Genomic DNA, 57,671 nt, shown 5'->3' on the forward strand with positions numbered 1-57,671 from the left:
CGTTTAACTACGCAAAATAGTCTGTTTCATGTAGCGAAAGACAACGGTTTGTCTACAGCAGCGGCTGCCTATTATTGGGTCAGTGAGCTATATAATCGTGCACCATTTGTGCATATGGAGGACAGGTTACAATTAGATACTCAATTGCCGATTGAGAATGGCTTGTTCTACTTTGAGGATCACTATCCAGACAGTCATTTATTTGCTGATGCTGCTTGGCTAATGGATCAAAAGCAACCAGATTTCTTATATATTCATCCGATGAATGTAGATGATGATGGTCATAAATTTACAGCTGACTCGGCACAATATCGAAATCGTGTTTTAGCGGTGGATGCATTATTATCTCTATTTATTCCAAAATGTCTTGCGCAGGGCTATGAAGTGATCGTGACGGCAGATCATGGGATGACAAGTGATGGTAATCATGGAGGCACAACAGCTGAAGATCGCCATGTCCCAATGTTTGTTATTTCGAATCACGTTAAAGCAGGCATTAAGGATGAGATTGTCTCACAGTTACAAATTGCTCCGCTATGCTGTCATTTATTGAATATCGAACCTTCTGATGAAATGGTTCCCTTGTTATTAGAGGGGATGCATTCTTTAAAAAGGGTTTAATTATCAATATTTATTCAGGCGTGTTGGTTAGGGGAAAAGGTTTATTATTGAGTGATTAAATATAGCGTGGGGTTGATTTCCGTTCCGACTGGGCGCTTTCCTGGGGGCGTCCGATGAGCCGCTTCACTCGCAATGCTCGCTCCAGGGTCTCATCTGTGACGCTGATCCCCGAGGAGTCGCCCAGTCTCCACTCCAATCAACTTATATATGGTATACGTTTTTAACAAATATCATCACTAATTTTGGATGACGAGCCAATATAAAAGGTTTTTTGTTGCTTATGTATACCCATCTTTAACTGATTGTAGCGGGGGCTAATCGAGTGCTCCTACCACTTTGCTTTTGTCATAGAGCAAAGCTTCCATTGGGAAAAATAAGTAGTCGTTTTAGAAATGTGCGTCCTCTAATTAAGATGGATAAAAATCAATATTCTCATCTTTCGCCACTTGGTACTACTTTGCTAGTTTCAGGGCGCGAATTTGATTAATCTATATGGCCGCTATTAAATAAAGAAAGAAGTGATTGTTTTGATTTCGAAGCGGCAATCAGTTGCCTGGCTTTCTCCTTTTCTAGTACTTGTCTTGTTATTTTTCTTAGTACCGTTACTGTATATGCTCATCACAAGCTTTCAAAATAATGATGGTTTTACATTTGCACAATATCGATCGGTACTAACGAATGATTACATTTTACAAGGCTTTCAAAATAGTATTACACTGTCCGTTATTTCGGCAGTCATTGCCTTAATCGTTACCTTATTTGCAGTTTATGCGATGATGAGATTTTCTGAGCCAGTGCGCGAGAAAATTTTGATACTGACAAACTTAACATCAAATTTTTCAGGTATTCCATTAGCGTTTGCCTTTATCGTATTACTTGGCAATAGCGGGCTCTTTACTTTGCTATTCGATAAATGGGGGATCAGCGCTTTATCGTCATTTTCTCTTTATAGCTGGGGTGGATTGTTACTTATTTATATTTACTTCCAGCTGCCATTAGCATTAATGCTTTTATACCCAATTTATGATGGAATTCAGCAACAATGGAAGGAAGCAGCCGCACTACTTGGCGCTTCTACTTGGCAGTTTTGGATGAAGATTGGGATCCCTGTTATGCTTCCTGGGATTGTTGGAACATTTAGCGTATTGTTTGCCAATGCAATGGGAGCGTATGCCTCTGCCTATGCACTAACTAGCAGTAATTACAATTTAGTAGCCATTCGTATTGGTTCTCTTATTAAGGGAGATATTTTTGCACAACCAGAGCTGGCAAGTGCTATTGCTGTAATACTAGCAGTAACGATGGTGACGGCGATGCTATTAAGTGAATGGAGCATTTCAAAAACAAGGAGGAAGTTATAGTGAAAAAAAGAGGCTTTGCTGATTTATTTTTCCTCCTTTTAGTTGTTTATTTAGTGTTGCCAGTGGTTGCAACAATGCTTTATGCTTTTGCGACGAATTGGAATAAAACCATTTTGCCAGAAGGATTAACATTTAAATGGCTTGCTACATTATTTCAGGATGCCGAATTTATACAGGCGTTTGGACGTTCTGTTTTATTGTCGGGTGGAGCTGTAATAATTGCATTGCTTGTTATCGTACCGGCCATATTCGTAATCGTGTTGTATTTTCCGAAATACGAAAAATGGATTCAGATGGCTGTTGTGATGGTGTATTCATTTCCTGGAATAATTTTAGCAGTTGGGCTTATCCGTGTTTACAGCAAATTTGGTGTGCCTATGATTTTAGTAGTTTTAGGGGCATATGTTATCAGTATCTTACCATATATTTACCAGGGGACACGCAATAGTTTGCGGAATGTAGATGCGCGGCAGCTTTTAGATGCAGCACAATTACTAGGGGCATCGAAATTACAGGCATTTACTAAAATATTGTTGCCTACTGTATACCCAGGCTTATTTGCAGGTGCATTATTATCGTTTTCCGTGCTTTTTGGAGAGTTTGTACTGATTAATCTTGTCGTTGGTTCTCGCTTTGAAACAGTGCAAATTTATTTAATGAAGAAGCTTAGTACAAGTGGACATATTGCTAGTGCGGTTGTCTTTATTTATATCGTTCTAATGGGTCTATTAACGTTCATTATTGCAACATTAACGAAACGATCGAAAGGTGCTACAAATCTATGAGTTATATTGTGATTGAAGGACTTCATAAAAAATATGGATTAACGACGGTTTTATCAAATATAGATATGAAGATTGATAAAGGTGAATTTATAACTCTTTTAGGTCCAAGTGGCTGTGGTAAGAGTACCATTTTACGAATTTTAGCGGGCTTAACAGATGCATCAGCAGGAAAAATTATCATTGAAGGTAAGGATATGATGGGTGTTCAACCAAAGGATCGTCAAGTGGGTATGGTGTTTCAATCTTATGCACTATTCCCAAATATGACGGTGAAAGAAAATGTAGCCTTTGGTTTACGTATGCAAAAAGTAAATACTGCAGAAGTTGATCAACGTGTTCAAGAAATGCTTGCGATCGTACATTTAAGTGAAAAAGCGAACGCATATCCAAAAGAATTATCCGGCGGTCAACAGCAACGTGTTGCCCTTGCTCGAGCTTTAATAGTACGTCCAAAGGTATTGTTGTTAGATGAGCCGCTCAGTGCGCTAGATGCCCAAATTCGTCAAAAGCTTCAAGCAGACTTACGAGCTATCCAGCAAAAGCTTGGCATAACGATGATTTTAGTTACGCATGACCAAGAGGAAGCGATGGCTGTTTCTGACAGAATATTTGTTATGAATAATGGGATGATTGCACAAAGTGGAACACCTACTGTGATTTATACAAGCCCTGAAAGTGAATTTATCGCTAATTTTATCGGACATTACAATGTCTTTACGCGTCAAGCTCTAGAGAAAATGATTGGCGAGACATTGCCAAAAGAATACTCAAAATTTGCGATTCGACCAGAAGCGATTCATCTCAATAAGAGACAGGGGGATATTTGTATTACTGGAGAGGCGAAGCAATCATTAATGAGTGGCAATGTTATTCGGACAACATTCGAGGGAGAATGTCCTTTTACGATGGAGCAGCTACACCAACGAGGGCAGCCGTTTGAGCTGGGTAAGAAATATATGTGTTATATAGCGAAAGAAGATGTGATTGCATTATCATGACCTATGCAAAAATTGAACGTTTCGAATTTATTTTAAAACAGTTAGAGGTTGATGGGAAAATTGTTGTTGCCAATATTGCAGAAGAATTACAAGTGGCACCAGAAACGATTCGTCGAGATTTTGATGAGCTAGAACAACAGCATTTATTAACGAGAGTACACGGAGGAGCTGTAAAGTATACGAACGTTAGAAATGAACCAGCATTTTTGCGTAAGCTTCAAATGCAAAAAGAGGCAAAACGCAATATAGCTCGATTAGCAGCTAGACGTATCTGTGACGGGGATACAATTGCAGTTGATACAGGTACAACAACGGTGCATATTGCAGACTTTTTATTGGCAGTTGATGATATAACGGTCGTAACCAATTCCATTGCTGCAGCTGTACAATTTAATTTGGCTATAGAAGAGCGGCGGATGACGGGAAAGGTCATATTGCTTGGAGGAACGACCAATCCAAGGCAATCCTCAGTAGCAGGAGCTATGACTTTGGAGTTATTAGGGAATATGAACTTTGATAAAGCATTTATATCTTGTGGTGGTATTAGTGAAGGCACCGTATACGATTATGATTTGGATGAATCGTTAATTTCTAAAAAAATGCTTGATCATAGTAAGATGAACTTTTTACTAGCCGATGCAACAAAAATAAATGGGAAGTCCTTTTATCAAATTTGTCACATAGAGGAGAGCTCCGAAATTCTTTGTGATATAGCTTGCCCTTTGGAGTGGCAAATGTATGAGGAAAAGTGGACGGTATGTAATGGAGGGAAAAGCGAATGATTGATTATCATGTACATTTAGAGGAAGGCCCATATTCATTTCGTTGGCTGGAGCGTACTTCTCAGGCAATTAGTTTTTTTAATGAAGATGAAGGAGCAGCGAAAGATTCTAAAGCATTGATAGAGTGGCAAATGCAGCAGTTATCAAAGCGATTACAAGGTGGCTGTTATAGTGAGGAATGGTTAGATTTATACCTACAACAAGCTATTCAACTCGGTTTGCGTGAGGTTGGGATTGTCGACCATCTCTATCGTTTCAAGGAGACGCGAGCATATTTTGAGCGTTATATGCAGTTAGATGACAATGAAGTTGGTAAAGTCCAGCGTTACTGGCTTGATCGTGTGATGACAGAAAGCATGGATGATTTTGTGTCAGCTATTAATCGAGCAAAGGAAAAGTGGAGTCTGCATGGTATTTCCTTAAAGCTTGGCATCGAAGCGGATTATTTTGTCGGTGGCGAGGAAGAATTAGCATCATTACTGGAAGGATATCCGTGGGATTACGTTATCGGATCTGTCCATTTTGTAGATGGTTGGGGCTTTGATAACCCTCAAACACAATACATATTTGAGGACATGGATGCTGCTACATTACAGCAGAACTATGAGCGTTTCTTTGCTACAGTCGAAAAAATGATTCACTCAAGTATGTTTGATTTTGTAGCACACTTGGATAACTTTAAAGTATTTAATTATCAAGTGGATGACGCTGTTTTTCTCGATTCTTGGTATGAACGTATAGCCAAAGCGCTCGTGACAACAAATACTGCCACTGAATTGAATGCTGGTCTGTATTATCGTTATCCAGTAAAGGAGATATGCCCTGGCCCTCGCTTCCTTCAAATATTAATGGAACAGGGAGTAGCCTTTACAGTTTCATCAGATGCGCATTTCCCAGACGATTTAGGTAAATTTACATTTGCCAATGCAGATTTGCTTAAGAGCTTCGGTGTTCAATCGATTGTTGGCTTTGAACAGCGTGTGAAAAAGTTAATTGAGATATAGCATTCAGTAGTTCATAAGCCTAGAGGCACTGAAGCAAAAATGAGTTTTCTTATTAAGGAGATTCATTTTCGTTTCAGTGTCTTTAACTTCTTTCGGCGGGTGTCCAAACACCCGCCGAAAGAAGTTAAAGCGTCCGGCGGATGTCACGGAATCGGAAAGGAGTTCTTAGGGGATGTTAGCCTAAAACCATCGCATCCATGCGATAACGGCTAACTGACCTGCATCGGTGCTGTTGCTGTCGCTTTGCTTTCGCACAGATGAAAACCTTTTGCTGCCGCTACGCTTTCGCGCAAAAAACATCTGTTGCTGTCGCTGCGTTAGCACTACGCTTTCGCACAAAAAACATCTGTTGCTGTCGCTGCGTTAGCACTACGCTTTCGCACAAAAAACATCTGTTGCTGTCGCTGCGTTAGCACTACGCTTTCGCACAAAAAACATCTGTTGCTGTCGCTGCGTTAGCACTACGCTTTCGCGCAAAAAACATCTGTTGCTGTCGTTGCGTTAGCACTACGCTTTCGCACAAAAAACATCTGTTGCTGTCGCTGCGTTAGCACTACGCTTTCGCACAAAAAAACATCTGCAGGCCTAAGCACAAAGCCGATTCCGGACGCAATTATGCCGAGGCATAATTGATTTACATTAAGAAAATTACAGACTCGTAACGTTATTAGTATTAAGTACAGGACAGGCCGCATATAAAAATGAATAAATTCATTTTTATCATGAGAGGTGAGTAAAATTGTCAAAAACAGTTGATCAACCCTTTTTACCAGTGGTTATACAATCAGGTCAATACGCATATGGGGTAGCCCGTTCCTTTTATGAGGCGTATCGTATGAAAAGTCTAGTATTAGAGCCAGCTGTGAAAACAAAAGATATTCGAACGCTCTTATTAGGTGGAAAGTTTGGCATAGCGACTCAAAATAGTGGAATTTTGGATTTCCAATATGTGGACCGTTTAGATGAACCAGATTATTTTGTACAAGCTTTAATAGAAGTCGCGATGCAGTTCAAACATAAGAAATTGATCCTTCTAGTATGTGATTGTTATTATGCGGAACTTATTATTATTAATAAACAGACACTACAACATTATTTTATCTTGCCTTATATAGATGAGGATTTAATGAAGCAAGTGCAAACAAAGGAAGAATTTTATAAGCAATGTGATTTATATAATTTAAAATATCCTAAAACGATGGTATTGACAAAGGAACATCCTGTAACAACTGAAATACCCTTCGAATATCCGATAATAATCAAGCCATCGAATTCAGTTGAATATACGAGTTGTTCCTTCCCTGAGAAGAAAAAAGTGTTTTTTGTAAAAAATGAAGACGAGAAGCGGCATATTATTAAAAGCATTTATCGTTCTACCTATAAAGATTCTTTAATTCTTCAAGAATTTATTCCAGGTGATGATTCTTATATTCGGGTATTAGACGTTTACGTAGGGAAGGACAAGAAGGTTAAATTGATGTGTTTAGGTAACAAGCTTCTCGAAGATCCTTCACCACAAAATATTGGCATCTCTTTGGCGATTATGACAGATTTCGATGAACAGCTAATGGACAACTTGCGTCATTTTTTGGAAGCCATTGGCTATAGTGGTTTTGCAAATTTTGACATGAAACTAGATGTTCGTGACGGGGAATATAAAATATTTGAAATGAACTTACGATCTGGTGCTTCAAGCTATTACGTGACAACAAGTGGTCATAATTTAATGCAGTGTGTTGCTAATGATTATGTATTCAATGTGAATCAAGAGTTAACGTATGTACAGACGAGGCATTTGTGGTCACTCATTCCAAAAAGATTGTTATTCAAGGGCTTGAAAAATGAAAAGCTGAAAATAGAAGCTAAACAGTTAATAAAACAGGGCAAGTATGCGAAAGCTCTATATTTTAGAGAGGACATGAACGTAAAGCGATGGGCAAAGCTTACACTATATAATTTTTATTTAAATCTAAAATTTAAAAGGTACTATAAATAAGGTCAAGCTAAGTACTGGGACACTATTGATGAGGATTTTCTAATCAATGGTGTCCTATTATTTTGGAGATTTAAAAAAGAGGTAAAGCGGCAAAGGGAAAATTCAGCAAACTTAGTGTAATTAAGTCTAAACCGCGACATTTAGTACGCAAGCCTTGTAGGATGTTGCAATTATTCAGTATAATAGTGAAACGGGATTTCAAATGTATGGAATTCGTTTGAAAGGAGTTACCTGATTGCGATGAATGAGGAACAACGTTTAGCTAATCAACAAGTCAATCAACCAAAAAAAGAAAACAAGCCTGAAAAGGATTATAGTAAATATTTTGAAACGGTCTTTACGGCACCTTCCTTAAAAGATGCTAAAAAACGTGGGAAAGAAGAAGTTAAGTACCATAAAGACTTTAACATTGCAGAAGAGTTTGCAGGTATGGGCACAGGGCGTACTTTTTATATTCGTACGTATGGCTGCCAAATGAATGAGCACGATACGGAAGTTATGGCTGGGATTTTTATGCAGCTAGGTTATACGCCTACGGATATAATTGATGAAGCTGACGTCGTACTACTGAATACTTGTGCCATCCGTGAAAATGCAGAAAACAAAGTATTTGGGGAACTTGGCTTCCTGCTAAAATATAAACGTAAAAATCCAGAAATGCTGATCGGGGTTTGTGGCTGTATGTCACAGGAAGAATCAGTTGTCAATAAAATTTTAAGAAGTTATCCACATGTCGATATGGTGTTTGGTACACATAATATTCACCGTTTACCGAACGTTTTAAAAGAAGCATATATGTCTAAGGAAATGGTCATTGAGGTTTGGTCTAAAGAAGGCGATGTGATTGAGAGCCTGCCGAAAAAACGTCTTGGCTCCATCAAAGCTTGGGTAAATATTATGTACGGCTGTGATAAATTCTGTACGTATTGTATCGTACCTTATACGCGTGGTAAGGAGCGTAGTCGCCGTCCGGACGAAATCATTGCTGAAGTTCGAGAATTAGCGGCTGCGGGCTATAAAGAAATTATGCTTCTAGGACAAAATGTCAACGCTTACGGTAAGGATTTTGAGGATATTGAATATCGACTTGGTGATTTGATGGATGAATTACGAAAAATTGATATCCCACGTATTCGTTTTACAACAAGTCATCCACGTGACTTCGATGATCATTTAATCGAAGTTCTTGCAAAACGTGGTAACTTAGTTGAACATATTCATTTACCAGTACAATCTGGTTCAAATGATGTGCTAAAAATTATGGCACGTAAGTATACACGTGAGCATTTCCTTGGATTAGTAGCAAAAATTAAAGCGGCTATTCCGGAAGTAACACTAACGACTGATATTATTGTAGGTTATCCTAATGAAACAGAAGAACAATTTGAGGAGACATTATCCTTGTACCGTGAAGTAGGTTTTGAAATGGCCTTTACGTATATTTATTCTCCTCGTGAGGGTACACCTGCTGCCAAAATGGTAGACAATGTACCTGAAGAAGTGAAAAAAGAACGTCTTCACCGATTAAATGAGGTTGTAGGGGAATACTCTCGCAAAGCATTAGAAGGCTTGAAGGGTGAAATAGTAGAAGTATTAGTTGAAGGTACAAGTAAAAGACGCGAGGATGTGTTAGCTGGCTATACGCGTAAAAATCGACTTGTAAACTTTGAAGCGCCAGCAGATCTAATTGGTCAATTAGTGAAGGTAAAAATAGTGGAGGCTACTTCGTACTCACTACGTGGTGAGTTCATAGAAGTAGTAAAAAATGAAAAGGTGGAAGCGTAAATGTCACAAGTATTATATACAAAAGATGATTTAATCAAGAAGTCACACGAAATTGCGCATATGATTGCCAATACGCCAGAAGTTGAATTTTTCAAAAAAGCAGAAGCACAAATTAATGAAAACCAACATGTACGTGAGCGTATTGCAAGTTTAAAAAGCCTACAAAAGCAAGCTGTTAACTTCCAACACTTAGGAAAAGAAAAAGCGCTTAAATTAATTGAAGACAAAATCGAAAAAATCGAAGAAGAAATCAACGCGATCCCAGTGGTTCAACAATTTAAAGAATCTCAAGGTGATGTAAATGATTTATTGCAATTAGTTTCGAACACAATTGCTAACAATGTTACAAATGAGATTGTTCGCTCAACTGGTGGGGATGTACTTCGTGGAGAAACTGGCTCATACGTAGCCAATACAACACCAGGTAGCTGCTCATAATCATAATAGAAGTAATAGCTCGAATGAATTTCATTCGGGCTTTTCCTATTTTCGAAAAAAAGTCGACGGAATCTTTGTGAATGTTGTGGTGCTTTAGATGAGGGTGATTACATTCCAGGCTACTCGCTTTCAGTGTGGGAAGCTTTGTTCTGCGACGAAAACACTCGAGTAACCTTCCGCTCGAATCAACGATAGCGTGGAACTTTTATAAATTTTTTACATTTCAAAAGAACACGCTACGGCTACTCACCATAATTGAACGGAAAAGACTTATAACAATGACGGGATAATACGCTTTCGCACAAAAAACGTTTCTGAAGTTTTATTTTTTCACTAAAATTAGAACAATTTGCCAGAAGATACATGCTATGTGAAGTGGTTGATTGGAGTGGAGGCTGGGCGACTCCTTGGGGATTAGCGTCACAGATGAGACCCTGGAGCGAGCATCGCGAGTGAAGCGGCTCATCGGACGCCCTCAGGAAAGCGCCCAGCCGGAACGGAAATCAACCCCTCGTTTTGCTGAAGGATACTTTAGGACACCTTAATTTCATTGACATTATAGTTTTTCAACAATTTGAAACGCTCGAATGATGTAATTTGGGCTATTTTTATGTGTTATTCTTCAATATTCATAGAAATTAGCGTGTTTCAGATAACATACTATGAAAAATGAATTTTTCCTTAATTCGATTCTATAAAAATATATGTTCACCCAATAGGCGCTACCTGCATATGATGGAGTGAAAAGAGTCAAAGGAGGAATTGCGCTGAAACGTTTACGACAAATCGTGACGAGAGCAGTAGTTGCCAAAGGGAAGAAGAGAACGGAAGAACGTGTAACATTAAGTCCATCAAATAAACCGACGAGTATTCTCGGTTGCTGGGTCATCAATCATACTTGCTCCGCGAAAAAAGTCGGTAAATTTGTAGAAGTATCAGGGAAATTTGATGTCAATGTATGGTATGCCTATAGTAGTCATTCGAAAACAGCAGTGTTTTCTGAAACGGTGCACTATAAAGACAAAGTGAAGCTTTCTTTTAGAGAAGGCGAAGTGAGTGCTGGCGATGATGTTCGTGTACGTGTTGTTCAAGAGCCAAACTGCGTAGAGGCAATCATCTCTCCATGTGGTACGAAGTTTGAAATCGTAGTAGAACGTGAAGTCGTAGTAGAGGTAATGGGAGAAACGACGATTTGCATTAGTGTACATCCACTAGATTTCGAAGAGGAATGGAATTTTGATGAGAGCTCATCCTCGTCTTCCTCTAGCTCCAGTTCCAGCTCATCGTCTAGCTCCAGTGAAGAAGGTAGGTATGTTTTAGAGTCCTCATCGTTTCCTGATGAAAGACCAAGATAATACTAAAGATTTTATACATGCGAAGCGCTAGCATCTTAAAAAAGGTGAATTAAGCGTTTCGCATGTATCTTTTGTTATAATAAAAATATCTAAATGGTTAGAGCGAGGGAATTTTTAAAATGACAACATATACACCAATGATGCAACAGTATTTGCAGGTAAAGGAAGATTACAAGGATGCCTTTTTATTTTTTAGATTAGGCGATTTTTACGAGATGTTTTTTGAGGACGCTATTAATGCCTCTCAACTTTTAGAAATTACATTAACGAGCCGAGATGCAGGTGCAAAAGAGCGTATTCCAATGTGTGGCGTTCCGCATCATTCGGCAAAAAATTATATTGAAACTCTTGTGCAAAAAGGCTATAAGGTTGCAGTTTGTGAGCAAACAGAAGATCCAAAGCAAGCAAAGGGTGTAGTGAGGCGTGAAGTCGTACAGCTTATTACACCGGGTACGATCATGGAAGGTAAGTTGCTCGATGGTAAATCCAATCATTTTATTGGTGCTGCAGAGCAATTTGATGATACGACATTTGGCTACGCTTATTTAGACTTATCTACAGGTGAAGCGGTAGCCTCCTCGATTGAGGGCGACGGTAAAGCACTTTTAATGCAAATGCAGGCATACGGTATTCGTGAATTAATTGTCACGGAAAATTTGCAACTGCTATTAGCAGAGCATGCAGTCAATGCGGGTATCGTACTTTCTATTGAAACAGATGAAATGACGTTGGATAAAGCTGCACAGTATGTAGATGCGGTGCCAAATGATTTACAAATGGCTTGCCTTCGTTTGCTTCATTATATCGATAAAACACAAATGCGTTCATTATCACATATTCAAGCGTTTACCTACAATGAAATGAAAAATTATTTACGTATTGACTCTAGCTCTAAACGTAATTTAGAGCTTATTCAATCTATTCGCGGTGGCGATCAAAAGGGCTCACTTTTATGGTTGTTAGATGACACCGTGACTGCAATGGGAGGACGCAAGTTAAAGCAATGGTTACACCAACCTCTTGCTTCACGTGCTGCCATTGAAGCGAGACTAGCAAACGTCACTGATTTGTTGGAGGAGTATTTTGTAAGAACGGAGCTCCAAGCCTCTTTAAAACAAGTATACGATTTAGAGCGTTTAGCTGGGCGTGTAGCTTTTGGTAATGTAGGTGGACGTGATTTAGCGCAGCTACGTGATTCATTACGTCAAGTACCTGCCATTCAGCAACAATTACGTGGTGCTAATAAAGAAACATTGCAGAAGCTCGGTGCAGCACTCGATACGTGTGCGGATGTAGAGGCGCTTTTAGCTCGTGCTATCACAGACAATCCACCAATTACGATTAAAGAGGGTGACGTCATTCGCGATGGTTATGATGAGCGCTTAGATGAACTACGTTATGCTTCTCGCAATGGAAAGGATTGGATTGCGCAATTAGAACAAGAGGAGCGGACGAAAACAGGCATTAAAAACTTAAAAATCGGCTACAATCGAATTTTCGGATACTATATTGAAATTACGAAATCTAATATCCATTTAGCGGATTTAACACGTTATGAACGTAAACAAACTTTGGCCAATGCTGAGCGTTACATTACTCAGGAGCTTAAGGAAAAAGAAGCATTAATTTTAAATGCTGAGGAAGAAAGTTTAACGTTAGAGTATAACTTATTTGTGGCAATACGTGATGAATTAAAGGTGTTTATTCCACGTGTCCAAGCGTTAGCGGCAAGCATTAGTGAGCTAGATGTGCTATTAAGCTTTGCAAGTGTTTCAGAGAAATATCGTTTTACGAAGCCTGAGTTTCATGAAGGGCGTTCGCTAGAAATTATTGAAGGGCGCCATCCGGTTGTTGAGAAAATGCTCAATAAGCAAATGTATGTACCAAACGATTGTGTTCTTGAGGAAAATAACAATATGATGCTGATTACAGGACCGAATATGTCCGGTAAAAGTACGTATATGCGTCAGGTTGCACTAATTGTTGTGATGGCACAAATGGGCTGTTATGTGCCTGCTGAAAAAGCTAGATTGCCAATTACAGATCAGATTTTTACACGCATCGGTGCGGCGGATGATTTAGCTGCGGGACAATCAACTTTTATGGTAGAGATGTTAGAATCTCAGCACGCCATTACGCATGCTACAAAAAATAGTTTAATGCTGTTTGACGAAATTGGTCGTGGGACATCTACTTATGATGGTATGAGTCTTGCTCAATCCATGATGGAGTACATCCATGATAAAATTGGAGCAAATACACTGTTTTCAACTCACTACCATGAATTAACGGCACTTGAAAAGGAGCTTCCTCGACTGCAAAATGTACATGTATCTGCTACTGAAAAAAATGGCACAGTTGTCTTTTTGCATAAGGTGAAAAAAGGGGCTGCCGATAAATCTTACGGAATTCATGTAGCACAGCTTGCACAATTGCCAGAGGAAATTTTAACAAGAGCACAAGTGCTACTTGAAAACTTCGAGGCTGGAAATGAAGTCGGAAACGAAGTCAGAAACGAAGTAGCCGTGGTACAAGAAGTTGCTGAAAAGCCAATGCAAATGTCACTATTTACGGAAGAGGAACCAACTTCTCCAGCAGAATCTGAGGTACTTAAAAACCTAGAAAAAGTAAATATTCTGGGCACTTCACCAATGCAAGCGATGAATATTTTATACGAATTACAGCAGCAACTAGTAAACGCAAAAAAGTAAAGGAGTGATGCGCTATGGGAAAAATACAAATTATGGACGAGTGGCTGTCCAATAAAATCGCTGCAGGGGAAGTAGTAGAAAGACCAGCCTCTGTAGTTAAAGAGCTTGTTGAAAATGCCATTGATGCAGGAAGTACGTCCATTGATGTTTTTTTACTAGAAGCGGGCCTCACTTCAATTCAGGTCATTGATAATGGTAGTGGTATGGATGAAGAGGATGCATTAATATCATTCTCTCGCCATGCGACAAGTAAAATTCATCAGGAGCATGATTTATTTCGAATTCGTACACTTGGCTTCCGTGGTGAGGCATTAGCTTCCATTGCATCAGTATCAAAAATGACGCTTATTACGTCAAATGGTGAATCAGGAACGTATTTAGAGCTTGAGGGTGGGCATATCGCCACACATAAACCTGGCCCTTTGCGCAAAGGAACGGATCTTACAATAGCACAGCTATTTTTCAATACACCCGCTCGATTAAAATATATGAAAACAATACAGACCGAGCTTGGGCATACAATTGATCTGATGAACCGCCTTGCACTCGGAAATCCACAAATTGCGTTTAGATTGCTGCATAACGGCCAGCAATTGTTACAAACAAATGGACGTGGTGACGTTCAGCAAGTATTAGCTGCCATTTACGGTGTGCATAATGCCAAGAAAATGGTGGCATTCAGTGGTGAGTCACAAGATTATAAAATTTCTGGTTTTGTATCACTACCCGAGGTGACCCGTGCTTCGAAAAACTATATGTCGTTGTTTGTGAATGGTCGCTGGGTAAAGCATTATTTGATACAAAAAGCGATTGTAGATGCCTATCATACGTATTTACCCATTGAACGTTTTCCGATTGTAGCGCTCTTTATAGAGGGGGACCCTTATTTAACAGATGTCAATGTTCATCCTGCCAAGCATCAAATACGTTTAAGTAAGGAGCCTGAGCTTCTTAAGCTAATCGAGGAAACGATACGAGAGAAGATCCGCAATGTTATTCGAGTACCGTTAATGGAAAAGAAGGAGAAAGTGGCAAAGCCTGATACGGAGCAGTTAAATATTTGGAAACCAGCACCAAAGCTTAATGTGGAGAAAATGAATGCTATTGTAGAAAAACTTTATGATGTACAAACTGTTCAGGAATCAAACACATTAGATCCAATAGTGCCACAACCTGAATCCGTCCCTACTGCCATTGAAGATAGCTGGCAACCGACACCAGTGATGGAAGCGAATCCTCCTGAAGAAGTGAAGCTAGAGGAGCCAGTGGAAATTCTAGAGGATGAACCAGCTAAAGAGCCATTTCCTGCCCTTGAAGTGGTAGGGCAAATCCATGGCACGTATATTGTTGCACAAATGGAGGATGGCTTTTACTTAATTGATCAGCACGCTGCTCAGGAGCGTATTAAATATGAATTTTTCCGTGAAAAAGTCGGGCAGGTGAACCCAAATGAGCGTCAGACTTTATTACTTCCATTGACCTTCCATTATGCTGCTGACGAGGCTCTTATATTAAGAGAAAATCGACACGAGTTAGAAGCTGTGGGCGTATTTTTAGAGGAATTTGGACAGGCATCATTTGTCGTGAGAGAGCATCCTAGCTGGTTCCCTAAGGGGGAAGAACAGGAAATTATTGAGGATTTAATTGAACAGGTGCTGACAACTAAAAAAGCGGACGTCAAAAAATTACGTGAGGCGGCAGCGATTATGATGAGTTGTAAAAAGTCGATAAAGGCCAATCATTATTTAACGAAAGAGCAAATGGATACGTTATTACAAGATTTACGCAATGCTGACAATCCATTTACATGCCCTCACGGACGTCCAGTACTTATTCATTTTACTACTTATGAAGTGGAAAAAATGTTTAAACGGGTAATGTAGTTGGAACGACGGTGCAAGAGCAACATCAATAGTTAGCATATACAAATGACTCATCACCAAAAGTTGTGGATGACATTTTTAAAAACGTATGCCATGTATATAAGTTGATTGGAGAGGAGACTGGGCGACTCCTCGGGGATTAGCGATAGAGGAACGAAGGCTAAAACCATCACGTTCTGTGATAACGCCTTCGTGACCAACATCTGTGCTGTTGCTGTCGCTTCGTTGCACTACGCTTTCGCACAGAATGAAACCCATTTGCTGCCGCTTCGCTTTCGCGCAAAAAACATCTGTTGACCCGAGCCCCTGCAGCGAAGCGGCTCAACGGACGCCGCCAGGAAGCTTTGCTCTGTGCGAAAGCGTAGCGACAGCAACAACAAAGCGCCCAGTCGGAACGGAAATCAACCACACGTTATGGTGATGAGCTATACAAATGAATTTAGAATTTCTATGCTTAAGGTTATTGCTAGTTTAATCAGGTTAGCATACGCAGTAGAAGTTACAGGTATTTTCAAAATATAGCAAATGGGGGAGAAAGATATGTTTTCATTTGAGCATCGTCCTAAAATTATGCATTTTTTAGAGCAATATAGCTTTGACGTTTTAGTCATTGGTGGCGGCATTACTGGTGCTGGCATAGCACTCGATGCAGCATCTAGGGGGTTATCAGTTGCTTTGATTGAGAAGCAGGATTTTTCTGCTGGTACATCAAGCCGTTCAACAAAGCTTATTCATGGTGGACTTCGTTATTTAAAGCAACTTGATGTAGGTGTAGTAGCAGAAGTTGGGCGTGAACGTGAAATTGTTTATGACAATGCTGTTCACGTTACAACGCCTGAAAAAATGCTACTCCCATTGTATAAAAAGGGCTCACTTGGCCCATTGTCAACATCATTGGCATTGAAGGTATATGATCGATTAGCTGGTGTTAAAAAGCACGAACGTAGAACCATGTTAAACGCTCAGGAAACGGCAGCGCTAGAGCCTTTACTCAATCGAGATGAGCTTATTGGTGGTGGCTATTACGTTGAATATCGTACAGATGATGCCCGACTAACAATTGAAGTGCTAAAAAAAGCTGCAGAATATGGGGCACTTTGTTTAAATTATGCGGAAATGACAGGATTTTTATATGAGAAGAAAAAGCTTGTTGGGGCACAAGTGACGGATCATGTTACAGGGAAAACAATCGAAGTGCATGCAGCGCAAATCGTCAATGCGACTGGACCTTGGGTGGATGAGGTCCGCCAAAAGGATAAAGTAGTAGACAAAAAGCAATTACGTCTCACAAAAGGGGTCCATATTGTCCTTGATCAAAAGGATTTTCCATTACAGCAAGCAGTGTACTTTGATATAGTGGATGGGCGTATGGCCTTTGCAATTCCACGTGATGGTAAAACTTATGTAGGGACAACAGATACAGTTTACGAGGGAGACCCTGTACATCCGGTCGCTACCCAAGAGGACGTTGATTATTTAATTGTAGCTGCAAAAACAGTCTTTCCAACTGCAAATATTTCAAGAGATACGATTGAATCGTCGTGGGCAGGTGTGCGTCCACTTATTTTTGAAAAAGGCAAGGATCCATCCGAAATTTCACGCAAAGATGAGATATGGACGGCTCCAAGTGGGCTAATAACGATTGCGGGTGGTAAACTAACGGGCTACCGTCAAATGGCAGAAACAATCGTTGATAAAATTGTGAAGATCCATAAATTTAAGCACGCAAGTCCATGTGTGACACGTGAGTTATCACTTTCAGGTGCAAAGGGCATTAATGCCATCAATTTCCCTGATTATAGTTCTTATAAAGCTAAAGAGGGCGTTCAGTATGGCCTTAATTATGATGAAGCAAAACAGCTTGTACAAAAATATGGCACAAATGTTGACGCATTGTATAACCAGGTGAAATATTTGCATGAGCATGGAAGTACGATGCCTTTGGTCTTACATGCCATGCTACTTTATGGGATAGAAGCGGAAATGGTGTACACGCCAAGTGATTTCTTTATTCGTCGAACAGGTTTATTATACTTCGATATTGATGCAGTAAAATGTTATAAACAGCAGGTTATTCAAGTTATGCAACAACATTTTCACTATACAGAGTCACAAAGAAATACTTATGTAGCTCAACTAGAGCAAGCTATTTTAGATGCAACAAATTTTGTAGAGGAAGGAGTGTAGGGAATGCGTTATATTGAAATGTCAGATGGCCATTTTTTGTTTACTCGAACATTAAAGCCATCGAAGCCTTGTATTGGTCATATTCATATTTTGCACGGTATGGCGGAGCATAGTGGACGTTATATTAAATTTGCAAAAAGCCTAAACGAAGCGGGCTATGCAGTGACAATGCATGATCACCGAGGGCATGGAGAAACAGCAGCCTATAATGGCACACTAGGTTTTTTTGCTGAACAAAATGGGTTTGATCGCGTCGTAGAGGATGCGCATGAAGTAGTAACATTATTGCATGAACAATTTACAGATGTACCTTTAATTTTATTTGGTCATAGTATGGGATCGTTCATTACTAGAAGATATATACAATTGTACAGCGATCAAGTGGATCATGTGATTCTTTGTGGAACAGGGAATGTTACAGCATTGCATACGATGGGGAATTTAGTAGCAAAAGTATTAGCCAAACAGCTTGGTAAAGAGACGGAGAGCAAGTTATTAAATAAGCTGAGCTTTGGTAGCTTCAATAAACAGTTTCCAAATTCGAAGACTGCTTATGATTGGTTATGTTCAGTAGAGGACGAAGTGGGAAAATATATAGATGATCCGTATTGCGGCTTTATCCCAACAAATCAATTTTTTGTGGATTTAACAACAGGTTTTATGTCGTTAAATCGTAAAAGTGAGATAGCAAAAGTAAAGAAAGACTTGCCGATATTATTGATAAGTGGTAGCAAGGATCCAGTCGGAGAACAAGGCCAAGGTGTATACGCTGTTGCTGAACAATTTACAGAAGCGGGTATACAGGATGTAACGGTCTACTTATTTGAGGATAAGCGCCATGAAATCCTAAACGAGGACAATCAAGAGGCAGTCTATCAAGTTTTATTACGGTGGTTAGAAAAATATGATACAAGATAAAATACAGCAGGCAGAGGTTGTAGCAATCGTAGGGCCTACTGCATCTGGGAAAACAGCATTAAGCATTGAGTTAGCAAAAAAATATAATGGCGAAATCATCAACGGTGACTCCATGCAAATCTATCGTGGCTTAGATATTGGTACAGCGAAAGTTACTGAGGAAGAGATGGAGGGTGTACCCCATCATTTACTAAGCTTCAAAGAGCCCACAGAGTCCTTTTCAGTAGCAGACTATCAAAAATTAGTGCGAGCTAAAATTGCAGAAATTCAAGCGCACGGTAAGCTACCGATTATTGTAGGGGGCTCGGGTTTATATGTGCAGGCAGTACTTTATGATTTTCAATTTACAGAGGAGCAGGTAGATGAGGCGGCACGAAAAGCCTATTATGCAGAACTAGAGAAATTGGGTCCAGAGGCAATGCATGCTAAGCTTAAAAAACTTGATCCACAAACAGCTGAGACAATTCATCCAAATAATACTCGCCGTGTTATACGAGCGTTAGAGATGATGGAACTTAGTGGCGTTTCAAAGGCATCCGAAGCACAAAATCGTGGAGAAGTTCCACTGTACAATCATGTGATTATAGGGCTTGGGCAAAATATGTCACGTGAAGTGCTCTATGATCGTATTAACCTTCGTGTTGATATAATGATGGAAAAAGGGCTTTTAGAAGAAGTAAAAGGCTTATGGCAGCAAAATATACGAGGTGTGCAGTCAATCCAAGCAATCGGCTACAAGGAATTATATGATTACCTAGATGGAAAATGTTCTTTAGAAGAAGCCATTGACAGTTTAAAGCAAAATTCTCGCCGCTATGCGAAAAGACAACTAACATACTTCCGAAACAAAATGGATGTATATTTTGTTAATAATGACGAAAAACTTTAATTAATTTCTAAAAATTACTAATTGCCAAATTGGTAGAACATGCTACTATAGGAATGAAGAGGTAGAAAGAGAGTATAGGGAGGCATTTTGATGAAATCAATTAACTTGCAAGATACATTCTTAAACCATCTACGTAAAAACAATGTTTTTGTAACTGTGTTTTTATTAAACGGATTTCAGTTAAAAGGAACTGTGAAATCCTATGATAATTTTACAGTATTATTACTAGATGCTGATAGCAAGCAACACCTTATTTACAAACACGCTATTTCTACATTTGTTCCAGCAAAGCAAGTAGATTTTTTAGAGACAGACGAATAGAAACATTAGAGTAAAACAGTTAGTGTTCATGACACTAGCTGTTTTTTTGCCTTCAGGCTATAATGTAAAAGGAAATCGACATATTGGAGGACTACACAGATGAAAACTATGGATACAACAGAAATAGTAGAACTATTAGATGCGAACGAAGACCTATACATTATTGATGTTCGTGAAGATGATGAGGTAGCACAAGGCATGATCCCTGGTGCTCAACACATTGCTCTTGGGACAATCCCTGAGCGCTTAGGTGAATTAGATGCTTCAAAGCCATACATTATCGTTTGCAAAGCAGGCGGTCGTTCAGCAAATGCTTGTGCATACCTAGAAGCGCAAGGTTTTGACGTAACAAACCTTGAAGGTGGCATGCTTGCTTATGATGGAGAGTTAGAATTTAAATAATGGTCGATTGAAACCCTCGTTTAGGCGAGGGTTTTTCTTATACAATCGAGTTGGTAGAAGGTTGAAGCAACTATTATCAAATTGGTAATATATGTTATAATTGCAACATACAAGGAGGGATTAGTATGTATCAAACAATAGCACCCCCAACAATGTCTTTACAGTAGAATCTACTGTTTAGGCATTCAATAAATGCTTGCTAATTCTCAATAGATTCTACTGTATATCGAAGACTATATACATGTAGAAAGTAGGAATTAGAAATGAGCGGAAAACTATCTTTTATTTTATCAATGATTATTTTTGGAGCTGTCGGTGTTTTTGCAAAATATATTAAGTTGCCTTCAAGTGAAATTGCCTTTTGGATGAGTCTCATTGGCTCTGGTTTTTTACTTTTGGTGTTCCTTTCTAAAAAAGAAAGATTTACGAAAACAACTATTTTGCAAAATAAATGGCCATTGGTACTTTCGAGCTTTGCCTTATGTGGCAATTGGATTTTCCTTTTCCAAGCGTACAAGGAAACAACCATCGCAAATGCAGCACTAAGCTACTATTTTGCTCCAGTACTAGTAATTTGTTTGTCACCTATAGTTTTGAAAGAGAAAATATTATTAAGAAAAATTTTTTATGTTTGTGTTGCTCTTGTAGGACTGTATTTTATTGTTCAAAGTCAAACTACCGAAACGAGCGAACATTATATCGGTATTGTCTACGGCCTTATTGCAGCTTGCTTCTATACAGTAGTAACATTCACCAATAAGTATATTCGTGGATTAAAAGAGCCTGATAATACGATTATTCAACTTGCTTTAGCAGCGTTATTCCTTGCTCTTTATCTTATTGGGACAAATGGGTTTCAAGTCATGCAAATCGATATAAAATCAATTAGCTTACTTATAGCATTGGGCATTGTCCACGCGGGGATCGGCTTCTATCTGTTCTTTTTCGGAATGCGTCATCTAAAAGGGCAAAGTATAGCTATTTTAAGCTATATTGATCCACTGACATCATTAGTGATTTCGACGATGATTATAGGAGAAAAAATGACGAGCCTACAAATAATAGGCGCTATTCTTTTGCTCGGTGCAACATGTCTGAGTGAAATAGATAAAACAAAGCAGCGTATATCACAGTAGTAAACGAACAAGAAGTGCCCAAAAGCCAAAAAGGTTTTTGGGCGCTTTTTCTAAATCATAATAAAAAATTAATAATATCAGTGTTATCGCACATTGTGAGATTAAGTCCATATAATTGTGTAAAAAGAAAAGGGGTCATTTTCTTCCCTCTTGGTTACAATGTTTTCAACCACGAAAATAAAGTAAAGAGAGGAATATAAAATGACCCAATTACAGTTTAACCTAGACATGGATCTTTTAAAAGATTCGATTATCAATTCTAATATTGATGCAGTTATTAAATCGGCAATAGTTTTGGTATTAAACGAGTTTATGGAAAAAGAAAGAGACGACTATTTGCAAGTAGACGCCTATGAACGTTCTACTGATCGCTGTGATTACCGTAACGGCTATTATGAACGTGAATTAACGATGAGTATTGGTAAAATTAAGCTAACTGTTCCTAGAACTCGTAATGGTGAGTTTTCACCAACAATTTTTGAAAAGTATGCTCGTTGTGATCAAGCTCTCGTTTTATCTATGCTAGAAATGGTGATAAATGGTGTTTCAACACGTAAAGTCACTCATATTGTGGAACAACTTTGTGGAGAAAACATCTCTAAATCCTTTGTATCTTCACTTACACAAAAGCTGGATCCGATTGTAAATGCTTGGGCGAAGCGTCCATTAAATACAACTTATTATCCTTTTCTTTTTGTAGATGCGATGTATATAAAAGTTCGTGAACATCATCGTATAGTCTCAAAGGCTGTTTATATTGCCACAGCTATTACGGAGAAAAATAAACGTGAAATACTCGGTTTAAGTGTGGACCACGAAGAAAGTTATGAGAGTTGGAGTCGGTTTTTCCAAAGCCTTAAATCTCGTGGGCTTCAATCACCTAAACTTGTGATTTCAGATGCTCATCAAGGTCTTCAAAAAGCTATACAACGCGATTTTATCGGGACATCTTGGCAAAGATGCAACGTACATTTCAAACGAAATATCATTTGAAAAGCTTCCTAAAAAAGACTCAGCTGAAATCCGTATGATGATAAAACGCGTTTTTGAAGCCATCACAATTGAAGATATTCGAAAGTTTAAAGATGAGTTATTTGATCAATTCGGAAACAATTCTAAGTATGAGAAAGCTCTTGCCATCTTTGATGAAGGATTCGAAGATACGATACAATACATGAACTATCCAGAAAAAATACGATGTCATATTCGTAGTACCAATTCTCTTGAACGTTTAAATCAAGAAGTTCGTAGAAGAGAAAGAGTAATCCGTATCTTCCCCAATACACAATCTGCTTTTCGATTAGTAGGTGCGGTTCTAATGCAATATCAAGAAACTGTATACGCAAAGAAAAAAAGACTTACAACTTAACAATTCTTAAGTATTTTTAACGTAACTTCCATTCCGTAGGATGCCACATTCAAAAACGGCTATCAAAGTGAAAAGAGCCTTTGACAGCCATTTCTGAATGTGGACATATAAATACACGGAAGTTACGGCCCAAAAAAATGTAAGGAGAGTAATTGAATAAACCCAATTCATTTTACTAATCGATTATTTAACTAAAGTCAGGGTTGAAAAACTTGTATAGAATTTTACACAATATTAAGGACTTGACTCATTGTGATGTAGGTACAGCCATTGAAACCGTAATATTAGTTAGTTATAAGAATATTATTGTTGTAAGGCATATGAAATTAATTTTTTAAATGCCTTTTTCTTTTATCTTATTTATTTTTACCAGGCTATTGATTAGGAAAACTTTATTTGATCAAAAGCCCGTTATTATTGTAGAACTATTAGCAGTGTGAAATCATTATAATTTGTGAAGAACTTTTCATTACTATTGCTCATTCTAATTAAATCCTGAAATAGGGCTCAGTGCTAACTATACTCCAGATTTACTTATGATAGTTATGCTAACTGTTCACAAAACTATCAATCACATATTACTAATAAATAATTCCGTATATATATTACTGAGAAATCTTTTAGCGCTATTTTGTACTTAATTTTGTTAAGCCATCTTGTACAAGCATGGAAACTTCAATTTTTTTGTTTCCCTCAGACAAAGATTTTTCCGCCTAGCTTCCATTCCATAAGGTCCCCATTTTCTATTTTAGGATAATCATTACTGTAAATCTCGTGGGGTGTGTAAAAAATACCCATATGAATCAGTTTTAGTTATGATTTTAATATTCATTTTTTTTACAAAGACTTGTCAAGTGTTAAATTCCGACTTTTTACCATACGGAATCACACACTTGAAAGGGCGGTATAAATAATACTAATCTTTAATTAGCACAAGTGAGACTGACTGGTACATGTAAATTAGTTTTCTGCTTTTTCAAATCCTCCTTTCACCGACGACCCTACAAAAACGAATAATAGGTAATATTTTGCTTTTGAAGAATGATTATTTTCTTTTGAACAACTAACAAGAAGGTTAGAATTTTTTAATTCTACATAATTTTAAAAGAGAGGAATGTAATAGTTTATGAGCAATATAGAATCATTATGCCAGCCTTTAAGCGGTTTAATTACTCCGCCGATAAAATTACCCCAAAGTCCTGGAGATCCTGAATACAATATTTATACTTCGTTTTTAGGGGATTTAAATTATATGAGGTTATTTAAGAATAGAAATCATGGAAATCCCATGAAAATCGATGGTTCCGGTGGTGACACCTTAATAGATAATGCACGAATTAAAGCGATGGCAGAAGCTGTAGAGCGATATAGTTCTTCTGTATATTCTGATGATCAATTTATCTATGCATCTGCCAATGAGTTAGGGGATGAAGCTCTTGATTTAGATAGCATCCCTTTACTATCTGATGAAGAATATAACCATCCGTATTGTCCTTTAAAAAGACCAGATAAGGATAAGAAGATTCGTTGGGTAAAGGGCATATCACTTACTACCCAAAAAGAGATGTATATTCCGGCTATTATGGTATATCTTTACATACCATATTTAAATGACGATGAAAGATTTTGGTTACCTATTTCAACTGGTTGTGCTATTCATGAAAATTACGAAAAGTCAATAATTAATTCCATTAACGAAGTAATAGAGCGAGATGCAATTTCACTAACATGGTTAAATAAATTAGAATTACCAAAGTTGGAAATTAATCCTGAAGTATTACCTGAATGGTGTTTTGATTATTATAAACGTACGGAACAACATCCATTTATACAAACATATTACTTTGATGCGACGACCGATTTAGGAATATCAAGTATTTATAGTTTACAAGTTTCTAAGTATAACGAAAAATTGACCTCTATGGTAATGTGTACAACGGAGCTGGATCCACTCATTGCATTCTCTAAAATCACTCGTGAGGGGGCTTCAGCGAGAATTGCATTGCAAAACCGTACATTGAAAGGTAATGATTTCAATCAATTTTATGAAGTCATGGATGGAGCACTCTATATGGGACAAGCATCTAATGCTTCCTCCTTTAACTTTTTAAAACAATCCGAAAGCACATCAAAATTAAGTGAGATGAAGAATTTGTCGACTGGATCTGATCAAGCAGATCTTAAAAAGTTAATTTCTATATTAAAGAAAAAAGGACATGAAATATTTGCAGTAGACCTTACTACAGATGAAGCAAAGAGAGCAGGTTTAAAAGCAACAAGAGTGATTATTCCTAGCTTACAACCTTTATCATTTGCATACAGAGCTCAATTTAAAGGGACAAGCAGATTATTTCAAGCGCCAGTTAATATGGGATATAAGATAAGAACCGAAGATCAATTAAATAAAAACCCGCAGCCTTTTGCGTAAGTTGAAAGGAGAATTACTTTGCAAATATTTATTCAAGGAAATTTAGGGCGACAGGTAAAGCTATTACAGGAAGATGATAAATGTATATCATTTACAGACATTCAAGACAACAAGGATTTGGATCATTTATATGACCAAAATAAACAAATATATATGCTGATAACAGATAATCCTTTAGTTGATTATGGGAAAATAATAGAAAGAATGGTCATAGCAGAAAATAAAATTTTTATACCAATTATGATCGATTTTCCGTACTTAACTATTGGACCAGTATCTACCGAAGGAAGTGAAGGATGTTTCCATTGTTACATTGATAGACTCCTTCAGCATGATCCTGCTAGAGACGTACTTCGAGATGCACACCGATATTATTATACAGAGGAAAATAGAGACTTTGTGGATATACACCCTGCTGATGCACTTTTAATATCCAATTTTATTAGTTCGTTAAAAGAGACGAAAGATGAGGTAGTGAAAATTTGGAAAGGTAAAGTGAGTAGGTTGAATTTATATGATCGTTCTCTAATATCCTCCCAAGTAATTGGGGTGAGTAATTGTGAGATTTGCAGTGAACATCAAAATTCTAAGGAAAAATCTTATCTAAATATGAAGAAAAACTTGGAAGAAGGTGTTTTTTAATTATGAAGACCATTGAGCACATGACTGGAAAACAGATGGCATTAGCTGTATTAAAAGATCCACAATTTAAAATGCCTACATATCCAAGAGTTTCAGAAGGATTTCGTTTCATATACTTGAATAATAATCGATTATTAATTAACGGAGGACCCGAAAAACAACTATTCAGAGGGAACTCTATCCATAATATCCTTCCCTATGTGATAAACATATGTGACGGTACAATTTCGTTGCAAGAAATTCTGAATTCCGGCAAATATCCATCTCATGATATTTTCCAAGTACTATCTTTATTATATGCTAGAGGACTATTACAAGAAGGAACACCAAATGAAATAGTAAAAAATCATCCTCTATATGGTTTCTTTGATCGAATGGTGGATGGAACAAGGGTTAATAAAAATGTAAATGAAGCGATAAATAAATTTACAAATACAACATTATTGATTGATTACCTTTCACTTGAAACCAGAACCCTTGCCGAAAAATTTGGAGAATACCTAACGCCATATGGAATGGGTATTGAAGTAAATAATCTCTCGAAAAAATTAGATGATAAAGATAGGGAAACATTAATTATCGGCATCTGTACAAATGAGGAAGAAATTCCACATTGGAAAGAAAAAGTTCGCACGTATCTTCAAGACCGAATACCTTTTCTATTTTTATGGTTTAGAGGAGATAACCTTATTGTAGGTCCATACGTAGATAAATCGGAAACTATTTGTTTTGAGTGTTTTACAGATCAAATAGATCGATTGCAACTTACTTCGGTAAAGAAAGAGACGAGTTTAAACCAGTATCTAATAGGTTTATCACTAGTGGTTCCTGTGATTACAAATATTGTTTCAAAAATAGAGACTCCACTGTTAACTTCAAATAATGTAGAACTATATGATTTAAATACATTAAACAAGAAAACATTTCTTTTTACCTTATCCATTAATTGTGGAGCTTGTAGTCCTCAATTTAATAATTGTGATGACAATGAAAAAGTAAATCTAGTATCACAATATGAATCTATGGTTGAGTTCCCTTCCAGAAAGCACTTGAACCTAAAAGCACATCAAAATCACTATAGTGCAAAAAATTTAAATCTCACACAAGAGTTTAAAAATTATTTTAGTTCTCCTAAATTGAGTTTAATGGAATTTGTAAACGAAGAAATCGACAGTTCCATAAGTAAATTAATTACGTGTATGAAATATACCACAGGTATAAAAGAAACCACGTCCTATCAAGTAAAGAGATGGTGCCCTACAGGTGGAAATCTAGGATCAGTTAATTTGTACTACGCTAATAGGAAGATAAAAAATTTAAATAAATCCATATATTATTATCAACCTATGGAAAATGAGTTGCATCAATTAAACGAAAAATTAAATCATCAAGATATAATAAACATATTTAGTCAAGATGATGAAGATGTAATAGGCTATTTTATTTTAACAGGAAATATACAAAAGCTAGCAACTAAATATAGGCAATTATCATTCCGTTTGGCTAATTTAGATGCAGGAGTAGCAATGGCACAGTGTCAATTAGTATCACATAAATTAAACTGGAAAGTATCCAGACTGGAAAGTTACGATGAAGAATCTATTAATGACTTATTAGGATTATATGATATTGGTGAAATCGTTACGATAGTATTAAAAATTAGGGAGGGAAATAAGAATGAATCATTTAGTAAATGAGGCCGACATATTAGAAGAAATTATTCTTAATTCGAAGCAACAAAAGGTTCCTACTAATTTTCCTCAATCAGAAGAAATCGATTGGAATCTCAAACTAATTTCAGATGATACTGTACTTAATAAAAGAGAGTCTAAAATTACATTCAATCAAGAAAACAATATAAGATATGATGATTTATTAGAAATTCTCTCATTTAATGATAAATTCAGTAAACAATTTATGACCTCTTCCCAATTAAAGATTGATCAACTAGTAATACCTGAAAGGGTAGAAGGAATTACTGAAAATCGGTGTTTCTATTCATTTGACTCAATAAACAAGACCCTTAATAAGGAATTTGATCTTCCAACTACTTTACAAAAGAAAGAATTAGTCATTCAAGAAGAGTTTGCCCAAGCTGGAGTCATTATTATTTTTGTTGCATCTATAGATGAGGCATATAAAAAATCAGGGGCTTTAGGATATAAAAAACTAGTACAAAGTATAGGTTCAATTGGACATTATACTTGGTTGCAGGCTATTGCTTATGGGTATGAGGGTTCTGTTTTCGCTGGATTTCTTCAAAAAAGTTTAAGACGATTTACCGATTTAGATGGCTACCATAAGGCTCAATTGTTTGCAGTAGCATTGGGTTAGTATCGAGATATATTATTTTTGGTGAATTGTTAGAGCCTTTCTGTTATAAAATAGATTCTCTCTAACTTTCATATATATGAGGTGCAGCTTTTATGCGCCAACTCAGCACTTTATACAGTTATGCATTAGAATTTGGGGGTGAAAAAAATGGAAGAGAAAAAATTGGAAGAGAATAAACTATTCGGGGAATTAGAGTTGTACGCCGAAGAGCTACCAGAAATAACAACAACTTTTGGGACGTCAACCATGTCTACAGAATCCTCTGCTCTTAGTGCATCATGTCCAACAAGTTCAGCGAGTACTTATACTACTATGAGCAGTTTTAGCTGGTAATTAATACATTTATACAATAAAAAGGCGGGAGGTTCTCCTAAATGTCAGAATTGAAAATTGAAGACAGTTGCTTAGAGCTTATTGTAGTTGAGATTAATGAAGACGATTTAAATACTAACTTTTCTTGTTGTTGGGGATCTTTTGGATGTTTTATGAGTTATGGTACCAGCAGCGCTGGAACAGCTTCAACGGGGGCATGTGCTTGTTAGTTTCTTTTAATTAGAGGAGGAACAAAAATGGAAAAAGACCTTAATTTAGATCTTTACGTGGAAGAATTAGAAGATGAGCATATGTTGATGTTTAATTGCATTGCTTGTGGAACAACAGTTTCGTGTTTCGGAAGTTGTGTTGCAACTGGTACTTCTCTAACAAGTGCGACATCCTAATTAGATTTTTAAAATGAATTCTTAGAAGTGAAACGGTCATAAGCAATAAATTTTCTCGTTTCACTTCTTTCTTTTTTAGATAACTTGATAGACAAAGGTGATATATTATGAGCGAATTAGTTGATAAAAATTTTCATTTGAATAAAATGGTAGAAATTATAACGAATGAGGATAACGATATTTTTGTAATTCAAAAAGATTATAATAAGCATTTTAAAATAAATGAAGTGACGGCATTTTTATTAAATAAATTAAGTCAACAACCTCTAAATATAGAGCAGATGGTAAATCAATTAAATCAACAATACTCGGAAGTTGGAAAAATAGAGTCAAAGAAGGTTGAATCAATTATTGATAATCTATTTAAGAATGGGATCCTAGAATGTGAAGGTGAAAAAAATGTACCCATTAAGAAAAAAAAGGGACAAGCAATACTAAAATATGAGATAAAACCGACTTTATTATTAGATGTAAAGGTAAAGAAAAATACGGGCTTTCTGTTTAATTCAAGGTTGAAATTAGTGACGTTCATTATTTGTTACTTTCTTTTTTCCTTATCTTTGTATTTCTATACGCTAACAACAATCAATTATTCTAACTTTTCATATGCAGCCATGCTAAGAATATTACCTATAATTTTTATTCATGTTATTGGACATGAAATGGCACATATGTACGTTTGTCGGAAAATGGGTGGAACTATTAATAAAGTAGGTGTTGGTTTACTCTATTACTTTATCCCTGTTGCATTTGTAACTTACAAGGATACGTATCTTATATCCAAAACTTCTCAAGCCAAAATCGCCATAGCTGGACCTTTATTTGATTTAATAATGTTAATGATTGTGTCTATCGTTATGCTTATTACAGATTCTTTTAACTATCTTCTATTTCCATATAGTATGATGCTTTTTTACATGCAATTTTTGAATTTAAATATATTAATGCCGAGTGATTTATATAGATTTTTAGAAAGCTTATCTAACCAATATAACGTAAGGAGAAATAGTTTAACATATCTCCTTACTGCGATTCACCTTAAGAAACCAGATGAAAATCAAAAAGTAAAAAATCGAAGTACCAAGTTTTTTTATATTACATATTCGCTGTTATCTTTGCTTTATATAGCATCTCTTTTTGTAAGTATGCTATTGGCGTTTAAATATGTTTTTTAGGGAAGGTGTACTATGGCAACAATAAATACGAGTGAAATCTCAGATTTAGTATTAGCGCGTGTCTCAGTTAATCCTGTATCTATGCTTGAAAAATTTATTTTTAAAGAATCAAAAGAAGTTTTAGAAAATATATACGCCCTTAAAAAGGAAATAGAAGATATGAAAACAACTGTCATTGATTGCATTTTTTCGGTTGTCCCATATATTGAGGATAAGAAACTATCAGGCAAATTAATACGACTAAAAAGAGGATTATATAATAATAAGCCTGTGAATCTAGAATCGATAAAAAGTATTATCAATGATATTCCGGAAAAAGGTAATTATAAGAAATCTATTTTTCAACAATGGCTCGAGAAAGAAGTAAAACTTCAGTCAGAAATAGATCGATTAGGGAAATTATATCAAAAAGAAGTTCAACAAAATGAGGAAGAATTATGGGGGATCTTTAATCAAGATAAAAGTGAATTTATGAGAGGAATGCCAATAGTTAATAGTGGTTTTTCTGATTTTCTTAATAGTCGTAAACAAAAACATTATCAATTAGATTCGAATTACTTTAAATCTGTCTACTCATATTTTTTAAGAAGTGTAGCAAAAACAAGTCCAATCAGTACTTTTACACAACTAACCTTATCTGGATTTGCACCAAAAACAAGGGATTTTCAGGTCAATGGAGTGTATGTAAGATGGCTTAGAGGGTTAGTTAGTAATTTTTTTGAGTCATTATCTATTAAGCAACATTATGTTCACTTTTTTAGATTTAAGGTAACCGATTTTATTGAAACAGAGGACAAGGGTAGAATATATTTTCGTGGGAATTACTCAGCGATTAATAGTATTTTTTCTAAAACAGAGGATGTCTTCATTTATAATGAATTTCTAAATATCCTACAATCTTTACCACTTCATTCATTTACCTATGATCAATTAGTTGCTGAAATTAACCATCCATACCCGGAGAGGATTGCTAAGTTCTTAATTGAGCAAAAACTCATTCGCCCAATCATGCCTTGTTCGTTACAGGATAATATGCCTTTTAAGGCGATTGCAAATTTCATGAAAGAAAGTAAACATTTCGATTTAAAGGTCCATGGAGACTTATGTGAGAAACTCTTCTTATTGGATAACCTTAAAGCAGAATTGGAGATAACGACTTCTAAATCAAAAAGGGATTTCTTAGTTCGAAGAATCAAAGACAATGTTGAAATTATTTATCAACTCATACAAACCACTCCACCATATTGGATTAGTACTACCGAATTAGTATATGAAGATACGAGGTTTAAGACAGAGGTTCCTTTTTTGGGTGAAAATCTAAAAAATGAGATGATACAACTCCAAGAATACATTAAACCTTTCACGTATAGGCATGCCTTGAATGATCGATTAATGGATAAATTCATACAGTTTTACGGGAAAAGTGGTAATGTTACCGTCCTCGAATTTTTATGTGAAATAATCGAATCAGAAATGGAATATTCCAAGCTAATAAAATTAGCACGACATGATGATATTCAAAATGTGATGTCGGGAAAAAATATTTATGAGGATAATCAAAACCATAAGTCTGCAACGCTTTACTATCAAATTGTTAGTGAATCTCATGAGAATTTATTGAATGGTGATTATTTAATTGTCATCAATAAGGTGACTGATGGTAGTGGTTCCGTTTTTTCTCGTTTTAACCCGATGTTTGATGAAAAGCATTATAAAGAGGAAATTGTTCAATGGAATAATAAACTTAGTAAAAGTCAAGAAATAGTAGAGTTTTCTGTTGGTGGAGACTGGGCTAATGTACAAGAGAAATATAATCTTTTCCCCAATCAACTTAATTGGATTGGAGAATTACCTAACGTTCATGATGAGGAGAATACTAAAATAGGTGTCACTGATTTAAATTTATCGATTAGGGATGGCAAGTTTATATTGACAGATAAAGAGAATCATCAAATAAAGCCTGTTTATTTAGGCGCAGTTCCGGAACACTTATCGGCTGATTTATCCAAATTATTCTTTACTATAGTAAAGCCTTGGTATATACGTACCCCATATGGTTCGAATCCATTAAATAAACCACAAGTAAACGAGAACGATAATATTACCCATATACCTCGATTTCAAGAGGGAAAAATTGTATTTGAACGAGAGAAGTGGGTAGTGAAGTTAGAAGAATTACAGGGTATTTTGAGTCAATACAAAGATAATGAATTATTTTTAGAATTAAATACTTGGAGAAGAAAACATAATATACCAGAAGAAGTTTTCTTTACGCTTGAATCCAATTCAATGTTAGATAACTATAAACCGATGTGGTTCCACTTCTTAAGTATCCCTTGCATCAATTTATTAAAGCGCTCTATAACTTCAAAGTCTAACTATATAACCTTTACTGAGGCTTTGCCTTCAGTTAATTCACAATGGTACAAAGACAAAGAAGAAAAATATGTGACCGAATTCATGTCACTACTCTCTATTTAAAATTTATGGATTGGAGGGATTAAAATTAACGAAAATAATGGTTATAACTGGTTGTATTATTGTATATATCCTGGATCACTAGAGAAATTAGATGTTGGAGTTGAAGAAATAATAATCCCTGCAAAGGATTTAGCTATAAATTGTTTTGGTGTTGAAAAATGGTTTTTTATAAGGTATATGGATGCCGGTGGAGCACATCTAAGGCTAAGATTTCATGTGAAAGATATTTATTTAGTGGAATTTTGTGAAAGAATGGACGAAGTGTTATTGAAATGTTTAGAGCAAGTAGAACGAAAACAGTCATATCCTCTTAAACGAATAGTACCAAATAAGCAGAATATTCAACGTACAGTGCCGAGAATAGAAAAGGATTTATATGAACCCGAATTAAAAAAGTACTTTAATAAAAGGTACTTGAAATTATCAGAAGAACTTTTCGACTATTCTAGTGAGATTGTTTGTTCGATTTGCTACCAGGTAAATCTAGAAAATATTAATCGGTATGAATTTGGTTTAATGTTAATGAAGAGAGTTTTTGATGCAATCGAACTAGAGCAAGGTCCATTACTTGCATTTTTACAGAATTACTTAAATTACTGGAGTGGTTCTGATAAGATGACTTATCAACTAATAAATATCGCTGCTCAGAAGAGAGATGCCTTGGAAGCCATCCTAGCCCAAGATTTAATATATGTTGACTATCACGAGGAAATTGATCAATATGTAATAAAACTTAAATGTATTTTATTTGAAATTTATGATGAATTTGGGGAAGGTGCTTTTTATCATCTGCTATTTCATTATACCCATATGATGAATAATAGATTAGGTATCTGGCCAATCGAAGAAGCGTATTTGAGTGCATTATATATTCAAAGGTTACAAAATGTAATAGTACGATGAGACTATTTGGAGGTTTGTTATGAAAATACTCCCGCATGAAGAAGTGATTTGCGATGAACAATCTATGGTTATTGAAAACTTAACCAAACAATATGCTAACAATGTAGTATTGGATTCCTTGTCATTAACAATTAATACAGGAGAAATACATGGGATATTAGGACGGAATGGAGTAGGTAAAACCACACTGATTGAATGTGCAGTAGGATTAAAATCATTCAATCAAGGATCCATTAAAATTAGAGGATTGAATATTCTAGAGGATAGGGACAAAATCATTAGACATGTTGGTATACAACCTCAGGAAGCTAATTTATTTCCTAGGTTAACCATTATGGAAACTATGGAGTTATTCTCAAGTTTTTATGGAGAGATACTTTCATACCATAACATCATGGAAATGCTCGACTTAGATAAAATAAAAAATAAGCGGGTTAATAGTTTGTCTACAGGTCAAAAACAAAGATTATTAGTAGCTCTTTCTTTAATTGGCAATCCGTCTTTAATCATATTAGATGAGCCAACAACAGGAATTGATCCTCAAATTAAACAATTAATATGGCAAGTGTTAAATAAAATGAAGTCTCAAAACAAGTCTATTTTATTGTCGACACATAATATGGAAGAAGCAGAGAAAATTTGTGATCGAATTTCGATTCTACATGATAAAAAAATAATTTTAACAGGAACTCCTAGTGAGATAATCAATAAATATCGAAAAACGAAGAATGACACATTAGAAGATGTTTTCCTATTATTAACAGGAACTACATTAAGGGGGGGAATGGATTAAGATGATCGATAAATTATCTATGAAGTATTTAATATCAACTGGTCTAAAAGAAATTTATCGGGAGCCAAAGGTCTTTTTTTTCACGTTGTTATTCCCATTCTTCTTTTTGCTGATGTTTGGAGGGATGAGTTTTATAATTGAGCCATCCGATGATTTAGGATTGTCGTTTATCGAGTACGAATTTCCAGGGATACTTATTTTTGCGCTATTGTCCGTTGGTTTTTTAGGTACTTCAGTACCGTTAATTGAAATGCGACAAAAAGGGATACTGAAAACTTTGCGGACTACACCTCTAAAAGAATCTACTTTTATTATTTCTCAAATTATGGTGAGATTTATTTTAGGAATTATGCAAATTTTATTTTTCACATTGTTAGGTTTTATCATGAACTTCATTACTCTAAGTAATATCGTTCCTTTTATTTTAATAGGTATGTTAGGTCTAGTTATGATATTAACCTTAGGATTTTTATTTGGTGGGCTATTTAATAATGCTGAATTGGCATCGGGTGTACTAAGCTTTGGAATGGTTCCGCTTGTCATGCTTAGTGGAGCAATGCTTCCTTTATATATCCTTCCGGATGTGGTTAAATCTATTTCTTACTTTATCCCATTTACTTATCTTACTGAATTATTCCATCAAGTACTGTTTGATTTAGATGTCAAATTCTCCATTTTAGTAAATTTAAGTATAATAATTGGAGTAACATTAATAATATTCTATCTAACTAAACGAACATTTAGGTGGCGATAAGAGAAAAGGGATAATTTTTATGATCCATGATGTCCAAAATGTTTGCCAATATACTCGGTCAATACAAAATTTATAATATAAATTACGTTTTAATCTGAGATGTTTGAATAGGAAAATGAAAATGTACTCTTTCATCCCATTCGTCACTGTACGTACGAGTCGTATACTGTAAGTTATTGTTGTAATATTCATAATTAGCTCTAAGTCTTAGACGATTCCCTAGAATTGTTTAGGACTTTTTCTAATATTAAAATTTCTTGGTTCCATACTATTTTTTTGTATAGCAATTACACACAAAAAAAGCACATTCACCGATTTATATGTACTTGTATTGTAGAGAAACAAGTAATAGAAAGGTGAACTGTGCAAATGCATTTTAACATGAAATATGCCAGGATTAAAAGATATAGAGATTACGAAAAGATCATGGCATTTAGCTTTGTTGATAGGGTTTATATTCTATATATCACATAATACTATTTAGAATTTTTCGAAATTTTTAATTTTAATTGAAGCTACTTCACCACATTTCTTGCAAATGGTAAAAATCAGGGGGGAACCACTTTTAAAAATATTATCCGCAGGTTTGACATATGCAAAACCATTACCCATTATACCTTTGGTAAAAGAGTCACTTCCACATGATTTACATATTAATTTTTCCTCCGACATTAATATCACCTCCGAAAAGTATTTATTAATAAATACGTCTATCTACCAAAAAAGTTCAGAATAGTTTTGAAAATTAAAACTTATCTGCATGTTACTCTAAATATCTCAAGCAAAAACTGTTACGTTTTGGCGAACTTCTATGACGTAGCAAACTTTCCTGAAGAAACTGAGTTATTCAAAACCGCATTTGAATAGGAAAACATTTGAATTGCTCATCCTATTTTTAGAAATGTCTTAGGAATATTGCTGAGTATAAAAAGAAATACGCATCTTTTATTAATCCGTATTTTAGATTTGGTGGAGACTATTGGATTGAACATAGGTATTCAGCTAAACAAAATAGATTTTGAAAGAGGGAGTAGAGTAGCATTAAATTAAACTGGATTATTTAACTGTTGGCAAGCTAGTTCTTTATATAAATAATGTGTTTCCATAAGTTCAGTATGCTTCCCGATACCTGTTACTGTGCCATTTTCCAACACTACAATTTGATCTGCATTTTGTATTGTGGAGATTCGGTGTGCAATAACAAGTGTTGTACGATCCACCATTAATTTTTGTAATGCTTTTTGAACAAGTAATTCAGAAGCACTATCAAGGTTAGAAGTAGCTTCATCCAACAATAAAATTTTAGGATTTCGAATTAAAGCTCTCGCAATGGCGATTCGCTGGCGCTGTCCACCAGAAAGCTTCAATCCACCTTCTCCAACCTGCGTATTAACTCCATCCGGAAATCGATCAATAAACTCTAAAGCATTGGCTTGTTGTATAGCATGTTGAATAGCTGTCTCTGAAACTTCGTGTTCAACACCATATAATATATTTTCTTTAATAGTCCCTGACATTAAAGGACTTTCCTGTGAGACATAACCAAGCTGACTACGCCATGACTGCAGTGAAAAATCATAAATATTTGTTTGGCCAAGTAATATTCCGCCCGAGTTGGGCTTGTAAAAACGTTCTAGTAAAGAAAATAATGTCGTTTTTCCACTGCCACTAGGACCAACAAATGCCGTCATTTTTCCAGTAGGAATTATTAACGAGAGATTTTTGATAATGGCATCTTCTTGATAGGCAAAAGAAACATCGCGAAATGATATCTCTTGTTCGGCATTCCTTACTTCTATCTTTGCGAGCTCACCCTCATGCTGAACAGAAAGAATATCTTGAATTCTCTCTGTCGCCCCAAGTGCCTTTTGCAGAGAGGTAAAGAAGGACGCCATTTGAGTAAAAGGCACAACAATTTGAAACATATAAATTATAATCGCTACAAGTGCACCCGCAGTTAGTGCACCAGAGGCTACTTGTACGCCACCGTAGCCAATTAAAATTACAAGTACAAGCATCATTACAAAGGTCATGAAGGGAGAAATAAAGGCTTGAACTTTTGCTTCTTTTAATCCAAATTTAAAAAGGTTGTGGACGTTTTTTTCACCATAACTGCCTTCGGTTTGCTCAGCATGATACGCTTTTACAAGACGAATATTTGCTAACACACGTCCAAGGTTAGCGGAGAAATCTGCCATCTCATTCTGTGTAGCATTTGCAATTTTATACATTTTTTGTCCTAAAGGTAGGATGAATAAAATAGATAATGGAACAGAAATCAGCATAATAACAGTCATTTTCCAATCAATGAGTAATAGGAAAATTATTGATCCAATAATGGAAATAACTCCTGTGACAAATGTGATTAGATGTTGTGTAATCAATGCTTTCACAATATTTGTATCCTGTGTGATTCTACTCATTGTTTCCCCAGACTGATGCTCATCAAAAAAAGAAATAGGGAGTCGTAGTACATGGTTCCACAATCGATTTCGAATAGAGGAAACAATTGCTTCTCCGATATAAGTCATAAAATAAAAGGATAACCCCGAGAAAACTGTTTGTATAATTAAAATAGCTCCGAGTAAGAGCATAAAGGAAATATTAAACGCTGAGTTTGCTAATTGATCTACTAATCTCATCGTGAATAATGGGATTAGTAACCCAGCAACGGTTTCGATTAATCCTAAAAAGACAGCGAAAATAATGATCCATTTTGATGGATTAGCTGTTTTAATAAGCTGTAAAAAGTCTTTACCATTTGTAGCTTTTGGATTTTTACGTTCACTATTTTTACTCATTTGAATTTGCCTCATTCTAGCTAATTGATTTGAATTTTTTATAGCAAATTAATAATTTTATAAGCCTAAAGAACAGCTATTCCTTTAGCTGAATTTTGATTTGAAGAAAAAGTTTCTTTCAATTTAGGTAATGGTAACCAAGAAAATCTATCTTCTTCTATTCCTAACAGTGCCAACAACATCCCCGCTGCTCCAGAAAAAATGTCACCTGAAAGCTTATAGCAATAATCTCCTGGCATAAAATATTTATCATTATCACTAAGTACATATAAATTTAAGGTGTTTAATGTTTTATCTAAGAATCTTCCTCCCGTTTGAAGCTCGATATCAATTGTGTTGGCAGTTATGATCATCCCACCTAAGCCACGAAATAGACCCGAACCGTAAAAACATTTGGAACTAGCCACTTCTCCTATTCCCCTTAATTCAGTTTCCCATCTCGGGTCTTTTAACAAATGTCTTAACTCTATCATGCTAAGACCTACACCCGCGCTGCCACCGGCTAGATACGGAATAAACCTTGTGTTTTCTTTATCGTTAACTTGGTACGTTCCTGAATTATCCATAATACATATACTTGTATCTTTTTCTAAAGCTTGCAGAGAAAGTTCTAACCATACTTTTTCATTAGTAGCTTTAAATAAAGCACTATAAAATAGAGAAACACCTGACCATCCATCGATTAATCCTAGTGGAATCGCATCAGCATCGTTAGATGTTACTGCTATGTCTTTTTCGAGAAGGGAACATAACTGAAGACCTATTTTAATAGCACGATCAAGCATGGACTTTAAATTGGGTATATAGGATGCAGAGATAAACGCTAAGCCTATACCAGCTAATCCCGTTCTGATTGAAATATCTGCATTATCCGATTCTACTTCTATTGAATCATAGATTGCTTTGGATCTTTCAATCATCCCTAATTCATAAAGTATGCCTGCAACTCCTGCTTTTCCGGAAAAAAGCCCATTATCAAGCTGATTAATATATTCTTCCGCACTATACTTTAATGCCCAGGATTTTGCCTTTTCAGGTACATCGCCTGTGCGCATTAATGCCATGATTACTCCGAAGCCACCCGTTAGTATATTAAAGATTCCACCTAAACTTTCATACTGACGGATATCCCCCGATAATAGCTTAATATCACACTTCAAATCATTGACAATACCTGCTCTGATTGATGAGATAATTTCCGGTAAATCTAATCGACTAAAGTATTTAGACGGCGCAGAGAGAAGACTTTTTTGCGGGATAACGCTCCTTTTATTACATTCACTTTCAATTTCTTCAATCAAACGCATTGCCTGACTACCGAATTGATCAAAAATCCATTGATCATGTTTTTTTATGATATTCACCGCTATATCTTGAACGGGTCCTATCGGTAGAAACACATATCTTGCGATGCGAAGTAAGGCAAACCAATCTGTCTGTTCCCGTGAAAGATTTGGGGCTCCTACAAAACCAAGCCGCATTAAACCTGAGGGAATACTGTCGTTTATATGACTAGCCGCTTCAAAATCAATTAGTTTAATATCGTTAGAAGCTGTTACCATTACATTGGCCGGCTGTAGATCGCCCATACCAACGTCTCTAGCATGGATAGATTGCAGAGCATCTTTTAATTGCCTTAGTATAGAACAGGCATTGTTACAATACTCATTTGAGTCTTGCTGTGCAGAGAATGGATAATTCGTTGCTATCCAAGTATCTAAAGATGTTCCACTAATATACTCTTCTGCTAAAAATACATGTTCCCACTCTGGAAACGTTTTATGAAATGAAACAACAGATTCTAAACCTAGAAGTTTTTTTAAAATACTAGCCTCATGATTTAAACGCTCTACCGCATCTCTTCCTTGACCATCTAAACCTGCATATGGTCGACCCTCTTTCAATACCACTTTAGTATTTGAAGGTATGTGATTTGCCACATAAACCCCACCACCATTACTGAAGTGCAAAGCAGATTCAATAGTATAATTATCAAGCTCTGATACAGCAGTCTGTATTTTTTCATGCTCTTCCGACATTTTTTTAACAATTAGCGGTTCTTCTATAAAATCAGGAACCGTATAATATGGCGCTCTAGAGTCGGGTATTAACTCCCCTAAAGGATTTTGAATGGCAGGAATTCTTGATGCACCGTTTATTAAGTACATCTCCTTGAATGCCCCGTATCTAAAGTAAACATTTCCATCCAACCATCTTTTATCGTTCAGTATGTATGGACCTTTTGAAAAGTCATTCAAAAGTAAATGTAACTTCTCTAAAAGGAAAGTAAATTGATTTTCGTTATTTGGATAAATAGTAATAAATTTACCTGATGATGCTCTGTCACCATATTTAGAATTCTTTAATATTAATTCCCACACATTAGATACATGCTTAAATGGAACTAAATTTTCAAACAAAAAATTCGAAACAACTTTCAACATTTCTTTGGCTTCTTTTGGGGTAGAACTAATATGTACCTTCCAACCTTGAACAGGCAAATAAGAGTCAGACTTAGAATAATATGTCCAATGTTTATCCGAGTTTATAACCCAGTTAGATGGTACATTAGAAATTTCGAGAGCCATCTCTGTTGCCTTTTCAAGTGGAGGCTCATAATATCTCTCTTTAAGATTAATATACTGTACATAACGCAAATCCATTATTATTACCTCCACTCTGAAATGTTATTTAAGCTTTAGAATCCTGGAAGATGACAATTAAATACGCTCACTTGACTAGGATAACCGACGCATAAAAATTGGCTGTTTGCGGAATTACGCGCGGCACCATTTAAGTTATGACCATTTTCTACATTCATTTTTTGTAACTCTAGAACATTTGATTTTTTCTTACTATTTACCATGTTGTATACCTCCTAGACTAAATATAAATTCGTTGCAACAAATTCCTTATTTACACTCGAGTTACTTTAAGATTAGTAGTACGAATACTACCCTTTCAAGTGCGTATTTCCGCATAAAAAAAGTCGGAATTTAACACTTGACAATTAATTCTTATTTTAATCTTCTGATGTTTGTAAAAAATATTCATCGTGGGTTGAAATTCTCCCTGTACCAAAGTAGTGAATGCAATATTTAGAGCGTGTTTTATATCACACTTTGTCATAATTTTCGGTGGTTCATAAAGATTTAAAAGCATCATTTAACCTCGGAGAATAATGATTTTGTACATCCTTAAACAAGAAAATGTACATATTATATTGGTGTTGATATTTATATACTATGTAAACCTTTACGAAACGTTAGAATCTCTCTTTTTTATTAATATTACTATTTATTACTATTTTAACCATTATTTATTAATAGGGGAAAAGTAACAGAGATCTTAGCCAAACAAATATGAATTTATGACTCTTTTAAAGAAACAGAGGTATTTCAATTTCGACTAATTTTAGATATTAAAATAGACTTATTGTTTTAATTTATTACAAAAATATTGGATAAATAACTGTATATGGTATTATGAATATTATAAATAACTAATATTAGGTAAGGTGACCAATGGGTAAGTTAATTGAGGATCTTAAATTATTTGTAAATAAACACCATTTGTCAAGCGAATTTAAAAACTGTTTAGAAACACTAATGACACAACATAAAGGAGGTGATTTTACTAATTTATGTGAATTGCATTTTCAGATGGCAGAAGGAATAGAAACAAGTGCGATTAAAGACGTTTATAATATTTTAGAATTATGTATTCTCTTTACTGATATTTTAGATGATATCGAAGATGGTGATGAAACGAAGTGGGGAATCGAAAGGAACATATTACTCAATGCCTCGACTTCCCTTATTAGTATTCTGTTTATAGAGCTGAAGAGGCTTGAAATGCCATATCAAAATGAAGTTATAATGTTATTCTATAATTATCTACTTCAAGCTGCTGACGGTCAACATCATGATTTAACGAATAACATTATTTCAGAAGAAGCTTATTTAGGAGTTGTGAAAAAGAAATCAGGCTCTTTAATAGCACTGGCTTGTACCCTTGGGCAAACTTTAGCAAATGGGAAGTATGAAGAAAAGTTAGAAAAATGTGCTCATTATATAGCGATAGTGGCACAATTAAGAAACGATTATGAAGATTTACTAGGGATGCAAAAAGATATAAGTATGAAAAAGCGAACATTACCTATCTTATATTTGCTGCAGTATGAGAGTCCGATGTTTGATGAATTACGAGCGCATTATATAAAGCAAACAGACTCCACAACGGATACACACATTACTTCACAGCAAATCGAAGCTTCAGGATTGCCAATTTATATGCATTTAATGACATTAAAATACCACAGGCTTGCAATGGATTTGCTACAACAGCTATACCCAGACAAGGATATTTCAATTTTCAGACAATATATTTGATGAGGTGAGAGAAATGTTGAAAATTATTCAATATCTACAAAAAAATGAAGAAATTTTAGCACTTTTTAAAGAAGGGAAGGTTTCACTTTTAAATATCAGTCCTTTAGAGAGCAGTTTAATATTAGAATCATTTGATAATGCAGTAAAGCCATCACTGAGAGATTCGTATCAATTATACTGGCGTGCATAATAAAGTAAAAATTTTAATTGGACTTGTACTCATTTTTTTTGTTCAATTGTATTGCTTGATCATCATATCAAAAGGTCCAATTATAGGAATTACTATCACAGAACAAGATCAAAAATGGTATATCCATAATATTGAAGAAGAAGGCTGGGGTGTACATCAGCAACTTGAGCCAAACACAATAATACTAGAAATCGATGGTAAGGAAATACCACCCCATACTTCTTCTCCATTCACTGTTACACACGCGGAGAGTCTAACTATATGGCATAAAGGCAAAGTCGAAACACTTACAGTGTCTTATGAGGATATGACAGGTCAACTTTTAATGCATTTTGTTATTCCTCTAATATACTCATTACTTATAAGTGCATTATGTATCTATTTATTACAACGTCCTCTAACAAAAAATAAAAAATATTTAATTTTCCATTTGCAATTTACAGCGCTAGCTTATATTAGTGCTGGCGCAGCGGGACGGGGTGATTTCTTTAGTAACATTTTTAATTCGTTAGCAATTTTTATTAGCTTAGTAAATTGTTTTTTCTATTGCATTCATTTATTAAGAATAGTGAGCGATTCTGTGCAAAAAAAACTGCGCACTATCTTTTTTTTGATAGGCGGTTTATTAGTTACTATTAATGTATTACGAATTACTATTGAAGATTTCATAACGGTGCAAATCATATTCGAAATTTTAGTCTATTCAATTTTATCATGTTTATTAATGATTAATATTATTCTAGCAATTAAAAGTAATATGAAGTACTATGCAAAACCACTTTTCTTCATATTCTTTTTAGGAATAGGGCCTATAGTGATATTTTATGGTATTCCAATACTTTTCAACTATACACCGATTTTGCCAGCTGATGTGACTGCTTTATTTTTAATGATTGTACCGATTTGTCTTATTTATATGGAATTGGCGGAATCTTACGTAAATTTGCAATATGCACTTGATCGAATGTTTGAACATTTAAAGTTATCAATTCCATTCAGTTTAATAGTATCTTTTATTTTAATATTATTTCAAGAAGCACGCACTATATATCTATTTAGCCTCTATTTTTTGATTATTTTTATTGCTATGATTTTTATTCTGTCATGTAAAGAATGGTTTGAAATAAAAAACGCTCGTTATATGGCAACATTAAAGGATTATAATTTTTCAGATTTTTATCACTTTATAAAAAAATCTACACAATATTCTAATTTTGAAAATCTTGTAGATTGTATAAAAAAAGAGTTGAGCCGAATGTTAAAGTTAAATCATGTTGAAATTGTGGAGGATGATATAAGGGGTCATTTACAATATATCGATGAGGAGAATTATAGTACAATTTGTCCCAACTTAATCTATAAAAGCAAGGAAAATTACATTTTAGTACTACATGAAACACCTGATTCTAAGTTATTAGCAGTCGTAGACACTCATTTTAATAAAATACCATTCGAATCCATAAAAATGCTTGAATTGTTTTTATATTATGTACAAAGTATTCTCGACAATTCACTTAAAATGGATAATCTTGCTGCCCAATTGGCAAAACTCGATATTTTACATTCGCAACGCTGGTATAGCAAGCTATGGATATCATCAACGGAACGAGAGCGTATTCGTTTATCAATAGAGATTCATGATACGATTTTACAGGATTTAATTCGTATGAGTCGAAATATTGAAGAAGCGATAGTGACGGTTAAAGATATGCAAGAAAAAGAAACATTTTCACATTTACGTAATGAAATACTTGATATTATGGATACTACTCGTGATATTTGCGAGAATTTATACCCACCTTTAATTGAAAGATTGGGTCTTTATAAGTCATTAAATGAATTAATAGGAAAATACAAAATCCGTTTTAACTTTATAATCAGAGATTATATTGAGGTAATTGAGGATTTATCATTACAGCAAGCTACTACTATCTATCGTATAATTCAAGAGCTACTATCGAATGCTAATAAGCATTCACAGGCGCATATCGTTCATATTAACCTTACATCAAAAGCTCAAAGACTTATTATTGAATATATTGATGATGGTATAGGTCTAGATATGAATGATCAGTTAAACGAAATCAAAAGTATTGGGCTAATGGGGATACAAGCGCGGATTAATTATTACCAAGGTACATTTGAAATCACCCCTAATCACCCATCTGGTGTAGTAATCAAAATATCTATGAAAATAGGTGAGGATCTTGAAAATAATGGTGTTGGATGATCATATTGCAATTGGTGAAGGAACTAAGGCCATATTAAAAGCCGAGCTAAATTGTCATGCAGATGTGTTTACGGATCCATATCTTGCCCTTCAACAGTTAACCAAAGCACCTTATGACGTTTATTTAGTTGATTTTAATTTGCCAGATACGGATGGTTTGGAATTTATAGAAAAAATAATCAATATTCATCCAGAAGCAATTGCAATTATTTACACTGGCTATAACATCGAAAGATATATTACCGATTTGTTAGAAAAAGGGGTTTATGGATTTGTTAGTAAATCGGATAGTAGAAAACAATTGATTGACACTATTAATTATGCATTAGAAGAAAAAATTATCATGCCACTTTCTTTAATTAAACAACTTAATTCGAATTTTTCTAAAACAGAAAAATCAACTAGGTTGACCGAAAGAGAACAAAAAATTTTAGATTTAGTAAAAGACGGATTACCAAATAAAACAATTGCAATGGAACTTAGTTTAAGCCAACGAACGATTGAAAAAAATCTTACTAGTATTTTCTCTAAACTAAATGTTGAAACTCGTGCTGAAGCTGCGATTAAATGGATAAAGCAAATTTCATAAGTTATGACCTCAGCGACAATAAGTCAAAGGATTTTTCTCGAATATGTACATATAGATAAAACTTTCATTTGAGTTTCTGAGATCATTTTTGCAGTATTTTATTTAAAAGGGTTTGTTTATCAAACATTAAAACAATCTTAATTCGTTTTTTTTTGTTGGAAAAAGAAATAATTTGTGCGATGTATTACTTATTTGAAACGAGAACTAATACTCATGGATCTATCATGATTTTGGACACGCTATCGGGTGTTTATGGTGATTTGTTGAAAATTTCCAATGCTATTTGTTTCTATTAATCCACTTAATTATTATTGAAGCTATTAGAAAAACACTTATTTTAGGGATTCGAAATCTTAATACTAATATAAATGAACTATTAGTATTAACTACTAATGCAGTAATTACGTTGATATTTTGTGTTAAAGTTTTTAAATATGAATTATTAAGCATAGCCGTCACTTTAAAAACCAATGAAGCTTAAAAATTCGAAATATTGACACATTAAACACTTTGTCGTAAATTTAAAATAATTGCATAAAAGCATTAGGTGCCCATAGCGGGAGAATAGGGAATAAAGTGAAAAGCTTTAGCGGTCCCACCACTGTAAAAGGGAGTTTCATAGAGAATGCCACTAGCATCGTTCTGGGAAGGTTCTATGAAATGTTGAAATTGAGCCAGGAGACCTGCCTATCTGCTTCGTATTATATAGACGATGGAAAAGTCTGTAGTTTATTTGTTATGGAATAAACTACAGGCTTTTTATTTTTTTCTCTAAATCATTCATCGAGTAACAAGGGCAAAAAAGAAAGGGGAAATTTTCATGCAATTATTACAACAGACGATTCAAAACATTCAATGTGCTGACCACAAAATGATGGAGGAAGCAAGGGAACGCATAGATGCACTTTGCAAGCCTCCTGGAAGCTTGGGGAAACTGGAGGCTCTTGCTGTACAACTATCAGGAATTACAGGAGACCTATTTCCTGCGATTGATAATAAGACGATAATTGTCTGTGCAGCAGATCATGGTGTTTGTGATGAAGGGGTAACACCTAATCCACAAAATGTGACGGTCTTTCAAACATTAAATTTTCCTAGAGGAGGAACAGGTGTCTGTGCTATCGCAAAAATCACAAATGCAAAAATTGTCACATTAGACGTTGGTGTAAAAGAGGATATTCCACATGATGCTGGTGTTATCATAAAAAAAATTAAATATGGTACGGACAATATGGCAAAAGGTCCTGCTATGTCAAGGGAAGAAGCCATTCAATCTATTGAAGTAGGAATTGAAGTAGCTACGGAAGAAATAAAAAAAGGGGCGAATGTACTCGGGACAGGCGAAATGGGTATTGGTAATACGACGCCAAGTGCTGCAATATTATCGGTTCTTCACGAATGTCATCCAAATGAAGTGACAGGCTTTGGTGCAGGAGTAGGACCAGGGGGGATAGCACATAAAGTAGAAGTCATTCACAATGCTATTGCATTAAATAAACCAAATCGTGATGATGCTATTGATATTCTTGCAAAGGTTGGTGGATTAGAAATAGGCGCTATGGCTGGAGTGATACTTGCCGCAGCTGCACATCGTAAACCAGTTGTTATTGATGGCTTTATTTCTACTATTGCTGCACTTATTGCATACGAACTCGAACCAAACGTAAAAGACTATATCATTCCATCTCATGCCTCTGAAGAACCAGGTGCAAAAATTGCTGCTGAAATGCTCGGAGTTGAACCGATGTTGCAGATGAATATGCGATTGGGTGAGGGCTCTGGTGCAGCTTTAGCCTTTCCAATTTTGGACGCAGCTTGCTCTATGATGAAAAATATGACTACTTTAGAAGAAGCTATGTTGCTGTTGAAAAATTAACTTTAGTCGCTGCTGAGGATGCACGGAGTTTGTGATAAATAAGGAATTTAAAAATTTAAAACAAGCCCAAATCTGATATTTGGGCTTGTTATTATGCAACAGTATAACTATGCTCGACTCAACTTCCGTAACGGTAAACGCCATTTCTTCATGTATGAAAGTATTCTTAGTACTGTGATCACTCCAAATAATACATATAAAAAGATATCCCCTGTAAAAATTTTTAGCCCGATCATAAGCCCGGCTAATGCTGCCCAAACACCATAGATTTCATCACGAAGAACTAACGGTTTACGTCTAGCTAATAAATCGCGAACAATTCCACCACCTGACCCTGTTAAGACAGCAGCTACAATAACGGCACTAATAGGCATGTCGAGCTTCACAGCATAAAGGGCACCTTGAATCGCAAATGCCGATAATCCAATAGCATCAGTGAAATTGCCCCAACGATGCCAATGCTGAATGAGACGATGTGGAAATAAGAAAAAAATTGTAATGGCTGCAATGGCGATTTGAAACATCATATCTTGACCCCACAATGTTGTTACAGGTAAACCTATGAGTAGATTTCGTATAGCCCCACCACCAAAAGCAGTTACGATACCGAGTATATAAACACCGAATAAATCGTATTCTTCCTCCATTGCAATTATTGCCCCGGAAATAGCAAAGGCAATTGTTCCAATGATACTAAAAACCTCCCAAGCCAACCCTTTCACCCCTTAAGTGAATAAATCATTTCATGTAGTTTTAAATTAGATTCCATACTAGGAATCATTAAAGTCTCCTTTTTTGTATCTAAGAGTATTTACAAAGGAAATCATCGACTTATGATTTAGAATTATCAGATATTAAATATCAAGAGTATTGATCAGGAAAAAATAGGTTTATTATTGAGCGGTAAAGGATTTTTTTGTTTCTATTTTGCTATTATATTCCCATTTTAACTGATTGTAGCGTAGGGCTACTCGACTCTCGCCCGCAGGAAAGCGAGTAGCCCGTAGCGGAAATCAGCCTCTTTGAATTAATTCAGATGTATAAAAATGGTTAATCAACATACCTAATTAAATATCTTATTATAGCAGAAAAAATAGATGTAGTTTGTAATTTAGCTTAGCGCCAAAATGCAATTAGAAACACAAGCAAATTTTGCAGGCAAGCTCACAAATTGTTAAGATAAGATTTGAACAAATGTGAAATGGAGAAGAACATAATGACTTTTACAACCAATTTATCAGAAGAAACACTAGCATTAGCTGCTAAAATAGAAGAAAAGGTACGCCCTTTTCATGCAAAGGTAGAAGACATGGCGTTCTTCAATCAACAAAAAGTGCTTGCTGCGTTCCGAAAGCATCAAGTTAGTGATTATCATCTGCACCCGTCTAATGGTTATGGCTATGATGATGAAGGACGTGACAATCTAGAACGTGTTTATGCAGAGGTCTTTGGAGCGGAGGCTGCTATTGTACGTCCGCAAATTATTTCTGGTACACATGCAATCACACTTAGCTTATTCGGAGTGCTTCGTCCTGGTGATGAATTACTTTATATTTCCGGGCAGCCGTATGATACATTGCAATCAATAGTCGATGGTGGCGATAAGGATACTGGCTCGTTAAAAGATTATAAAATCGGTTATAGCCATGTGGATTTAATCGATAATCAAGAGATCGATTGGGAAGGTGTTGCAGCTGCAATTACAGCAAACACAAAAATGATTGCTATCCAACGTTCGAAGGGCTATGCAACACGCCCATCCTTTACCATTTCGCAAATTGCAGAAATGTGTGCAAAGATCCGTGGATTAGCACCGAATGCAGTTATTTTCGTCGATAATTGCTACGGAGAATTTGTTGAGGCACAGGAACCAACAGAGGTTGGGGCTGATTTAATAGCAGGCTCGCTCATTAAAAATCCTGGTGGAGGCTTAGCAAAAATTGGTGGTTATATTGCGGGTCGTGCAGATTTAGTAGAGAAATGTGCTTATCGTATGACATCACCAGGTATTGGTGCTGAAGCAGGAGCAACATTAAATACGCTTGGTGATTTCTATCAAGGATTTTTCCTTGCTCCACATGTTGTATCTCAAGCATTAAAAGGTGCCATTTTCACGGCTGGTATGCTAGGAGAAATAGGCATGAATACATCACCAAGGTATGATGCTAATCGTACGGATTTAATTCAATCGGTTTCTTTCCAAACTGCAGAACAAATGATTGCTTTTTGCCGTGAAATTCAAGCGAACTCACCTATTAATGCGCATTATGCACCAGAGCCAGCGTATATGCCTGGCTATGAAGATGATGTCATCATGGCAGCTGGAACTTTCATTCAAGGTTCAAGCATTGAGCTTACAGCAGACGGTCCTATTCGTCCGCCATTTACAGCATTTATTCAAGGTGGGTTAACATACGAGCACGTAAAATTTGCAATTTGTAGTGCTGTTCAGAAAATCCAAAAATAAATAACGAAAAACTATTCAAAACTTCCATTTTGAATAGTTTTTTTCTTATGGATGAAAAGTTGAAGATGACATTTGTTAAAGTGTATTCCATTTATATTAGTTGATTGGAGTGAAGCGACTCATCGGACGCCCCCAGGAAGCTCTGCTCTGCGCGAAAGCGAAGCGTCAGCAACAAAGTGCCAAGCCGGGACGGAAATCAACCCCACGTTAGGATATTAAGTTTAGTTTTTTACAATTTTTCATCATTTCAAAAAAATATTTTAATGCATGTTAGGAAACCTTACATGAACGGTTGACAGTGTAAATTTTTCGTTATATTATTAGCAGGTATTGGAGGGGACTTAAATGAGTCGTGAAATTAGACGAACTATGCCGTTATTATCTATGAATATCGTAATGCAATTGACAGAGCTTTCGGCACGTCAGATTCGTTATTATGAAGAACACCATTTAATTGAGCCGCACCGAACAGAAGGCAACCGTCGAATGTTTTCATTAAATGACGTCGATACACTGCTGGAAATTAAAGATTATTTGGATCAGGGTATGAACATGGCGAAAATTAAAAAGCTGTTCGCTAAAAAGAATGAACCTGTTTCAACAGATGAACGTGATTTAAGTGACTCAGAATTACGTCACATCATGCGTGAAGAAGTGCGTCAAGCGCAGCGCATGCAAAAATCATCCATCCGACGTGGGGATTTATCTCGATTCTATTAATAAAAAGCAACATCATTCATTTCTTTATTAATAGAGTAGAGTAATGATAAAAAGCTAGACAATTTATAGGAGTGTGGAAAACTGTGGGTAAATACACTAAAGAAGACATTAAACGTCTAATCGAAGAAAAAAACGTAAGCTTTATACGTCTACAATTTACAGATATTCTTGGCACAATCAAAAACGTTGAGATTCCTGTAAGCCAACTAGACAAAGCACTAGAAAACAAAATGATGTTTGATGGCTCATCCATTGAAGGCTTCGTACGTATCGAAGAATCAGATATGTATTTATATCCTGATCTAGATTCTTTCGTAGTGTTCCCTTGGACTTCTGAAAAAGGGAAAGTAGCACGTTTCATCTGTGATGTATACACTGCTAAAGGCGAGCCATTTGCTGGTGACCCACGAAACAACTTAAAACGTATCCTTAAGAAAATGGAAGATATGGGATTCTCAAGCTTCAATTTAGGACCTGAGCCAGAATTCTTCTTATTTAAATTAGATGCAAAAGGTGAACCGACATTAGAAGTGAACGACCACGGTGGTTACTTCGACTTAGCACCAACTGATCTTGGCGAAAACTGCCGTCGTGATATCGTATTAGAGCTAGAAGAAATGGGCTTTGAAATTGAAGCGTCTCACCATGAGGTAGCTCCTGGACAACATGAAATCGACTTCAAATATGCAAACGCAATCACAGCTTGTGACAATATTCAAACGTTCAAATTAGTTGTTAAAACAATTGCACGTAAACACGGTCTACATGCTACATTCATGCCGAAGCCATTATTCGGAGAAGCGGGTTCTGGTATGCACTTTAATGTTTCGTTATTTAAAGGTAAAGAGAATGCATTCTACGATGAATCTACTGAATTAGGCCTTTCTGAAACAGCAATGCAATTCATGGCAGGTGTGCTTGGCCACGTTCAAGGCTTCACAGCTGTGACAAATCCAACAGTTAACTCTTATAAACGTCTTGTACCAGGTTATGAAGCGCCATGTTATGTAGCATGGTCAGCTCAAAACCGTTCACCACTTATCCGTATCCCATCAGCACGTGGTCTTTCAACTCGTGTAGAAGTACGCTCTGTGGACCCATCTGCTAATCCGTATTTAGCGATGGCTGTTATTTTAGAAGCTGGTCTTGAAGGGATCCGTCGAAACTTAACACCACCAGCTGCTATTAATCGAAACATCTACGTGATGTCTGATGAAGAGCGTAAAGCGAATGGTATCGCAAACTTACCACCAGCACTTGATGATGCTTTAGCATTACTTGCTAAAGATGAAGTAGCTCAAGCAGCTTTAGGTGAGCATATTTATGCAAACTTTAAAGAAGCAAAAGAAATCGAGTTCGACATGTATCGTACAACAGTACACCAATGGGAACGCGATCAATATTTAAAAATGTATTAAAATATTAACCGAGTACCTAGTAAAGGTGCTCGGTTTTTCTTATGAAATGAGCGTAAATAGTAAATGATAGAAATAGGCATTTTCATAAGAGAGTGCTATTGAAAAATATGCGATGAGGTATTTTTAACCTCATCGCATATTTATTAATAGCCCATATGATGATGACCCATATGATGATGACCCATATGATGATGGTCCATGTGATGGTGATGATGTCCCATATGGTGGTGGTGATGATGCGGCATATGGCAAGGTTCAGGTGGCATTTCACAAAGTGTATGAGTTTCGCAACATTCATTCACTACAGACTCGGTGCATGGGAAATGATACTGATGATCAATCATATGTTTATTAACTGTTGTTACATGTGCTGGCTGTATATGTGGTACAACTGTATGGATGTAGTTAGTGCGTACAAAATCCTCTGGTGGACAACAATGTGGTGGCTCAAATTGAGTTGGACATGTAATCGGTGGACAACAATGTGGACCTTTTGCATGATGATGGTGATGCATATGTTGCATATGATGCATATGATGCATACGTCTATCCATGGTAAAACCTCCTGTTTTGATAAGTTGTGGTTCATAATTAACATATGAGATGAAAGACAGTATGGTCTATTTGTATGCCTATTAAGGGCTGGTTAAATCTCTTAGGCAATTAAAATAGGTATGATTAATGGAGAGTTTCGCCAAATTTCAACTTCTTTTAGACTTCAGCTACTGTAAAATTGAGCTTTGTTGAAAAGCAATAGTGCTAAGAAGAAATGCAGATATTATTAGCAGAGAAGAAGAATAATATTAAAATTTAGATTGAATAAAAATGCATTTTGTTGTAGAATTAACCGATGTATTGTAGGTTTACGATATTTTTTAAGTTCATAAAAATGAATGATAGTGATTATTCTATAAGACTTAATGCATAAAAATTTTGCATTGCGGATGTTAATTATAAAAAGTAGTGTTTGGGCATTCCTTTATTACTTTTTAAAGGAATGTTTTTTTATTTTATCCTTCATGAACTGCTCGTAAATGCCAGATTGATGAATGAAACACATTATACAGATATACATTTCTTGGTGGTTTCACAGTACCTAACAAGCTTGATGTATAAAACTTCGAAAAAACCTAAAGAAATGAGGCTTTAAATGATGAAAAAATATCCTACTTCTTCATACTTTTTCTTCATAATTCCGTCTATTATTGGTGTCCTATTATTTATGACACCAGTCTTAACGGAAGATGGATGGAAAATTCCAATAGCTATTTTAGCAAATTTATTAGCAGGTTTTGTTGCGCCTATTATTAGTTACTTAACTATAATTATATTTGCGATTTCGGCAATTGGTTCACTCGTTGTCAAGTTTATTCCTCGAAATCATGCAAAAGAGCCTAGTATTTTAGATGCGTTATTTTATGTAAATTGGTTTTGGACAATAATAAGAGTTATCGGTTTAGTATTTGCTTCAATGGTTGTCTTTGATTTTGGTCCATCAGCGATAAATAATGAAAATACGGGTGGATTATTGATGAATCCAGACGGTGGTTTAGTAACATTTTTATTTACGATTTTCTTATTTGCAGGCCTACTATTACCGTTTTTAACAAACTTCGGCTTGCTTGAATTTTTTGGAACGATGATGGTGAAAATCATGCGTCCTCTCTTTAAAAGCCCAGGTCGTTCATCGGTTGATGCACTTACTTCGTGGGTTGGTGATGGAACAATTGGTGTTCTGATGACGAGTAAGCAATATGAAATGGGGAACTATACGAAAAAAGAGTCAGCCATTATTGCAACGAGCTTCTCTGTAGTATCTATCACATTCTGTATCGTAGTATTAGATACAGTGCATTTGTCACGCTATTTTATTCCATATTACTTAACGGTTGTACTTTGCGGTCTTGTATTAGCGATCGTTATGCCGCGAATTTTTCCGCTTGCTAACAAAGAAGATACTTATATCGACGGTACACCAGTAGATTTATCACGTGAAGAGTTACCAGAAGGCTATAATTCTGTGTCTCATGGCTTAGAAAATGCTTTAGCCGTTGCGCACGCCAATCGTGACCCACGCCAATTTTTGAAAGATGGAACTAGAAATGTCTTGGATTTATGGGTTGGTGTAGCACCGATTGTTATGGCATTTGGTACGGTTGCTCTAATGCTTGCTGAATTCACCAATATTTTTGCATTTTTAGGAAAGCCGTTTGAACCTATTTTAACAGTACTTGGTTTACCAGAAGCAGCTGAGGCAGCACAAACGATGGTTGTTGGCTTTGCTGACATGTTCTTACCTTCAATTTTAGGAGCAGGAATTGAGGCTGACTCTACTCGATTTGTGATTGCTGTCGTTTCTGTGACACAACTTATTTATATGTCTGAAGTTGGCGGCCTTATTTTAGGTACAAAAATTCCACTGAAATTTTTAGATCTAGTTGTTATTTTCTTAATACGTACGATTATTTCACTACCAATCGCAGCATTAGTTGCACATATACTCTTTTAGACTAAAAAGGCAATTGTTCGAATTTTACTAACGCGAACAATTGCTTTTTTCTATAGTAAAGTGCGCGCGAAAAAGGAGAATATCTACAAAAAGAATAAATAACAGTGAACAAAATACAACTTGCACATAAATTCATGGAGTTGGGAAAAACTACGTTTAAAGTGATACCGAGGTGACAAAATGGACAAAATTTTTTCTCTCTGCTTAAGTTCCTGTTATTTGTTATTTTCTCAACCAAGTGATGCCTATATCAATGATTCGCTCAGTCCTTATGAAGAAGTTTATCCTGAGATAGGCTATAAAACGGTTGAAGCAGCTGCCTCCGATTTTGAACGGCACTTTCATCAAGGACTAAAGCTACCACTTCGAGTACCTCCTATTAGTTTTACACATCATTTTGGTCGGTTTAATGATCTTGATGGTGACACGAACGATTTTTTTGAAGTTACATTTATTAATCATCAGCTTCCAGAGCATCATTATAAAATCACAGTTCGGCCTATTGAGTTTAAGTTACCTTCTAAAAGGGAAAATATAGTAAAGACATTTAAGTTGAAAAATGGAACGACTTCAATCTATATGGAAATTTCAGGTTTCAATGTACTTACTTTTGAAAGAGAAGATTGGCAATATATGCTATGGGTTGATAAAAGGGTTTCAAATAAGGTGACACCTGAAGTGTTAGTTGACATTGCCAATTCCATTGACTATACAACGCAAGAGGATGAACGGGGTTAATATAAAAAATGCCAAGACCTTTAATGTGGGCTTGGCATCATTTTCTTTTTGAAAGCATTCCGAAAAGCCTCTAGAATTATGCTGCATTGACAGAAGCATTTCGAATCGCCATTGTTATGATAGAGTAGAGTAATGCACTAAAAACTAATAAACCACTTAATAGAGTAATGCTAGATATATTTGATAGTAGGTCAAACAAAGGAGAATACCACTTGAAAATGATTGTAACAATCGGAATTAAGCCGAGTAACCCTATAAAACTGTAACCGCCAATAGTTCCTAATCGATAAAAGACAACATTCAATAAAAGGCCTGAGATTAGGAGGAACAGCAGTAATGCAGTGTCCAATGCCATCATTTGTAAAAAAGAAGGGGAATGGTCAAATAAAAAAATAGGATGGAGAGTGTAAATATCTTTTACATTTAATAGATTAGAAAAGTAAGCAGCTATTTTATGTGTACAAGTAATAATAAAAGCGCCTGTTAAACTCCATAAAATGAAAAATATTCCTATGTTGAACGTATATTGCATTCGACTTAAACCAAGCTTTAGAAAATAAGGTAACGTTATATTTAGTAACTTTGTTGCCATTATACAGTAGAAAAAATAAACAGGGAAAGAAATCGAGAAAGCGAAATAATAATTATCTAGTTTAAAAAAGGCATTTATGAAAAAGGTAAATCCAATAATGAAAAATAAATTGCACCAAAAAATTATATTTCTTTTTTTATAGCTTTGAAAAAGTACATAAAAACTACCTTTTACAGTGTTCATTTAGTTGACCTCGCTTTCTGCTGTTTACTCAAATACACTAACAGATCTTGTAGTGAAACACGTTCAGTGCTAATTTTTTCCCCATCGATGCATCGACCATTGGAGTAGATAATGGCTGTTTTTTCATTCATAAATGTATGTTTGTAAATAACCTCTAGACCATTAATTGCTTGCTCAACATCAGAAGAACTACCTTTTACTGCAACAATATGCTCATGCCATTCCTCCGCTGTTTTCTGAAGCAGTAATTGTCCTTCGTGTAAAATAAGTATTTCTTCAAATAGCTCACTTGCCTCATCAATTAAATGTGTAGATAAAATAAAAAGTCTTGGATTTTCAGTTTGTTGTTCAATCAATAAATCATAAAAAGTATTTCGGCCAGCTACATCAAGTCCGATATAAGGTTCATCAAAGATTGTAATCCCTGCGTTACTCGCAAAACCTGTAATAATGCCTAACGCAGACACCATTCCTTTTGATAAACTGCGAACCTTATCTTTTGGATTTAGAGCAAAAACTTCTAGTAGCTCCATTGCTAGATTCCCATCCCATTTTGGATAAAAGTAGCTATTCGCCTTTAACGTTTGTGCAATAGTCATTTCCTCTTGGAAATTTCCACTCTCTGCAACAAAACAAATATCACGTAGAGTTAAAGGTACATTGAAAACATTTTCTCCGTTGACAGAGATGTTCCCATTAGTTGAAGCAATAAGCCCTGATAATAAATTTAAGAATGTTGTTTTACCAGCGCCGTTATGGCCCAAAAATCCAATAATTTTAGGTCCTTCAATTGTAAAAGAGATATTTTTTAAAGCTTCCTTATGTTTATATGATTTACTAACATTTTTCACTTCAATTTTCATAGGTTAACTCCTTTGAAACATATTTTGTAATTCTTCATCCGAAATACCTAATCTTATTGCTTCTTTTTTCAATGGCTCAATATGTTGCTTGAAAAAATTTTCCTTACGCTCCGCAATTAATATCTCACGAGCGTCAGTACTAACAAACATGCCGACGCCGCGTTTTTTATAAATTACGCCTTTGTCCACTAATTCATTCACGCCCTTTCCGGCTGTTGCAGGATTAATTTGATATTCCTTTGCAAATTCATTTGTGGATGGAATGCGATCTTCGGCTTGTAGGTGTCCATCTAAAATTCCATCTTCTATTCGTTCGCGAATTTGTTGGAAAATGGGCTTTTCATTGTTTAAAGAGTGAATCACAATCCACCTCCTTGTGTTGATTGGTTAATTACTTGTGTAACTAACTATATGACGTTAGGATATTTTTGTCAATCCCATATTATGAAAAAATTAGTTGACTGAATGCATTCTTTAAGTTAATATAACTAGCGAATAAGAAAGAGGTTCATAGCGCATACCCTCTATAAAAAACTATGGATGACGTCATCTACGCCATATCCCAAAAATGCGGATATGGCGATTTTTTTTATTAGGATTCACGCATAATGAACTTCTCACAACTTGAGGAGGCATTTTAATGGCAGGAAGAAATGAAGAACAAGGCTTACAGGATTTAACACTCCTTGGCAACCAAAATACAAAGTATTTATTTGAATACTCACCGGAAATACTTGAAGCGGTCGATAATTTGCATACGAAAAACGATTTTTTTGTGAAATTTAATTGTCCGGAATTCACGAGTCTATGTCCGATGACAGGGCAACCTGACTTTGCGACAATGTATATATCTTTTATTCCAGATGAAAAGCTAGTCGAGAGTAAATCATTAAAGCTCTATTTATTTAGCTTCCGTAACCATGGGGACTTTCAT

53 protein-coding genes, 1 pseudogene and 1 riboswitch (2 of these 55 running past the window's edge) are annotated in these 57,671 nt (G+C 35.7%); of the genes and pseudogenes, 43 read left to right on the plus strand and 11 right to left on the minus strand.

The annotated features are described in order from the left end of the window. The 9 genes from ACFCYJ_RS00805 to ACFCYJ_RS00845 all read left to right on the plus strand — a co-directional run. Positions 1 to 621, plus strand: partial view of an alkaline phosphatase family protein gene (locus ACFCYJ_RS00805; RefSeq protein WP_376069387.1) — the 3' portion only. It extends 216 nt beyond the left edge of the window; only the last 621 of its 837 coding nucleotides appear in the window; the start codon falls outside the window, past its left edge; the stop codon is at positions 619 to 621. Positions 622 to 1,139: 518 nt separating this feature from the next. After that, positions 1,140 to 1,982, plus strand: a complete 843-nt coding sequence (locus ACFCYJ_RS00810) for an ABC transporter permease (protein WP_376069389.1) — start codon at positions 1,140 to 1,142, stop codon at positions 1,980 to 1,982. Beyond that, positions 1,982 to 2,767 carry an ABC transporter permease gene (locus ACFCYJ_RS00815; RefSeq protein WP_376069392.1) on the plus strand — a complete coding sequence of 262 codons (786 nt, stop codon included), beginning with the start codon at positions 1,982 to 1,984 and terminating at the stop codon, positions 2,765 to 2,767. The genes ACFCYJ_RS00810 and ACFCYJ_RS00815 overlap by 1 nt, the downstream gene beginning before the upstream one ends. After that, positions 2,764 to 3,765 (plus strand): ABC transporter ATP-binding protein, encoded by a 1,002-nt coding sequence (locus tag ACFCYJ_RS00820; RefSeq protein WP_376069394.1) that lies wholly within the window; start codon positions 2,764 to 2,766, stop codon positions 3,763 to 3,765. Before ACFCYJ_RS00815 ends, ACFCYJ_RS00820 begins: the two co-directional genes overlap by 4 nt. Then, positions 3,762 to 4,547: a DeoR/GlpR family DNA-binding transcription regulator gene (locus ACFCYJ_RS00825; RefSeq protein ID WP_376069397.1), complete on the plus strand. Its 786-nt coding sequence runs from the start codon at positions 3,762 to 3,764 to the stop codon at positions 4,545 to 4,547. Before ACFCYJ_RS00820 ends, ACFCYJ_RS00825 begins: the two co-directional genes overlap by 4 nt. Beyond that, entirely contained in the window at positions 4,544 to 5,551 is a 1,008-nt protein-coding gene (locus ACFCYJ_RS00830; RefSeq protein WP_376069400.1) for a histidinol phosphate phosphatase domain-containing protein, read from the plus strand. The genes ACFCYJ_RS00825 and ACFCYJ_RS00830 overlap by 4 nt, the downstream gene beginning before the upstream one ends. Before the next feature lie 739 nt (positions 5,552 to 6,290). After that, positions 6,291 to 7,547, plus strand: coding sequence for a carboxylate--amine ligase (locus tag ACFCYJ_RS00835; RefSeq protein ID WP_376069403.1), 1,257 nt, complete (start codon positions 6,291 to 6,293; stop codon positions 7,545 to 7,547). A 240-nt stretch (positions 7,548 to 7,787) separates the two neighbouring features. Continuing rightward, positions 7,788 to 9,332 (plus strand): tRNA (N6-isopentenyl adenosine(37)-C2)-methylthiotransferase MiaB, encoded by a 1,545-nt coding sequence (gene miaB / locus ACFCYJ_RS00840; RefSeq protein WP_376069405.1) that lies wholly within the window; start codon positions 7,788 to 7,790, stop codon positions 9,330 to 9,332. Next, positions 9,333 to 9,770, plus strand: coding sequence for a YlbF/YmcA family competence regulator (locus tag ACFCYJ_RS00845; RefSeq protein WP_376069408.1), 438 nt, complete (start codon positions 9,333 to 9,335; stop codon positions 9,768 to 9,770). It begins immediately after the preceding gene. Positions 9,771 to 10,092: 322 nt separating this feature from the next. Here ACFCYJ_RS00845 and ACFCYJ_RS00850 read toward each other — a convergent pair whose 3' ends face one another. After that, positions 10,093 to 10,236, minus strand: coding sequence for a hypothetical protein (locus ACFCYJ_RS00850; RefSeq protein WP_376069411.1), 144 nt, complete (start codon positions 10,234 to 10,236; stop codon positions 10,093 to 10,095). A gap of 274 nt (positions 10,237 to 10,510) precedes the next feature. On the opposite strand from ACFCYJ_RS00850, the gene cotE reads away from it, so the two are divergent. From cotE to mutL, 3 genes are all read left to right on the plus strand, one after another. Next, on the plus strand, positions 10,511 to 11,125 hold the full coding sequence (gene cotE / locus ACFCYJ_RS00855) for an outer spore coat protein CotE (RefSeq protein ID WP_376069413.1): 615 nt from the start codon (positions 10,511 to 10,513) through the stop codon (positions 11,123 to 11,125). A gap of 119 nt (positions 11,126 to 11,244) precedes the next feature. Further along, a complete protein-coding gene (gene mutS / locus ACFCYJ_RS00860) occupies positions 11,245 to 13,836 on the plus strand; it encodes a DNA mismatch repair protein MutS (protein WP_376069416.1) in 2,592 nt (863 codons plus the stop codon). A 14-nt stretch (positions 13,837 to 13,850) separates the two neighbouring features. Beyond that, positions 13,851 to 15,719, plus strand: coding sequence for a DNA mismatch repair endonuclease MutL (gene mutL / locus ACFCYJ_RS00865; RefSeq protein ID WP_376069419.1), 1,869 nt, complete (start codon positions 13,851 to 13,853; stop codon positions 15,717 to 15,719). 78 nt (positions 15,720 to 15,797) lie between these two features. On the opposite strand, the gene ACFCYJ_RS00870 is transcribed toward mutL, so the two are convergent. Next, the gene (locus tag ACFCYJ_RS00870) at positions 15,798 to 15,977 is read right to left on the minus strand and encodes a hypothetical protein (RefSeq protein WP_376069422.1); all 180 of its coding nucleotides are present in this window, start codon (positions 15,975 to 15,977) and stop codon (positions 15,798 to 15,800) included. Positions 15,978 to 16,070: 93 nt separating this feature from the next. Between ACFCYJ_RS00870 and ACFCYJ_RS00875 the strand changes: the two genes are divergently transcribed. The 20 genes and pseudogenes from ACFCYJ_RS00875 (at position 16,071) to ACFCYJ_RS00970 (ending at position 35,170) form a co-directional block, all read left to right on the plus strand. After that, a complete protein-coding gene (locus tag ACFCYJ_RS00875) occupies positions 16,071 to 16,241 on the plus strand; it encodes a hypothetical protein (protein ID WP_376069425.1) in 171 nt (56 codons plus the stop codon). Positions 16,242 to 16,259: 18 nt separating this feature from the next. After that, positions 16,260 to 17,906, plus strand: coding sequence for a glycerol-3-phosphate dehydrogenase/oxidase (locus ACFCYJ_RS00880; protein ID WP_376069428.1), 1,647 nt, complete (start codon positions 16,260 to 16,262; stop codon positions 17,904 to 17,906). A 3-nt stretch (positions 17,907 to 17,909) separates the two neighbouring features. Then, positions 17,910 to 18,824, plus strand: coding sequence for an alpha/beta fold hydrolase (locus ACFCYJ_RS00885; protein WP_376069431.1), 915 nt, complete (start codon positions 17,910 to 17,912; stop codon positions 18,822 to 18,824). Next, positions 18,811 to 19,713, plus strand: coding sequence for a tRNA (adenosine(37)-N6)-dimethylallyltransferase MiaA (miaA, locus tag ACFCYJ_RS00890; RefSeq protein WP_376069434.1), 903 nt, complete (start codon positions 18,811 to 18,813; stop codon positions 19,711 to 19,713). The genes ACFCYJ_RS00885 and miaA overlap by 14 nt, the downstream gene beginning before the upstream one ends. A gap of 90 nt (positions 19,714 to 19,803) precedes the next feature. Then, positions 19,804 to 20,034 carry an RNA chaperone Hfq gene (gene hfq, locus ACFCYJ_RS00895; RefSeq protein WP_370042764.1) on the plus strand — a complete coding sequence of 77 codons (231 nt, stop codon included), beginning with the start codon at positions 19,804 to 19,806 and terminating at the stop codon, positions 20,032 to 20,034. Positions 20,035 to 20,133: 99 nt separating this feature from the next. Further along, positions 20,134 to 20,436, plus strand: a complete 303-nt coding sequence (locus ACFCYJ_RS00900; protein WP_376069438.1) for a rhodanese-like domain-containing protein — start codon at positions 20,134 to 20,136, stop codon at positions 20,434 to 20,436. 263 nt (positions 20,437 to 20,699) lie between these two features. Further along, complete coding sequence (locus ACFCYJ_RS00905; protein ID WP_376069441.1) at positions 20,700 to 21,572, plus strand: DMT family transporter; 873 nt, start codon at positions 20,700 to 20,702, stop codon at positions 21,570 to 21,572. Positions 21,573 to 21,773: 201 nt separating this feature from the next. Next, positions 21,774 to 22,941 (plus strand): annotated as a pseudogene (locus tag ACFCYJ_RS00910) (IS256 family transposase). A 1,126-nt stretch (positions 22,942 to 24,067) separates the two neighbouring features. Beyond that, positions 24,068 to 25,369, plus strand: coding sequence for a YcaO-like family protein (locus ACFCYJ_RS00915; RefSeq protein WP_376069444.1), 1,302 nt, complete (start codon positions 24,068 to 24,070; stop codon positions 25,367 to 25,369). Positions 25,370 to 25,387: 18 nt separating this feature from the next. After that, complete coding sequence (locus ACFCYJ_RS00920) at positions 25,388 to 26,011, plus strand: hypothetical protein (RefSeq protein WP_376069447.1); 624 nt, start codon at positions 25,388 to 25,390, stop codon at positions 26,009 to 26,011. A 2-nt stretch (positions 26,012 to 26,013) separates the two neighbouring features. After that, on the plus strand, positions 26,014 to 27,708 hold the full coding sequence (locus tag ACFCYJ_RS00925) for a SagB family peptide dehydrogenase (protein WP_376069450.1): 1,695 nt from the start codon (positions 26,014 to 26,016) through the stop codon (positions 27,706 to 27,708). Then, positions 27,689 to 28,345 (plus strand): nitroreductase family protein, encoded by a 657-nt coding sequence (locus ACFCYJ_RS00930; RefSeq protein ID WP_376069453.1) that lies wholly within the window; start codon positions 27,689 to 27,691, stop codon positions 28,343 to 28,345. Before ACFCYJ_RS00925 ends, ACFCYJ_RS00930 begins: the two co-directional genes overlap by 20 nt. A 147-nt stretch (positions 28,346 to 28,492) precedes the next feature. Further along, on the plus strand, positions 28,493 to 28,678 hold the full coding sequence (locus ACFCYJ_RS00935; protein ID WP_376069456.1) for a thiocillin family RiPP: 186 nt from the start codon (positions 28,493 to 28,495) through the stop codon (positions 28,676 to 28,678). A 41-nt stretch (positions 28,679 to 28,719) separates the two neighbouring features. Further along, on the plus strand, positions 28,720 to 28,887 hold the full coding sequence (locus tag ACFCYJ_RS00940) for a hypothetical protein (protein WP_376069458.1): 168 nt from the start codon (positions 28,720 to 28,722) through the stop codon (positions 28,885 to 28,887). 27 nt (positions 28,888 to 28,914) lie between these two features. Further along, positions 28,915 to 29,064, plus strand: a complete 150-nt coding sequence (locus tag ACFCYJ_RS00945; protein WP_376069460.1) for a thiocillin family RiPP — start codon at positions 28,915 to 28,917, stop codon at positions 29,062 to 29,064. A 107-nt stretch (positions 29,065 to 29,171) separates the two neighbouring features. Further along, positions 29,172 to 30,239: a site-2 protease family protein gene (locus ACFCYJ_RS00950; protein WP_376069462.1), complete on the plus strand. Its 1,068-nt coding sequence runs from the start codon at positions 29,172 to 29,174 to the stop codon at positions 30,237 to 30,239. A 12-nt stretch (positions 30,240 to 30,251) separates the two neighbouring features. Next, on the plus strand, positions 30,252 to 32,720 hold the full coding sequence (locus tag ACFCYJ_RS00955) for a lantibiotic dehydratase (protein WP_376069464.1): 2,469 nt from the start codon (positions 30,252 to 30,254) through the stop codon (positions 32,718 to 32,720). A gap of 51 nt (positions 32,721 to 32,771) precedes the next feature. After that, on the plus strand, positions 32,772 to 33,623 hold the full coding sequence (locus tag ACFCYJ_RS00960; protein ID WP_376069467.1) for a lantibiotic dehydratase C-terminal domain-containing protein: 852 nt from the start codon (positions 32,772 to 32,774) through the stop codon (positions 33,621 to 33,623). 19 nt (positions 33,624 to 33,642) lie between these two features. Further along, a complete protein-coding gene (locus ACFCYJ_RS00965; protein ID WP_376069470.1) occupies positions 33,643 to 34,416 on the plus strand; it encodes an ABC transporter ATP-binding protein in 774 nt (257 codons plus the stop codon). 1 nt (position 34,417) lies between these two features. Then, on the plus strand, positions 34,418 to 35,170 hold the full coding sequence (locus tag ACFCYJ_RS00970; RefSeq protein ID WP_376069473.1) for an ABC transporter permease: 753 nt from the start codon (positions 34,418 to 34,420) through the stop codon (positions 35,168 to 35,170). Between the two features lie 480 nt (positions 35,171 to 35,650). Here the strand turns inward: ACFCYJ_RS00970 and ACFCYJ_RS00975 are convergent, their stop codons facing one another. The 4 genes from ACFCYJ_RS00975 to ACFCYJ_RS00990 all read right to left on the minus strand — a co-directional run bounded on the left by ACFCYJ_RS00975 (position 35,651) and on the right by ACFCYJ_RS00990 (position 40,837). Beyond that, positions 35,651 to 35,842 (minus strand): hypothetical protein, encoded by a 192-nt coding sequence (locus tag ACFCYJ_RS00975; RefSeq protein ID WP_376069476.1) that lies wholly within the window; start codon positions 35,840 to 35,842, stop codon positions 35,651 to 35,653. 374 nt (positions 35,843 to 36,216) lie between these two features. After that, complete coding sequence (locus ACFCYJ_RS00980) at positions 36,217 to 37,971, minus strand: ABC transporter ATP-binding protein (protein WP_376069479.1); 1,755 nt, start codon at positions 37,969 to 37,971, stop codon at positions 36,217 to 36,219. Between the two features lie 65 nt (positions 37,972 to 38,036). Continuing rightward, positions 38,037 to 40,634, minus strand: coding sequence for a class III lanthionine synthetase LanKC (gene lanKC / locus ACFCYJ_RS00985; RefSeq protein WP_376069482.1), 2,598 nt, complete (start codon positions 40,632 to 40,634; stop codon positions 38,037 to 38,039). A gap of 35 nt (positions 40,635 to 40,669) precedes the next feature. Then, on the minus strand, positions 40,670 to 40,837 hold the full coding sequence (locus ACFCYJ_RS00990) for a SapB/AmfS family lanthipeptide (RefSeq protein WP_376069485.1): 168 nt from the start codon (positions 40,835 to 40,837) through the stop codon (positions 40,670 to 40,672). 742 nt (positions 40,838 to 41,579) lie between these two features. Here ACFCYJ_RS00990 and ACFCYJ_RS00995 point away from each other — a divergent pair. The 5 genes from ACFCYJ_RS00995 to cobT all read left to right on the plus strand — a co-directional run bounded on the left by ACFCYJ_RS00995 (position 41,580) and on the right by cobT (position 47,247). Then, positions 41,580 to 42,362 (plus strand): polyprenyl synthetase family protein, encoded by a 783-nt coding sequence (locus tag ACFCYJ_RS00995; protein ID WP_376069488.1) that lies wholly within the window; start codon positions 41,580 to 41,582, stop codon positions 42,360 to 42,362. A gap of 13 nt (positions 42,363 to 42,375) precedes the next feature. Beyond that, complete coding sequence (gene comX, locus ACFCYJ_RS01000; RefSeq protein WP_376069491.1) at positions 42,376 to 42,552, plus strand: competence pheromone ComX; 177 nt, start codon at positions 42,376 to 42,378, stop codon at positions 42,550 to 42,552. Next, on the plus strand, positions 42,545 to 44,782 hold the full coding sequence (locus ACFCYJ_RS01005) for a sensor histidine kinase (protein ID WP_376069494.1): 2,238 nt from the start codon (positions 42,545 to 42,547) through the stop codon (positions 44,780 to 44,782). Before comX ends, ACFCYJ_RS01005 begins: the two co-directional genes overlap by 8 nt. After that, entirely contained in the window at positions 44,769 to 45,371 is a 603-nt protein-coding gene (locus ACFCYJ_RS01010; protein ID WP_376070005.1) for a response regulator, read from the plus strand. The genes ACFCYJ_RS01005 and ACFCYJ_RS01010 overlap by 14 nt, the downstream gene beginning before the upstream one ends. A gap of 528 nt (positions 45,372 to 45,899) precedes the next feature. After that, a riboswitch (cobalamin riboswitch) is annotated at positions 45,900 to 46,076 on the plus strand. 115 nt (positions 46,077 to 46,191) lie between these two features. Further along, complete coding sequence (cobT, locus tag ACFCYJ_RS01015; RefSeq protein WP_376069496.1) at positions 46,192 to 47,247, plus strand: nicotinate-nucleotide--dimethylbenzimidazole phosphoribosyltransferase; 1,056 nt, start codon at positions 46,192 to 46,194, stop codon at positions 47,245 to 47,247. Positions 47,248 to 47,354: 107 nt separating this feature from the next. Here the strand turns inward: cobT and ACFCYJ_RS01020 are convergent, their stop codons facing one another. Then, positions 47,355 to 47,960 carry a trimeric intracellular cation channel family protein gene (locus ACFCYJ_RS01020; protein WP_376069499.1) on the minus strand — a complete coding sequence of 202 codons (606 nt, stop codon included), beginning with the start codon at positions 47,958 to 47,960 and terminating at the stop codon, positions 47,355 to 47,357. Between the two features lie 503 nt (positions 47,961 to 48,463). On the opposite strand from ACFCYJ_RS01020, the gene ACFCYJ_RS01025 reads away from it, so the two are divergent. The 3 genes from ACFCYJ_RS01025 to glnA all read left to right on the plus strand — a co-directional run bounded on the left by ACFCYJ_RS01025 (position 48,464) and on the right by glnA (position 51,852). Continuing rightward, positions 48,464 to 49,714 carry a methionine gamma-lyase family protein gene (locus ACFCYJ_RS01025; protein ID WP_376070007.1) on the plus strand — a complete coding sequence of 417 codons (1,251 nt, stop codon included), beginning with the start codon at positions 48,464 to 48,466 and terminating at the stop codon, positions 49,712 to 49,714. 345 nt (positions 49,715 to 50,059) lie between these two features. Continuing rightward, positions 50,060 to 50,434: a MerR family transcriptional regulator gene (locus ACFCYJ_RS01030; protein ID WP_370042727.1), complete on the plus strand. Its 375-nt coding sequence runs from the start codon at positions 50,060 to 50,062 to the stop codon at positions 50,432 to 50,434. 83 nt (positions 50,435 to 50,517) lie between these two features. Next, entirely contained in the window at positions 50,518 to 51,852 is a 1,335-nt protein-coding gene (gene glnA, locus ACFCYJ_RS01035) for a type I glutamate--ammonia ligase (protein WP_370075106.1), read from the plus strand. A gap of 143 nt (positions 51,853 to 51,995) precedes the next feature. On the opposite strand, the gene ACFCYJ_RS01040 is transcribed toward glnA, so the two are convergent. Further along, positions 51,996 to 52,406 carry a CotD family spore coat protein gene (locus ACFCYJ_RS01040; protein ID WP_376069504.1) on the minus strand — a complete coding sequence of 137 codons (411 nt, stop codon included), beginning with the start codon at positions 52,404 to 52,406 and terminating at the stop codon, positions 51,996 to 51,998. A 599-nt stretch (positions 52,407 to 53,005) separates the two neighbouring features. Here ACFCYJ_RS01040 and ACFCYJ_RS01045 point away from each other — a divergent pair. Continuing rightward, positions 53,006 to 54,361, plus strand: coding sequence for a YjiH family protein (locus ACFCYJ_RS01045; RefSeq protein WP_376070010.1), 1,356 nt, complete (start codon positions 53,006 to 53,008; stop codon positions 54,359 to 54,361). A gap of 180 nt (positions 54,362 to 54,541) precedes the next feature. Continuing rightward, entirely contained in the window at positions 54,542 to 55,099 is a 558-nt protein-coding gene (locus tag ACFCYJ_RS01050) for a hypothetical protein (RefSeq protein WP_376069507.1), read from the plus strand. A 76-nt stretch (positions 55,100 to 55,175) separates the two neighbouring features. Here the strand turns inward: ACFCYJ_RS01050 and ACFCYJ_RS01055 are convergent, their stop codons facing one another. The 3 genes from ACFCYJ_RS01055 to ACFCYJ_RS01065 all read right to left on the minus strand — a co-directional run bounded on the left by ACFCYJ_RS01055 (position 55,176) and on the right by ACFCYJ_RS01065 (position 57,100). Then, positions 55,176 to 55,691: a hypothetical protein gene (locus ACFCYJ_RS01055; RefSeq protein WP_376069510.1), complete on the minus strand. Its 516-nt coding sequence runs from the start codon at positions 55,689 to 55,691 to the stop codon at positions 55,176 to 55,178. Positions 55,692 to 55,870: 179 nt separating this feature from the next. Further along, a complete protein-coding gene (locus tag ACFCYJ_RS01060) occupies positions 55,871 to 56,737 on the minus strand; it encodes an ABC transporter ATP-binding protein (protein ID WP_376069513.1) in 867 nt (288 codons plus the stop codon). A gap of 3 nt (positions 56,738 to 56,740) precedes the next feature. After that, positions 56,741 to 57,100 (minus strand): GntR family transcriptional regulator, encoded by a 360-nt coding sequence (locus ACFCYJ_RS01065; protein ID WP_376069516.1) that lies wholly within the window; start codon positions 57,098 to 57,100, stop codon positions 56,741 to 56,743. Positions 57,101 to 57,377: 277 nt separating this feature from the next. Here ACFCYJ_RS01065 and queF point away from each other — a divergent pair, with 277 nt between their 5' ends. Further along, positions 57,378 to 57,671 carry the 5' portion of a preQ(1) synthase gene (gene queF / locus ACFCYJ_RS01070; protein ID WP_376069519.1) on the plus strand. It continues 207 nt past the right edge of the window, so the window shows 294 of its 501 coding nt (coding positions 1-294); the start codon lies at positions 57,378 to 57,380; the stop codon falls past the right edge of the window.

The sequence above is a fragment of the Lysinibacillus sp. NPDC056232 genome, assembly GCF_042267565.1.
In the GTDB taxonomy this organism is placed as follows: Bacteria; Bacillota; Bacilli; order Bacillales_A; family Planococcaceae; genus Lysinibacillus.

Bases quoted from the DNA above. Each gene is read 5' to 3' on its own strand.
- ACFCYJ_RS00950 (WP_376069462.1), top strand. From the start codon at position 29,172: ATGAGCGAATTAGTTGATAAAAATTTTCATTTGAATAAAATGGTAGAA.
- ACFCYJ_RS01050 (WP_376069507.1), top strand. From the start codon at position 54,542: ATGGACAAAATTTTTTCTCTCTGCTTAAGTTCCTGTTATTTGTTATTT.
- ACFCYJ_RS00965 (WP_376069470.1), top strand. From the start codon at position 33,643: ATGAAAATACTCCCGCATGAAGAAGTGATTTGCGATGAACAATCTATG.
- ACFCYJ_RS01010 (WP_376070005.1), top strand. From the start codon at position 44,769: ATGGTGTTGGATGATCATATTGCAATTGGTGAAGGAACTAAGGCCATA.
- ACFCYJ_RS01040 (WP_376069504.1), bottom strand. From the start codon at position 52,406: ATGGATAGACGTATGCATCATATGCATCATATGCAACATATGCATCAC.
- ACFCYJ_RS00915 (WP_376069444.1), top strand. From the start codon at position 24,068: ATGAGCAATATAGAATCATTATGCCAGCCTTTAAGCGGTTTAATTACT.
- ACFCYJ_RS00925 (WP_376069450.1), top strand. From the start codon at position 26,014: ATGAAGACCATTGAGCACATGACTGGAAAACAGATGGCATTAGCTGTA.
- ACFCYJ_RS00900 (WP_376069438.1), top strand. From the start codon at position 20,134: ATGAAAACTATGGATACAACAGAAATAGTAGAACTATTAGATGCGAAC.
- ACFCYJ_RS00970 (WP_376069473.1), top strand. From the start codon at position 34,418: ATGATCGATAAATTATCTATGAAGTATTTAATATCAACTGGTCTAAAA.
- mutL (WP_376069419.1), top strand. From the start codon at position 13,851: ATGGGAAAAATACAAATTATGGACGAGTGGCTGTCCAATAAAATCGCT.
- ACFCYJ_RS01055 (WP_376069510.1), bottom strand. From the start codon at position 55,691: ATGGCAACAAAGTTACTAAATATAACGTTACCTTATTTTCTAAAGCTT.
- ACFCYJ_RS00955 (WP_376069464.1), top strand. From the start codon at position 30,252: ATGGCAACAATAAATACGAGTGAAATCTCAGATTTAGTATTAGCGCGT.
- ACFCYJ_RS00995 (WP_376069488.1), top strand. From the start codon at position 41,580: ATGACACAACATAAAGGAGGTGATTTTACTAATTTATGTGAATTGCAT.
- cobT (WP_376069496.1), top strand. From the start codon at position 46,192: ATGCAATTATTACAACAGACGATTCAAAACATTCAATGTGCTGACCAC.
- ACFCYJ_RS01060 (WP_376069513.1), bottom strand. From the start codon at position 56,737: ATGAAAATTGAAGTGAAAAATGTTAGTAAATCATATAAACATAAGGAA.
- ACFCYJ_RS00980 (WP_376069479.1), bottom strand. From the start codon at position 37,971: ATGAGTAAAAATAGTGAACGTAAAAATCCAAAAGCTACAAATGGTAAA.
- ACFCYJ_RS00880 (WP_376069428.1), top strand. From the start codon at position 16,260: ATGTTTTCATTTGAGCATCGTCCTAAAATTATGCATTTTTTAGAGCAA.
- ACFCYJ_RS00990 (WP_376069485.1), bottom strand. From the start codon at position 40,837: ATGGTAAATAGTAAGAAAAAATCAAATGTTCTAGAGTTACAAAAAATG.
- ACFCYJ_RS00930 (WP_376069453.1), top strand. From the start codon at position 27,689: ATGAATCATTTAGTAAATGAGGCCGACATATTAGAAGAAATTATTCTT.
- ACFCYJ_RS00845 (WP_376069408.1), top strand. From the start codon at position 9,333: ATGTCACAAGTATTATATACAAAAGATGATTTAATCAAGAAGTCACAC.
- comX (WP_376069491.1), top strand. From the start codon at position 42,376: ATGTTGAAAATTATTCAATATCTACAAAAAAATGAAGAAATTTTAGCA.
- ACFCYJ_RS00830 (WP_376069400.1), top strand. From the start codon at position 4,544: ATGATTGATTATCATGTACATTTAGAGGAAGGCCCATATTCATTTCGT.
- ACFCYJ_RS00850 (WP_376069411.1), bottom strand. From the start codon at position 10,236: ATGAGCCGCTTCACTCGCGATGCTCGCTCCAGGGTCTCATCTGTGACG.
- miaB (WP_376069405.1), top strand. From the start codon at position 7,788: ATGAATGAGGAACAACGTTTAGCTAATCAACAAGTCAATCAACCAAAA.
- miaA (WP_376069434.1), top strand. From the start codon at position 18,811: ATGATACAAGATAAAATACAGCAGGCAGAGGTTGTAGCAATCGTAGGG.
- ACFCYJ_RS01025 (WP_376070007.1), top strand. From the start codon at position 48,464: ATGACTTTTACAACCAATTTATCAGAAGAAACACTAGCATTAGCTGCT.
- ACFCYJ_RS00870 (WP_376069422.1), bottom strand. From the start codon at position 15,977: ATGGGTTTCATTCTGTGCGAAAGCGTAGTGCAACGAAGCGACAGCAAC.
- ACFCYJ_RS00935 (WP_376069456.1), top strand. From the start codon at position 28,493: ATGGAAGAGAAAAAATTGGAAGAGAATAAACTATTCGGGGAATTAGAG.
- ACFCYJ_RS00975 (WP_376069476.1), bottom strand. From the start codon at position 35,842: ATGTCGGAGGAAAAATTAATATGTAAATCATGTGGAAGTGACTCTTTT.
- ACFCYJ_RS00820 (WP_376069394.1), top strand. From the start codon at position 2,764: ATGAGTTATATTGTGATTGAAGGACTTCATAAAAAATATGGATTAACG.
- ACFCYJ_RS01030 (WP_370042727.1), top strand. From the start codon at position 50,060: ATGAGTCGTGAAATTAGACGAACTATGCCGTTATTATCTATGAATATC.
- ACFCYJ_RS00945 (WP_376069460.1), top strand. From the start codon at position 28,915: ATGGAAAAAGACCTTAATTTAGATCTTTACGTGGAAGAATTAGAAGAT.
- mutS (WP_376069416.1), top strand. From the start codon at position 11,245: ATGACAACATATACACCAATGATGCAACAGTATTTGCAGGTAAAGGAA.
- ACFCYJ_RS00885 (WP_376069431.1), top strand. From the start codon at position 17,910: ATGCGTTATATTGAAATGTCAGATGGCCATTTTTTGTTTACTCGAACA.
- ACFCYJ_RS00905 (WP_376069441.1), top strand. From the start codon at position 20,700: ATGAGCGGAAAACTATCTTTTATTTTATCAATGATTATTTTTGGAGCT.
- ACFCYJ_RS01045 (WP_376070010.1), top strand. From the start codon at position 53,006: ATGAAAAAATATCCTACTTCTTCATACTTTTTCTTCATAATTCCGTCT.
- ACFCYJ_RS00940 (WP_376069458.1), top strand. From the start codon at position 28,720: ATGTCAGAATTGAAAATTGAAGACAGTTGCTTAGAGCTTATTGTAGTT.
- ACFCYJ_RS00825 (WP_376069397.1), top strand. From the start codon at position 3,762: ATGACCTATGCAAAAATTGAACGTTTCGAATTTATTTTAAAACAGTTA.
- lanKC (WP_376069482.1), bottom strand. From the start codon at position 40,634: ATGGATTTGCGTTATGTACAGTATATTAATCTTAAAGAGAGATATTAT.
- hfq (WP_370042764.1), top strand. From the start codon at position 19,804: ATGAAATCAATTAACTTGCAAGATACATTCTTAAACCATCTACGTAAA.